We start from the raw sequence: 42731 nt of genomic DNA on the forward strand, positions 1-42731 counted from the left end.
CTTGTGCCGGAACGGGGCCGCCCCGGTGAGCAGGCTGGCGCGGGCCGGAGTGCAGATGGCGGTAGGTGTGTAGAAGCTGTCGAACCGGGTGCCGTCGGCCGCGAGCCGGTCGAGGTTCGGGGTGTGCGTGTGCGGGTTGCCATACGCGCCCAGGGTGTCCACGCGGTGCTGGTCGGTCATCAGGAAAAGCATGTTGTGGCGCACGGAGGCCTCTCGGGTCGGTCGGTCCGGGCATGCTCCGACCCCACGATCATTTAAGTCAAGAGTGCGGACATAAATCGCGCGGAAACACCCCAGGGGGCGAGGACCGGGCATGACTGCACCGTACGTGTCTGCAGGTCACGTCGGTAGCGGGGAGCGGTTTCTTGTGACACGGCGTTCATGTGAACAATTTGTTTCGGCTCATTGACGAAAATACGCGGTGCTCACATGCTGTCCTGCATGCACGAACACGACGGCCCGCTGACGCGGCTCCGACGCAGCCATGAGCAAGCGGTTCTCGAACTGCTCCGCAGGCACGGCCCGCTGAGCCGCGCCGACCTAAGCACCCGCAGCGGGCTGTCCCGCACCACGCTCCACGACATCGTCGCCGGGCTCGTGGGCAGCGGTTCCGTGGTCGTCGGCACCCCGCACGTCGAGGTGCGCAAGCGCGGCCGGCCGGTGGAGAAGCTGAGCCTCAACCCGGCCGCCGGCGAGGCCGTCGGCATCGACTTCGCGCGCCGGGCCGTACACGTCGCGGCGGTCAACTTCGCCCACGAGGTGATCGGTTCGGCGAGCGAGTCGCATCCCGCGGACCTGAACTGGCCCGAGCGGATCGATCTCGCGCACCGTCTCCTCGCCACCTTGGCGGCGGGACCGGCGGCCGACGACCGTCGGGACGGCGCCGTCCATCTCGACGCGCTCAGCGCCATCGGCGTCGGCGTGGTCGGACCGCTCACCGATCCCGGCAGCGAGAAGGCGCACGCGCAGGCCATCGACGGCCTGCCGGACCTGCTGCGCAAGCGGTTCGGCGTGCCGGTGCTCCTGGACAACAACACGCGGCTCGCGGCGCTCGCCGAAGCGGTGTGGGGTGCGGCGGCCGACAGCAGCGACGTGCTCTACCTGCGGCTGTCGCACGGCGTCGGCGGCGGCCTGGTCGTGGGCGGCGCACTGCACCGCGGCCGCAACGGCCTGTCCGGCGAGTTCGGACACATCACCGTGGATCCGGCCGGCCGGCCCTGCGACTGCGGCGGGACCGGCTGTCTGGAGACCCGTGCCTCACTCGACGCGGTCCTGTACCGCTACCGCGAGTCCGGTGGCCGGGCCGGTGACCTCGCCGGTTTCCTCAGCGCCGCCGCGGACGGCGAACGGCCCGCCCTGGACGTGCTGGAGCGCGTCGGCAGCGACGTCGGCGGGGTGCTGGCCGCGGTCTGCCAGGCCGTCGGCCCGGGCGTGGTCGTCATCGGCGGCGAACTGGCGGCGGCAGGCCCCGCCCTGCTCGAACCGGTCGAACGGGCCCTGCGGCAGCAGCTGATGCCGCTCGCCCGCCACCACGTGGACGTACGGCGCGCGACGCTCGGCGAGGCGGGCAGCGCGCTGGGCGGCATCGCCCTCGTTCTCCATGAATCCCCCCTGCTCTCCCACTACCCGCAGCCCGTGACCGAGGAGAACGCGTGAAGCCACCAGCGAGGAACCCATGGCTGTGATCACCCCCGTCGACAAGACCGCCACCGAGGAGCGCCGGCGGCGACCGCGCCGCTCCGGGCGCCGGCCCCTGGTCCTCAACGCCGTAGCGGTGGTGGCAGGCATCGCCGTCTGGGGCGTCGTGGCCGCCCTGGGCCTGGTCGAGAACCTGCCCACACCGGCGGCGGTGGCGCAGAAGGCCGGCACCATGATCTCGGACGGCACCTTGGCGTCCGACACGCTCGCCAGCCTGCGCCGGGTCTTCCTCGGCTACGCCCTCGGCGTGGTCGTGGCCGTCCCCGTCGGCTTCCTCATGGGCTGGTACCCCACCGTCCGCGCCCTGGTCGAGCCGTACATCCAGTTCTTCCGCACCATCCCGCCGCTCGCGCTCATCCCGCTGGCGGTCGTGCTCCTCGGTATCGGCGAGGTGCCGAAGATCGCGGTGATCTTCCTGGCCTCGTTCATGGCCTGCGTCCTCTCCTCCTTCCAGGGCGTCATCGACGTCGACAGGACACTGATCAACGCGGCCAGAGTGCTCGGCGCATCGGACCGCACCATCTTCGCCAAGGTGGTCGTCCCGGCCTCCACGCCGTTCATCCTCGTCGGCATGCGGATCGGCCTCGGCGCGTCCTGGGCCACCGTGGTCGCGGCCGAACTGATCGGCGCGCAGGAGGGGTTGGGCTACCGGATGCAGAAGGCGTCCACCTGGTTCGAAATGGACACGATCTTCGTGTCCCTGATCACGATCGGCGTGCTCGGGCTCGTCATGGACCGGCTGCTGCTGCTGGCCGAACGACGCCTCACCGGCTGGCAGGAGCGACGATGAACAGCAAGATCAGTTTCCGTGACGTGGTGAAGACCTTTCCGCTGAAGGGCGCGACCTTCACGGCGCTCGGCGGGGTGAGCCTGGACATCGCGGACCAGGAGTTCGTCACCGTCGTGGGCCCTTCGGGCTGCGGCAAGTCCACCCTGATGAGCATGGCCGCGGGGTTGCAGGAGCCCGACTCGGGCCAGGTCCTGGTCGACGGGACCCCCGTCTCGGGGCCCGGACCCGACCGCGGGGTGATCTTCCAGCAGTACGCCCTGTTCCCCTGGCTGACCGTGCGGCAGAACGTGGAGTTCGGACTCAAGCTCACCTCCATGCCCGCCGCGGAGCGACGCCTGCGCGCCGAGCGGGCCATCGGCCTGGTGAACCTGGGCGAGTTCGCCGACGCCCTGCCCAAGACGCTGTCCGGCGGGATGAAGCAGCGCTGCGCCATCGCCCGCGCGTACGCGGTCGATCCCCAAGTACTGCTGATGGACGAGCCGTTCGGCGCGCTCGACGCACTGACCCGGGTGCAGTTGCAGGACCAGCTCCTGGAGACATGGAGCCAGGAGAAGCGCACCGTGCTGTTCATCACGCACGATGTCGACGAGGCCGTCTATCTCGCCGGCCGGGTCGTCGTCATGGCCGCCGGGCCCGGCCGCGTCCACCGTGTCATCGACGTGGACCTGCCCTATCCGCGTACCGAGGAGATCCGGCTCTCGCCCGAGTTCCGGCGTATCCGCAACGAGGTGTGGACCTCTGTGTACCACCAGGAAGCGCCGCCCCGGGCGGCCTGACGCACCGTCACCCCGGCCCGCCCCCTGGGCATTTCGCAGCACCGACCCGCGCACCACCCCGAGAGGACACTCCAGCATGCCCAGAAGGACGATCAGGCACGCCGTCACGGCGCTGCCCGTCGCGTTCATGCTCTCGCTCTCCCTCAGCGCCTGCTCCGGCAGCGCCTCCGAAAACGACGGCACGGTCCGCTTCGGCTACATCGGTGACTACAACGGAGCCAGCCTGCTGGCCATCGCCGACAAGCAGGGGCTGTGGAAGAAGGCGGGCCTGACCGCCCAGGTGAAGACGTTCAACAACGGCCCCGTGCAGATCCAGGCACTGAGCGCCGGCGACCTCGACTACGGCTACATCGGCCCCGGCGCGATGTGGCTGCCCGCCTCCGGCAAGTCCAAGGTCATCGCGATCGACACCCTCACCTATGCCGACCGGGTCATCGGCCAGCCCGGCATCACGTCCATGAAGGACCTCAAGGGCAAGCGGGTCGGTGTACCCGAGGGCACTTCGGGCGACATGGTCCTCAACATCGCCCTGGCGGACGCCGGGATGACGACGAAGGACATCGAGAAGGTCAACATGGACCCGTCGACCATCGTCTCCGCCTTCTCCTCCGGAAAGATCGACGGCGCCGGGTTCTTCTACCCGGCCATCGACACCATCAAGAAGAAGGTCCCCGGGCTGAAGGAAATAGCCAGCACCAAGGACACCGGGGATTCCTTCCCGACCGCGTTCGTCGCCGGGAACAAGGTGCCCGAGGAGAAGAACAGCAAGGTGATCAAGGTGCTCCAGCAGGCCAACGACTGGCGCGCGGAGCACCCCGACGAGACCATCGCGCTCACCGCCAAGATGCTCGAGGTCACCGAGGCGCAGGCCCGGGCCGACGCCTCGCACGTCGAGACCCTCTCCACCAAGGAGCTGGCCGACAAGACCAGGAGCGGCGAGGTGAACGAGTGGCTGAAGAAGCTGGGTGACTTCTTCGTCCGCAACAAGCAGCTGGACGACAACCCGGACCCCGCCGACTACTACACGGGCGACCTCTACTCGCAGGCGTACAGCAAGTAGCGCCCCGCGTCGTCGGGGCCTTCAGCGGCCCCGACGACAGCGCGGCGCGGGGGGTTTCAAAGACAGGCTCCTACTTCTTCTTGCGGCGCAGCACGGCGTACGCGGCCACCAGGGCCACGCCCGCGGCGATCAGTGCGGCACGGTTGTCACGTACCGACTCGGGCGCCTTGTCCTGCCAGGCCCGCTGCGCCTGTGCCGCCTTGGCCTTCACCTGCTCCGCGGTGAGCGCGGCCTTGTCCTTGGCGTCGTCGGGCAGCTGGTCCTGCAGCGCGTGGACCGCCTCGGACGCCTTCGCCTTGGCCTGCGCCGTCAGCTCCGAGGCCTTCGCCGTCGTCTGTTCCTTGAGGGCGGCGGCCTTCTCCTGCGTCCGGGCCTTGACGTCCGTCTTGTCGGCCAGCGCCTGCACCGTGTCGCCCAGCTCGTGCCGGGTCTGCTCGACCTGTTCGCGCAGCTCCTCGGTGCTGGTGGCGGTGGGCTCGTCGTGGGGCGGCTGCGTCATCGCTTGGCACTCTCCTTGATCTCGGCCACATCGGCCTTCACGCTGTCGATGGTCTGCTCGGGGGTGGGCGGGGCGGCCTGGCCGACCTCCTTCTTGCCGGTCAGCGCCAGCACGGCGGCGACCAGACCGAGCACCACCGTCACGATCAGGGCCGCGGCCCAGACGGGCAGCGGCACCGCGAGGGCGGCGATCGCGGTGGCGACCAGCGCCTGCAACGCCAAGAAGCCGACCAGGCCGGCCCCGCCGAAGAGGCCTCCGCCCTTCCCGTACCGCTTGCCCTTCTCCTTCATCTCGGCCTGCGCCAGCCGCATCTCGCCGCGTACCAGCTCTGTCAGCTGCTGCGAGGCGCGCTGGACCAGCTCGCCCACCGGTTCCTCGGCCGCGCCGGGGTGCTGGGACGTGGGGTCGGCCGTTCGCCTGACTGTCTCACTCATCCTGGGACCTCCTTCCCGTGGCGACCGCGTACCCCCGAAAACGCGAAAGCGACACCACCGGAACGTGCAGACCGTGTGATCATCCGTGACCACGGCGTGGGGCGGGACCGGTACACCCGGTCCGGCGCCCGCCGGAGCGCACACGTGCCATGATCCTACTCAGCAGTAGCTTCGTGTCCGAGTGGAGAGGATCCCCCGTGGCCCGCGTGTTCACCGTGAGCAGCAGCATCACCATCGACGTGTCCGCAGCCGATGCGTACGCGGCCGTCAGCCGCCCCGAGGACATGGGCCGGTGGAGTCCGGAGAACAGGGGCACGGCGGACGGCCCGCCCACCGGGCAGGCCGTCGTCGGCACCTCGTTCGTCGGCCGGAACAAGCGCGGCGCGTTCCGGTGGGTGACCCGGTGCACGGTCACGGCGGCGGAACCTGGGCGCCGCTTCGCGTTCCGCGTCCACGCCATCGGCCGCAAGCGGCCGGTGCTGCGCGCCCCGATCGCCACCTGGGAGTACCGGTTCGAGCAGGTCGGCTCCGCGACCCGGGTGACGGAGACCTGGACCGACGACCGCCGCTCCTGGCCGGCGTTCGTGGCCAATGCCTTCGACCGGGTCGCCACGTCCGGCAAGACGTTCGCCGTCTTCCAGCAGCGCAACATCGAGGTGACACTGCGCAACCTCAAGCGTGAGCTGGAGCTCGACCGCGCCGGCTGACCGCACACGCCGGCGCCCGTGTCAGCTCACCACGTGCCGGGCGCGGGCGGCGGGACCACCGGCGGACGGTCGTCGCAGGTGATCGTGGCGGGCAGCTCCCAGGCGGCCAGCCAGGGTCCTGCCGTACCGCCGCCGTCGTTGCCGCCCCGGTCCTCGACGGTGAACTCCGATCCGGTGGCGGGGAAGTTGAACGCTCCGCAGTTGTTGACGCCGACCGCGCCGACGTTGCGCGCGTCGACGTTCTCGAACGACGCCGAGCCCGCCGTGCGGGCGCTGAGCACCGAGGTGCCGGTGCCGTCGACCCTGATGTCCTTGAAGCGGACGTTCTCGATCTTGTACTTGTCCTTCACCGGGAAGTCCGAGACCAGCATGATCGCGTTGTAGGTGTTGTCCAGGAAGTGGTCCCCGGTGACCTGGATGTCGGCGTCGATGTCCTTGTCCAGGGCGTAGAACCAGAGGGCGCCGAGCCCGATCTTCCAGTTCAGTTCGTACGTTCCGGCGCGCACGGTCGTGTTGTCGGTGATCCGGAGCCGGCCGGTGAACGGCTCGGCGCCGAAGCGGGACCCGACGTGCACGGCGCTGCCCTCACGGACCGGGTCCGCGATCAGGTTGCCGGTGACGTCATTGTCGGTGCCGCCGTAGACAGCGATGCCGTTGGCGAGGACCGGGGTCTGGATCGTGTTGCGGGAGAAGGTGTTGCGGGCGTCCTGCTGCTCTTGCGACCACATGGCGAGCGCGTCGTCACCGGTGTTCCGTACGAAGTTGTGCGCGACGAGCGAATCGGTCACACCCTTGTGGAAGTTGAGGCCGTCGGCGATCTGGTCCGTGATGATGTTCCGCGTCACCCGTACGTTCTTCATGGGGCCGTCGAACCAGAGGCCGACCTTGGTGTGGTGCAGGTACAGGCCGTCGATCGTGGAGTCGCTCATCGCGCCGCCGACCGCGTTGACCTGGTCGGTGTCGATGCGCTCGCGGACGTCGCCCTCGATCGCGAACCCGGACAGATGGACGTCGTGGCTGCCGCCGTCGGCCGCGTCCTTGCCGTAGAAGCCGACGCCCGTGTGCACCGAGCCGTCGGGGGCGGGGGTGTCGAGGGTGACCTGGTGGCCCTTGACGGTCGTGTGCCAGTTGCCCGCACCGACGATCGTCACGTCGTCGACGACGATGTGCCGGTCGACCTGGTACGTGCCCGGGGGCAGATACACCTTCAGGTGGCGCTTCTTCGCCGCGGCGACGGCCCTGTCGATCGCGTCGGCGGAGTCGCGGCGGCCGGTCGGATCGGCACCGAAGGCCAGCACGTTCGCGGCGTTGCGCTCGAGGTGCGGGGCGTCGACCCGCTCCGAGTCGAGCAGGTCGATGACGGTCCAGGCGGCCTTCGTACCGGTGGGCGCGGTCAGGCGCACGGTGTCACCGGCCCGGTAGGTCCTGCTCAGCTTCACCCGCCGCTCGTCGTAGAAGTGGCTCGGCCTGAACGGCTTGTCGATGACAGGAGTCGGTGTCGTCGCCGAGGGGACGCAGCCGCACTCGGTGATCCACCAGTCGGGGTGCAGCAGATCGGCCCGGGGGTCGTTGCTGAACGGGTACTGGTTGTAGAGCCACGCGTACTGCGAGGTCAGCGTCGTCGAGGTGTGGCGCTTGCCGTTCACCGCGATGTCCAGCGGTGCCGTGATACCGCCTCCGCCCGGGGCGTCGGGGATGCTGTAGCGCACGGTGAGGGCGTTGGCCGCGCGCGGGAGTGTGAACTCGACGTACTGGCCCGGCTTCAGCCGCACCGCGGAGCGCCCCGACGCCTCCGACGGCAGGGTGTACGCGGTGCGCTCCGGGCCGATGACGGTGCCGTTCGTCCGCGCGGCCTCCGCCTCCTGCTCGACGAAAGGTACGTCGGCGCCGCGTCCCGCGACCAGCGAAGGGGCGAGGGCGGCGCGGGTCACGGGCGTGGGCGCGGGCGCCGCCTTGCCGGTGGCGAGGGCAGGGTGGCCGACGACGAGGGAGAATCCGGCCGCGGCCGCGGTGAGTGCTGCCGCGAGCCGGACCGGTCTTCTGCGCGGAGCACGGCGTGCCGCGGCGGCCGTGCGAGCGGAGTACCACGACATCCGATTCTCGATTCTCTCGAAAGGACGCGCGGGGCGATGCGACGTGGGGCCGCGCGGTGCGGTGCGCGTGAGTGCCGTGACAGTAGGGCGACTTGGCACGCCTTCACAAGGGATGAGTACGAGTTTTTCCAGCAGCACGAAAGGTAATTGCATGATGATGTTGGGTTCTTGCGACAGACGAACGGCTGGGCGGTAACTCGCGTCCAGCGGACGAGCACGGCAGGTTTCCGGGCTTGACCTACCCTGAAACGGGTATCCAGTGTTGTCTCACCGCAGCGTCGAAGCCATTACCGAGGACACGCATGGACGTCGCCGACAACGGCATGGGAGATCTCCCCGCAAGCAGTCACGAGGGGCACCCGTATGCCCTTTCCGCAGGGACCATGCTCCAGGACATGCGGGTGGCCACTCTCGTCATCGACGACGACGGCCTCATCGTCGCGGCCAACGACGCGGTCCAGGCCCTGCTGGGCTCCTCCCGCGACGAGCTCGTGGGGCACGACGCCCACGACCTGCTGCACCGGGACGACCACGGGCATCCCGTGCCCCGCACGCGCTGCCGCCTGCGCAAGGCGCTCCTGACCGCGAGCACCGAGCACGGTGACGCGGAATGGTTCGCCCGCAAGGACGGCACCGTCCTGCGATCGTCCTGGCTCGTCACGCCCTACATGCTCGGGGCGGAGGCGGCGGGAGCGCTCGTGCTGCTCTACGGACCGCAGCAGGAGAGCCCGCTCCAGGGCGACGCCGCCGTCCCCGCGCCCCTGACCGAACTCGACCGGCTGGCCCTCCTGGCGGAGACGACCACCCAGCTCACCTCCACTCTCGACGTGAGGGACGCGCTGCACCGGCTCGCCGCCCTGACCGTGCCCCGCCTCGCGGACTGGGCGGTGATCGACCTGGTCACCGAACGCGGCGAAGTCCGGCGCGCTCTGGTGATGGAGCGCAAGGACGACGTCCTCGTCGAGCGCCATGACCTCCAGGGGCCCATGCCCCCCGTGCCCGAAGAGTCCCCCATGCCGCTGTCCCGGGCACTGCGGGGTGCCTCCTCGTCCCTGGCGACCCCCGGCACCTATCAGGGCCCGCCCGACTCGGGCATCGCGGTCGAGCAGCGCCGCCTCTTCACGACGACCGGCATGCACAGCGCCGCCATCGCTCCGATCCGGGGTCTGCGCGACGTGCTCGGCGCACTGACTCTGGGCCGCTCCCAGCGGCCCGACGCCTTCACGGCCGCCGACCTGCCGCTCCTGGAGGACGTCACCCGCCGCGCCGGCCTGGCCCTTGACAACGCCCGCCTGTACGAGCGCCAGCGCAAGGTCGCCGAGACCATGCAGCGCCACCTGCTCCCCCAACTGCCCACCGTGCCGGGCGTGACGATGCGGGCGCGCTACGTCCCCGCTCCGGACGCGTCCTCCGTCGGCGGTGACTGGTACGACGCGTTCGCCCTGGCCGACGGTGCCCACGCGCTGGCCATCGGCGACGTCGTGGGGCACGATCTCGACGCGGCGGCCGGGATGGCGCAGGTCCGCAACATGCTGCGGGCTTTCGCCTGGTCCCAGGCGCAGGCCGCGCCCAGCGACGTCGTCACCCAGCTCGACGAGGCCATCAGGCACATCGTCGAGGCGTCCATGGCGACGATGGTCCTGGGCAGGCTCGTACTCGGCGACGACGCCCTGTGGCGGCTGCACTGGACCAACGCCGGTCACCCGCCGCCGCTGCTCGTCCACCGCGACGGGCAGGCCCGGTACCTCACCGACGCGCACGGCCTGCTGCTCGGCACGGGGGTCACCAGGGTCCGCCCCGACGCCGTCACCGTCCTGCCGCCCCAGTCCACCCTGCTGCTCTACACCGACGGCCTGGTCGAGAGCCCTCACCGCTCCATCGACCACGGGCTCGACCGGCTGCGCCGGTACGCGGCCTCGCTCGCCCGGCGGCCCCTGGACTCCTTCTGCGACGCCCTCCTGGAAGAGGTCCGTCCCGACGACAACGACGACGATGTCGCCCTGCTCGTCCTGCGCACGCCCGCGCTCCAGGAAGAAGGCTGAGCCCGCGCCATCCGGTTCCGGCCGCCCAGGTCCGTCCTTACGCGCGGCTCACGGCGTCCGAGGCGCCGAGCCCGGCAGGAGAGGCAGGACAGCGAGGCTCTGCCACCCGGCGGAGGTGAGAGCGACCGCGTGCAGGGCGGTGATCTCCGTGGTGATCGGCAGGAGGGCGGCGGCGCGGCGCTCGATGTCGGCGGCGGCGCCGGGATCCGCGCCCATGGCCACGGTGACGTGCACCGGCGGATCCTGGCCGAACCGGCCGCCGTACGGGAGCTGAGCCGGGAACGCGGCCCGCACCGCGGTGGCCAGGACGCGGAGCCCGGGCACCGGGACGCCGACGAAGCCGTCGCTCCGCTCGACCGTGTCCAGCCGGACCGGAACGCGGCCGGGCGGGAGCGCCGCCCGCAATCAGTCCAGCTCCGCGCCGCCGGCCCGGTCGGCAGGGAGCCACGGGTAGAGCAGCGCGGCGTGCGCGGGCACCCCCGGCCGGACCACGCGCTCGTCCACTGCGGCGGCCAGTTCCAGCAGCGGTTCGGCGGCCGGCAGCACCGCCAGTACCGCCGTCGTCCCCAGGTGAGGCATCGGCCCTCCTTCCGTCGGCAGCATGCCATGGGGAAGAGGGGCGCCCGCCCTCTCCGGTTGCCGGTGAGAACAGGGTGAGCGAGTTTGTTAGTGATCGAGGGGGTTCGAAAAGGTGCCGCCCGCTCACTTCCCGGCGTTCGCTTCTCAGGAGGAACCATGACCAACCCCGAGCAGGACTCGAACCAGCACGAAGGTCCCGCGGACGGCGGCGCGGCGGGTACGCCCGGCGTCCACGACGGCGGCGCGGACGGCGGAGCCGAAGGTCCCGCGGACGGCGGCGCGGCGGGTACGCCCGGCGTCCACGACGGCGGCGCGGACGGCGGAGCCGAAGGCCCGGCCGACGGCGGCGCGGCGGGTACGCCCGGCGTCCACGACGGCGGCGCGGACGGCGGAGCCGAAGGCCCGGCCGACGGCGGCGCGGCCGGCACCCCCGGCGTCCACGACGGCGGCGCGGACGGCGGCGCCGACAAGTCCGGCAGCGGCATTTGAGCACTCCCCCTGTCGCACTTCAGGATGCCGACGTCCTGGCGGGCGTCGGTGTCCTCGAGGCACGTCTGACCGGCCTCGGCCGGGAGGAGTTCGCCCGCGACGTATGGGCGCGCGTACCGCTCCTCGCGCGCGGGGCCAGTGACTTCTCCGATCTCTTCTCCGCGGCGGCCGTGGACGAACTCCTCTCCCGTCGCGGACTGCGCACGCCGTTCCTGCGCGTCGCCAAGGACGGTGCCACGCTCCCCGAGTCGTCGTACACCGCGCCCGCCGGGGTCGGCGCGACCGTCGCGGACCAGCTCGACGACACCGCTCTGTGGCGCGCCCTCGCCGACGGAGCGACGCTGGTTCTCCAGGCACTGCAGCGCACGTGGGAGCCGGTCGCGGAGTTCGCTTCCCGGCTCGGTACGGAGCTGGGGCATCCGGTGCAGGCCAACGCCTATGTCACGCCGCCGCAGAACCGCGGGTTCGACGCGCATTACGACGTCCATGACGTCTTCGTCCTCCAGGTCGCGGGCGCCAAACGCTGGGTCGTCCATGAGCCCGTCCACCGCGACCCGCTGCGCGATCAGCCCTGGACGGAGCACCGCGCCGCCGTGGCGGAGGCCGCCGAGGGCAGTGCGTACATCGACACCGTTCTCCAGCCGGGTGACGTCCTCTATCTGCCGCGGGGCTGGCTGCACGCCGCTGAAGCGCAGGGCGCCGTCTCGATCCATCTGACGCTCGGGGTCCACAACTGGACGCGCCACGCGCTGGCCGAGCAGCTCGCGCAGTCCGCGCTCGCGCTGCTGCGCGACGACCCGCAGATGCGCGGCTCCCTCCCACTGGGCGTGGACGGTCCGGCCGACGAGCTCGGGATCGTCCGCGAACGTCTCGTCGCCGCCCTTACCGAGGCCGACCCCGCCCCGTTGTTCCACCGCGCCCGGCGGGGCCAGGCACGGCCCGCGCCACTGGGTCCGCTGGCCCAGCTCGCGGCCGTCGACCGGCTCGCTCCCGATACACCGGTGCGGCTGCGTGCGGCGCTGGAAGCACGTCTCGAGGGCCGGCGTCTGACCACCCGTGTCGGCTGGCTCGACCTCACCGGGACCGAGCTGCCGTCGGTGGTCCGCCTGCTCGACGGCGAGGTGCACACCGCGGACCAGCTGGGTCTGCGGCTCGTCGACAGACTGCTGCGCGCGGGCGTATTGGTGCCCGCCGGACAATGACGCGGCCGCGATGACCGCGGCGGCCCGCTTCTTCTGCGCCGAGGCCGCCGGAGCGCGCGGCGATCCGCTCGCGGGCACCGCACCGTACGGCTCCGTCTGGATCCTCGTCGAGTACCGGGGCGGCTGGCCGCCCAACGGGTTCGACGGCCTCGACCTCGAACCGCACATCAAAGGACTCGTGTTCGGCGCGGCTCAGGCGGTGCGGGCACGCGTACTGCTGATCAGGCGACACGGGCGCCTCATGCCCGACGGTCCCAGGCGCTGGGCCGTCCTGCGCCACGGCGTCAACGGCGCCTACCGTCAGCGGTGGGGCACCTGGGACCGTGCGGAGGACCTGCTCGGCATCGTCGACGCCCTCGGCGCCCCCGGCGAACCGGGGCATCCGCCGGTCGTCCTCGTCTGCGCCCACGGCCTGCACGACGTCTGCTGCGCCGTGCGCGGCCGGCCCGTGGCACAGGCGCTGAGCGCGCGCTGGCCTCAGCTGGTCTGGGAGTGCACCCACGTGGGCGGCGACAGGTTCGCCGCCAACGTCGTCCTCCTGCCCGACGGCGTCTACTACGGCCGCCTCACCGCCCGGTCGTCCGTCACCACGGTCGAGGAGCACCTGGCCGACCGGATGCACGCGGACCACCTGCGCGGATACACCGATCTCTTCCCGCCCCAACAGGCCGCGGTGGCAGCCGTGCTGCGGCGCTTCGGCCCGGCCGGCCGGCACGCGTACGCGGTCGAGTCGACCACCCGCGACCAGGACCGCTGGCGCATCCGCCTCGCCGCCCGGCCGCCTCGTACGGCGTCCTTCGACATCGAGGTGCGGTCCCACCGCGCACCGCCGTATCTGCTGACATGCCGCGGACGGTCGTCGAGTTCGGCCGTCGTCCACGAGGTCACGTCCCTGCGCGCCGGCTGAGAGCCTGACGTGGACTCCCCGTCTGTACCCCGCGCCCGGCTCAGCCCTCGCCGGCCGGCCGCGCGACGTGGTCGGGGTGTCCCTTCGTCCGGCGGGCTTCCTTCATCTCCGCCTCGTACAGGTGATCGCGCCCCTGGACCAGGTCGTCGCGCGCCTGCCGCTCCAGGTCCTTGTAGGGCTCGTAGAAGGTGGCGTTGTACTCCTCCACGATCTGGAACGTCCACCGTCCCTCCAACACGTTGCGGCCCACCAGTTCCCGGTCGATCCGCTCGGCCCACTCCTCGTGCCCCGCGTCGCGCAACAGGCCGACGGCGCGGCCCAGTTCGAGATCGGCGGTGCCGGTCAGCCGGTGCAGGGCGTAGAGATGGCCGCGGGCCTGTTCCACCGTCTCCAGCGCCTTCGACACCGACCCCAGCGCTTCCACGGTCGCGTCACTGACGCCCGCCGGCCGCTGATGGGCGCGGGCAGGACCGTCCACATTCTCACTCATGGCTCTCAGCTCCCCGTAGATCCGTACCGCATACCGCGACGTCGGGCAGTTCACACCGAACGTGTGAGACCGCCGCGGCAGCCGACCGGATCGCGCATGGCAGCAAGGAAGTGCGTTGCCTCTGCGCGTGATCCGCCGCTAAGGTCCCTCGGGTGACTGCCGGGTCGGCCATGGGCCATTCACGAGTGCGGGTCCCGGCCTCGGCGTGAGCGCGAGGCGGGCCAGAGGCCCGCCGCTGTCTCCGTGTCTTCGTTCCGGCGCCCGCGTGCGGCGCCCCACCCCGACGGATACAGAGACTCGGAGCCACCCACCCATGTCATACGAGCAGCAGTCCTCGCACGACCCCGAACCGCCGACGACCACCGTCCAGCTGAACCACACCGCCGTGTACGCCAGTGACCGGCATCTGTCGGCCGAGTTCATCGCCGCGATCCTGGGGTTGGAGGTGGGCGCCCCGTTCGGGCCCTTCCTCCCCGTCGACCTGGGCAACGGCGTGACACTCGACTACTACGAGAAGCGGGACGAGCCGATCCAGTCGCAGCACTACGCGTTCCTCGTGCCCGACGCCCGGTTCGACGCCATGATCGCCCGCCTGGACGCGGTCGGAGTCACCTACTACGCCGACCCCGGCCACACCGAATCCGGCCGGGTGAACCACTTGTTCGGCGGCCGCGGCGCGTACTTCGCCGACCCGGACGGTCACAACATGGAGATCATGACCCGGCCGTACATCCGCCCGTAGCGGACCCTTGAGCCCACCCGCACGGGTGGATCGCGGGGCTCCGCGGTCTCTCCTTGTGGACAGCGGCGCGGCAGCCGCGCGCCCGCGGTCTACGGTGGCTCTCTTATTGGGCGATCAGGCCGGCTCCCCGGCTGGAAGGTGTCAGACAGTGACGACTGTCGCTTATCAGGGCGAGTTCGGCTCCAATTCGGCAGCCGCCACCCAGCAGCTGTTCCCCGGAAGCGCCGAGCTGCCCTGCGCGAACTTCGAACAGGCGCTGGACGCGGTGACGCTCGGCGCCGCCGACCTGGCGGTCATCCCCGTGGACAACTCCGCGGCCGGCAGGGTCGCCGACGTCCACCACCTGCTCCCGGAGTCGGGCCTGTTCGTCATCGGCGAGCACTTCCTCGCCATCCACTTCGACCTGGTGGGCGTCTCCGGCACGACGCCCGACCAGGTCGAGTGCGTACGCAGCCATGTGCACGCGCTGGGACAGTGCCGCAAGATCCTGCGCGAAGGCGGCTGGCGCACGCTCGTCAGCGACGACACGGCCGGGGCCGCCCGTGAGGTCGCCGAACTGGGCGACCCGCGGCACGCCGCCCTCGCCCCGCCCGCCGCCGCCTCGCACTACGGTCTCGACGTGCTGCGGGCCGGAGTCGAGGACGACCCGGACAACACCACGCGGTTCGTGGTCCTCTCCCGGGACGCCGTCTTCGCGCCGCTCGACGCGGGACCGACGATGACGAGCCTCTTCTTCGCCGTGCGGAACATCCCCAGCGCCCTCTACAAGGCGCTCGGCGGCTTCGCCAGCAACGCGGTGAACCTCACCAAGATCGAGAGCTACCAGATGGGCGCGGGCCTCAACCCGAGCTGCTTCTACGTCGAGGTCGAGGGCCACCCCGACGAGCCGGGCGTCGCCCTGGCCCTGCAGGAGCTGCGCTTCTTCTCCTCCGAGGTGCGCATTCTCGGCGTCTACCCGGCCCACGCGCACCGTTTGGAGGGCCGGGCCGGATGAGCTGACCCTCATCCGGCACCGTGCGAAGGGCAGGGCCGGACGGACTTACTCTCAACCGGCCTGATCGCCGGGAAAGGGCCGGGGCACCCGCGTCAGGCGCCGCCGGCCACCGGCGAGCGCGGCGCCGGCCCCGTGCTCCCCCGCGGCACCAGCTCCACCGGCAGCACCACGTGCCGCTCCAGGTTGGCCTCCGGGTCGCCGATGACCGCGTGCGCCAGCTCCGCCGCCTCCCGGCCCAGCCGGCGCACCGGCTGCGCCATGGTGGACAGGTCCCAGGCCGCGGCCATCGCATGGTCGTCGAAGCCCAGGACCGACACCCGGTCCGGCACCCGGACGTTGGCCCCGCGCAACACCGTGAGCAGCCGGAAGGCGATGTCGTCCGTCTCGGCGAAGATGGCCGTGGGCGGCGCCGCCATGCTCAGCAGGCGCCCCACCGCCGCGTCCAGGACCGGCCCCTGCCACTGGGCGACCTGCCGGACGAGCTCCTCGTCGTGCTCGATGCCCGCCTCCGCCAGCGCGGTGCGGTAACCGTCCAGCCGGGCCCTGCTGCTCCAGGCGAAGCCGGAGGGGTCGGCGGGCTCCAGATAGGCGATGCGCCGGTGGCCGAGGTTGATCAGGTGCCGGGTACCGCGCAGCGCGGCCTCCGCGTCGTCCACGTAGACACTGGCCCGGTGTTCTTCGTGCTGGCTGACGAAGATCAGGGGGATGCCGAGGTCGTCCAGGCGTGCCCGCTCCCCGGGCGAGAGGGCGAAGCTGACGACGAGCAGGGCGTCGGCGTTGCGGCGCGCGGGCAGGTGGTCGAAGAAGTGCGCCCGCTCCTCGGGGGTGGTGACGCTGTAGACCAGCATGTCCATGCCCGCCTCGGCGAGCGCGGGCGCCATGCCGGCCAGGGCGGCCCCGAGGAACCAGGACTCCAGGTTCGGTACGAGCACGGCGACCCGGCCCGTGCGTCCCGTGACCAGGCTGGAGGCGCTGCGCGAGATCGAGAACGACAGCTCGCGCGCCGCCTTCTCCACCCGCGCCCGGGTTTCGGGGGACACCGTCGACAAGCCGCGCATCGTGCGCGAGACGGTCGAGGGGGACACTCCGGCCCGCTGTGCGACATCCGCCAGCGTGGCGCCATTATCACCGGCCATGCAGGGGACGCTAACACAGCGTTGCCCCCTTCGTGATCATCACTGTGACAGCGCTGTCACGAACTACACCACAGCACCCGCACCGCTTTTCCATTGACACAGCAAATAAGGGCTTCGTACTGTGCTAGCGCTGTCATCGGGCAGTACTCAAAGGTGAGGAGCAGGCCATGGCCCTGAATCGCAGAGCCCTGCTGACGGGCGGCGTGAGCACCGTCGCGGCAGGGCTGCTGTCCGGCTGCGGAGGCAAGAACCTCGACGACCTGCTCACGCAGGCTGCCACCACGCCGAACTCCCGGGCCCGGCTGACCTGGTGGGTCTCGGAGATCCCCTCGCGGCGCGGAGCCGTCGTCGCCGACCTGATCATCCGGGCCTTCGAGCGGCGGCATCCGGGCATCCGCGTCACGAAGATCAACGCGCTCTCCACCTCGGACGGCAACCGCAGCGCCATCGCCACCCAGCTCGCGGGCGGCTCGCCCCAGCCCGACGTGTACCTCGGCGACACGACCTGGCCCGCCCAGTTCGGCCACTCCTCGCTCGCGCTGCCGGTCGAGACCCTGCTCCCGCACGACTTCTGGGACGCCTATCCGGCGGCGCTGCGGCGCAGTTCTACGTATCAGGGCAAGGTCTACGCGGTGCCGTTCTTCACGGACAGCACCTACCTCTTCTATCGCAAGGACCTGCTGGCCAAGCACGGTCTGCGCGTTCCCCGCACCTGGGAGGAGCTGCTGCACACCTCTCGTACGGTGCAGAAATCCGGGGACATCGACTCCGGGTTCCTCTGGCAGGCGGCGGTGACCGAAGCGCTGACGGCGAACGTCGCGGAGTTCCTCGCGGACGCGGGCGCCCCCGTCCTGGACGGCCAGGGACGCGCGGTGCTCGGCGGCGAGAAGGCCGAGCGGGCGTTCTCCCTGATGGCGGAGTTCACGTCCAGCGAGGTCACCCCGCGCAGCGTGACGACGTACGAGGAGTCGGACGCGCAGGACGCGTTCGTCAGCGGCCGCGGCCTGTTCCTGCGCAACTGGTCCTACGCGTGGGTCAACGCGAGCACCCCGAAGGTGTCCCGTGTCGCGGACAAGGTCGGCGTCGCGCTCCGCCCGGGCTTCGAGGGCACCGGCCGGTCCGGCGTCTCGTGCGCCGGCGGCTGGAGCAACTTCGTCAACCCGAGCTCCCAGGAGCTGAGCGCCGCCCTGGAGTTCGCCCGGTTCTGCGCGGGCGACGAGGTGCAGCGGCTGCTCGCCCGGGAAGCCGGTGTCGTCCCCGCGCTGACCTCCGCGCTCCGCAGCAAGGAGGCCCGCGCCGCGGGCGACCCGACCGTGCTGCGCGCCGCCGACCTGCACCTCGTCGACCGGCCCGTGCAGACCCCGTACTACCCGCAGGTCAGCAAGGCGCTCTACACACCGGCCAACGGTGTCGTCGGCGGCGACCTCTCCCCCGCCGCCGGAGTACGCGCCGCACGCGAGGGTCTGCGCAAGGCTCTGGAAGGAAAAGCCCAGTGAAACCAGCCATGGCTAAGCGCCGCGGCCGCACCGGCTGGCTGTTCGCCTCCCCGGCCCTCCTGGTCGTGGCGGCGGTGACGGTCTTCCCGGTCGCCTTCTCGCTGATCCTCTCCTTCTGCGAGGTCAAGCTCGAATACGGCGGGCTGCGCCTCGGCTCGCCCACGCTCGGCCATTACGAAGCGCTCCTGACCAGCCCCGAGTGGTACCGGGCGCTGGCCTTCACCCTCGGCTTCACGATCGTCTCCGTCGCCCTCGAACTCGTCCTCGGCACGGTCGTCGCCCTCGTCCTGGAGCGGCTCGGCGCCGCCCGCGGCTGGATCCTCGCGCTGCTCCTGCTGCCCTGGGCGCTGATCAACGTCGTGGCCGCCCAGCTGTGGTCGTACCTCTTCAACGGCACGTACGGCGCGGTCACCTGGCTGTGCGCGCAACTCTTCGGCGGTCAGCCCGACATCCTCGGCGAGCCGGCGCCCGCGATGGCCGCGATGGTGGTCGTGGATGTGTGGAAGACGACGCCGTTCGTCGCGATCGTCGTCCTCGCCGGGCTCATGCTCATCCCGGGCGACGTCTACGAGGCCGCCGAGATCGACGGCGCCAACGCGTGGACGACCTTCTGGAAGGTGACGCTGCCGCAACTGCGGCCGATCGTCGCCATCGCGGTCCTCTTCCGCATCCTCCAGGCGTTCGGGATCTTCGACCTGCCGTTCGTCCTGACCCAGGGCGGGCCCGGCACGGCGACACAGTCGGTGGCGATCCTCGGCTACCGCATCCTCTTCCAGAACCTCGACTTCGGCGGCGGCGCCGCGGTCGCCGTCACCACCGCGGCCATCGTCATGGGCTGCTGTCTGCTGTTCCTGCGCGTCTTTCGCACCCAGGTCGACGAAGGAGGCCAGGCATGAGCCGTCACGCCCCGCGGACCGGTGTCCGCCGGTACGTCAATCTCGTCAATCTCGGCGGGCTGCTGATCGTCGTCTGCACCACGCTCCCCCTGCTCTGGATGGTCTCCTCCTCCCTCAAGGGACCCGGCGAGATCAGCGCGACGCCGCCCTCGCTGCTGCCCGACCACCCCACGCTCGACAACTACGACATCGCGTTCGTCCGCAACGGCATCGGCCGCTACCTCCTGAATAGCGTCGTCGTGGCCTCCGCCTCCACCGTGCTGATCCTCTCCCTGGCCTTCCTCGCCGGCTACGCGCTCGCCCGGCTCCCCCTGCGCGGCCGCGGCGCCATCATGACGGCGCTCCTGATGCTGTCGGTCTTCCCGCCGATCGCCCTGCTGGTCCCGCTGTTCCTCATGGAGCGCCAGGCCGGACTGCTCAACAGCTACCCCGGCCTGGTCATCCCCTACGTCGCGCTGAACCTGCCGTTCGCCATCTGGATCCTGCGCAACTACCTCAGCGGCATCCCCCGCGAGCTGGAGGAGGCCGCCACGGTCGACGGCGCGGGCCCGATGCGCACGGCCCTGACCGTGATCCTGCCGCTGGCCAGGCCCGGCCTGTTCACGGCCGGCGTGTTCTCCTTCACCGCCACCTGGTCCGAGTTCCTGCTCGCCCTGACCTTCAACGGCGCCGACGACCGCCGCACCGTCCCCGTCGGCATCGCCCTGTTCACCAGCCAGTACCAGGTCCCGTACGGGGTGATCTTCGCCGGGGCGATGGTGGCCACCGTGCCGATCGCGCTCCTGGTGCTGATCTTCCGCCGCTCGATCGTCTCCGGCATGACGACGGGAGCGGTCAAGGGCTGACCCGTCCATCGGATTCCGCCCGTGACGCCCGGCAACCCCACCCGCACACCGCACCGCGCACCCTCGAAAGGCCCCGCATGACCCAGCACCACACCTCCGCCACCACGCCGAACGAGGCGGACTGGTGGCGGCAGGCCGTCATCTACCAGGTCTACCCGCGCAGCTTCGCGGACTCCGACGGCGACGGCCTCGGTGACATCGCCGGCGTCACCTCACGCCTCCCCCACCTCGCGGACCTCGGCGTGGACGCCGTCTGGCTGAGCCCCTTCTACCCCTCGGAGCTGGCCGACGGCGGCTACGACGTGGCGGACTACCGCGACGTCGACCCCCGGCTCGGTACCCTCGATGACTTCGACGCGATGGTCGCCGCGGCCCACGGACTCGGCCTGAAGATCATGGTCGACATCGTCCCCAACCACTCCTCCGACCAGCACCGCTGGTTCCAGGAGGCGCTCGCCGCCGGGCCGGGTTCCGCCGCCCGCGAGCGCTACGTCTTCCGCGAGGGCAAGGGCGAACACGGCGAACTCCCGCCCACCGACTGGCCCTCCAGCTTCGGCGGACCCGCCTGGACCCGGGTCGCCGACGGACAGTGGTACCTCCACCTCTACGCACCCGAGCAGCCCGACTTCAACTGGGAGAACCCCGAGGTCCGCGAGGACTTCCACACCACCCTGCGCTTCTGGTCCGACCGGGGCGTCTCCGGCTTCCGCATCGACGTCGCGCACGGCCTGGCCAAGGATCTGCGCGAACCCCTGCGCGACCTCGGCGAGGCGCGGAGCTACCAGCCGGACGCCCTGCCCGAGGACGGCAGCCACCCCCTGTGGGACCGGGACGCGGTGCACGAGATCTACCGCGGCTGGCGGCAGGTCTTCGACTCCTACGACCCGCCGCGCTTCGCCGTCGCGGAAGCCTGGGTACGCGCGTCCCGGCGGGCCGCGTACGCGTCACCGGGCGGTCTCGGCCAGGCGTTCAACTTCGACTTCCTGGGCGCGCGGCTCGACGCCCCCGAGATGCGCGCCACCATCGACTCCGCGCTCGCCGGCGCCCGTAGCGCGGGCGCGACCAGCACCTGGGTGCTCTCCAACCACGACGTGGTGCGCCACCCGTCCCGCTACGCCCTGCCCGACGGCTACACCAAGTCCGACATCGAGGCCTGGCTCCTCACGGACGGCCAAAACCCCGTCCCCGACCGCGAGCTGGGCCTGCGCAAGGCGCGCGCCGCCGCCCTCCTGATGCTGGCGCTGCCCGGGTCCGCGTACGTCTACCAGGGCGAGGAGCTGGGGCTGCCCGAGGTCGCCGACCTCGCCCGCGACGAGCTGCGCGACCCGATGTGGGTCCGCAGCGGCGGCCGCGTCAAGGGCCGCGACGGATGCCGGGTCCCGCTGCCGTGGACGCGTGACGGCGCGGCCTTCGGCTTCGGCACCGGCGGTTCCTGGCTGCCGCAGCCCGCGGACTGGGGCACGTACGCGGCGGACGTCCAGCGCGGCGACAAGGACTCGGTCCTGGAGCTGTACCGCGCGGCCCTCCGCCTGCGCCGCGCCCTCGTGCGGGACGAGACCCTGGAGTGGGTCGGCACGGACCCGGGCCTGCTGCATTTCACGCGCGCCGACGGCTGGCACACCGTCAGCAACCTCTCCGGCGAACCCGCGCCCCTGCCCCCGGGCGAGGTCCTGCTCGTGTCCGCTCCTCTGGCGGACGATCAGCTCCCGCCGTGGAGCACGGTGTGGCTGCGTTCCGAGAACCGGGCATGAGATACGCCTGCTGGATCTGACGCGGCCCGGCGCCCGGTCACGTCATCGCACCCGGGTGACCGTGACCGTGGCGTGCCGCGCCGTGCTCGCCACGACCTCCACCGTCAGGCCGCTGCCGGTGGTCGTGTACGCCTCGCCGTCGTCCGTCCGCGCCCGGCGGCCGGGACCTGCCTGCGTGATGTGCCGGGCCAGTTCGGCGGCGACCGGCGCGATCACCGGCTGCGACAGCACGCACCGCCCGTCCGGCAGCCGCACCGCGACCCGCTGCGGCTGGACCGGAGGGCCGACGCAGCCGACGACCTCAGCTTCCACGGTCGCGCTGTGCCGGGCCATCCGCCAGACGCGGGCGGACCCGTACGGCGACGCCGCACGTTTCGCGACGACCCCCTCCACCCCTTGCGCCTGGAGCCGCTCGAACCAGACGCGCGCCACCTCCGCCTCCTCCGTCGCCGGTACGGGCCGGATGGACGGTTTCGCGTCGGCGAGGACCTCGAGCAGGGCCGCGCGCCGTTCGACGTAGGGCCGGCCGCGCAGATCCACGCCGTCGAGCGCGAGGCAGTCCCACACGGCGTAGTGCGCGGGGTACTCGGCGGCGAGCGCGGACGCCCGTCGGGGCGTCGCGTTCCCGCGGGCCTCCGCCGCCGCGAAGTCGAGCCGGCCCCCGACCCAGACGACGGCCTCGCCGTCCAGGACGGTGCCGGGGCGCAGCACGGACTGCGCGGCGCCGACCAGGTCCATCCAGGCGGCGGTGACCGTACGGCCGGAGCGGGCCTGGCACTTCACGGTCTCCTCGGTTCGGTGCATGACGAGCCGGTGGCCGTCGAACTTCGGCTCGTACCACCAGCCGGGGCCGGTGGGCAGCGTGGACACGGACTCGGCGAGCGCGACTGCGAGAGGAAACTCCACATCCCAAGGCTTGCCGAGGACGGCGCGGACCGCAGTCCCGGCTAGGCCGTTCGTCATGATCACGTTGCGTGCGTGCGGGTCTGTGCATCGGTGGGCCGACGTGGCGGATGCGGCGGCCGGGGGTCCGCGGAGGGGCCCCGACGCGTCACCAGGACGGGTGACCGGCACGTGGGGGTACGCGGTTCCTTTCGTGGGACCGCCGGCCTTGCGCGGGCCCGGCGCGAGCGACCGTCGGCGACACATCGCCGCTGGTCGCACCCGGTGCGGCGGTCCACCGGCGGCCGTCGCGGGGCCGGCGACCGGGGCCACCGGCCGGCGCGGCCGAGGCCACCATGGCGCGACCCGCTCCGAACCGCAGAGGCGTCCGGGGTGCCCGACGAAAGGACCACCAGACATGCCTGCCAAGGATTTCCTGATGGCGAAGATGGACCACGCCTTCGACCTGCTCGACGCGGACGGCGACGGCGTCCTGACCGAGGCCGACCACGTCCTCATGGGGCGGCGTTCGGCCAAGGAGCTGAACCACGCGCCGGGCTCCCCGATGGAGAAAGCACTGATCGACGCCTACCGCAGCGCCTGGCACCAGGCCCACGCGCACAACGCGGACAGCGAGGGCAGGGTCACCCGTGAGGTGTACGTCGGCTCGGTGAGCGCCCTCTTCGCCGACGCGGCGCTCACGGACCAGGTCTGCGACGCGGTCCTGGAGTCGGTCATGGGCGTGGCCGACGTGGAGGGTGTCGGGGAGATCGACCCGGACGCGTACCGGGCGTTCGTCCTGGGTCAGTCGCCGGCTCTGACGCGCGGTGAGGTCGACGAGAGCTTCCGGCAGATCGACCGGGACGGCGCCGGGGTGATCAGCAAGACCGCGCTGAAGCAGGCCGTGGTGGAGTACTTCACCAGCAGCGACCCGCACGCGCCGGGCAACTGGCTCTTCGGCCGGCCTCCGGTGGCGGCCCGACAGCAGTAGCCGTACCCATCACGCCGCTTCGTAGTGGTGGGCGCGACCGCCCCGCCACGTGACCCAGGCCGGGTCGTCGAGGAGCGTCTCGGCGTCGGCAAGACCCGCGCGGCGCAGGAACTCGACGACATCGCCGTCCGCATGCGCGAGGCCGAGGATCTGCCCGCGTGCCGTCACCCGCCGTCCGCCCGTACGGGACGGCGGGTGCACGACTATCGGGGCGCTCGTCATGCCTCCAGGGTGGCCGCTCACCGCCTCTTCTGCGACTTCAGGAACCATGCCGCGGCTACGGCGACGACGACCAGGATGATCAGAATCTTCATGCGGGTCATGTGCCCCGGCGGGCGCGGATCAGTCCTGCGTTGTTTTAAGTTTCACGCATCGGCTACGCTCGACCAGACACTTGAAAGTTCAAGCTGTCTGTCAGCTGTCAGAAGTAGGACGTCAGAGGGATCCGCGCCATATGTCTCGTGTAATGACCAGCCCGACCACTTCTTCCGCCACCCGCGAGAGCTCGTCGCCCCACGCCTACGACGTCGGACTGCTGATACTCCGGATCGCGCTCGGGCTGACCGTCGCCGCGCACGGCACCCAGAAGCTCTTCGGCTGGTTCGGGGGCGGCGGCATCGAGGGAACCGGCCGGTTCTTCGCCCAGAGTGGATACCCCTCCGGGAAGACGATGGCGGTGATCGCCGGACTCAGCGAGACCTTCGGCGGCCTGGGCCTCGTACTCGGCCTCCTGACGCCCCTCGTTGGCGCGGCCGTGCTCGGCACGATGATCAACGCCCTGGCCGTCAAATGGGGCGGCGGCTTCTTCGCCCCGGCGGGCGTCGAGTACGAACTGCTGCTGCTCGCCGGCGCCGCCGGACTCGCCCTCACAGGGCCGGGCAGGCTTGCCGTGGACCGCTTCCTGCCCGGCCTGCGCGCCCACCGCCTCCGCTACGGCGTCGCCGCCGTACTGCTGGCCGTCGTGATCGCCGGCCTCGTCCTGCTCATCCGCAAGTAGGCCGCACCACAGGCCGCCGACGCAGCACGGCGGCGCGGGGGCAGGCGCCGCCGGCATGCGCGGTGGGCTGTAACGGTGTGCGTCGATGGGCTCGTAGTAGCTGTCGGTGCTCGACGGGCGGTGCCCTTTCGGCCGGTGCTCGACGGCCAACGTAACCGAGGGGTGCGGCGCGGCCGTTGGGAGCGTGCGGTTCAGCCGGCGGACACCCCGAGGCGGTGGGAGGGGAACCAGCCGCGGGAAGGAGTGGGCCGACACCTCAGTAACATGTGCGCATGTTGGCCTATGCTCCGTCTGTCGTGTGTTTGCTCGCCTTCTGTTTCGGAGTGCTGCGGGACCGCCGCCGGGTCAGCAACGCCGTCCTCCTGGGCCTCGCCGTCGTCTTCGCCGCGGCCGCACTCTTTCTCCAGCTGGCCTCCAACAAGCCGCAGTTGGGCAGGGCCGTGGCGGTCGCACTGCTGGTCCTCGCGGCTCTGGGCGTCGTCACACTGGCGTGGTTCCTGCTCGCCAACGGCATCACCATGGCGCGCAAGGAAGGCCGGAGCCCGGCGAACCTGCTGTCGCTGGGAGCCGGCCTCGCGCTGGTCGCGCTCCTCGCCCTGCTGGCCACCGCGCTGATCCTGCACACCCGCACCCTCCTGGTGGCGGCGGGCACCGCCGTGGTGCTCGCCGGTTACGTCGCCTTCCTCTTCGTCTGCTTCCTCCTCTACGCCACCCTCTACGAACGCCTGCGCATCCGGCGCAAGGCGGACTACGTGGTGGTCCTCGGATCGGGCCTGGTCGGCGGCTCCACCGTGCCGCCGCTGCTCGCCGGCCGGCTCGACCGGGCCCGGAAGGAGCACGACAGGCTCGCACGCAAGGGCGGACGGCCCGTGCTCCTCACCTCCGGCGGGCAGGGGCCCGACGAGAAGCTGCCGGAATCGCACGCGATGGCCGACTACCTCACCGAGCGCGGCTTCCCGGCCGGCCTCGTCGAACGGGAGGACCGCTCGACCACCACCGAGGAGAACCTGCGGTTCAGCAAGGCCCTGATGGAGAAGGCGAATCCGGCCTACCGGTGTGTGATCGTCACGAACAACTACCACGTCTTCCGCGCCGCGGTGACCGCCCGCCGCGCAGGAGTCCGGGGCCATGTCATCGGCGCGCCCACGGCCGCGTACTTCTGGCCGAGCGCCATGCTGCGCGAGTTCGTCGCGCTGCTGCTCACCTACCGGCGCACCAATGCCGCCCTGTTCCTGCTCGTCCTGCTGGGCGGTCTGTTCATCTGGTGGCTGGGCTGGCCGCCCAGGGGTCACGCCGGGCTCTTCGGCGGGTGATCCGTCCGGGCCGGACGACCCGGCGGCACGGGCTACTCGGCAGTCCGGCTGACGGGCGCGAGGAAGCGGCGTACCGTCAACGCATGGATGGCGAGACGTGGTTGGCGTCCTGCCACCCGGACCCCGAGGAAGCGCAGCGGCAGTGGGAGCGGCCGCCTCATCTGGCGCGGCTGCCCACCGGACGCCGCTTCGACGCGTTGCGGCTGTCCCAGCCGCTCGGCCTGACGGTGCTGTGGGAGCTGGGCGGGCAGGCCGAGAAGGTGCCGGTGCTCGAGCAGCACATCGAGATACGTCCGGTCTTCTACATCCTCACCGAGCCCCGGGAAGCCGGCAGTTGGCCCCGCCAGCCGGACTCCGCCACCGTCCTGACGGCCGGTGCGGAGCTCACCGTGCCCTCACCGCACGCCGATGCCCTCACCGGCGTACAGCGTCACTCGCTCCTGTGGCGTACCGCGCCGGACGGCAGCGGGCATCTGGCCGACCCCGACGTCCTGCGCACGGCGCTCGCCCTGGCCCGCGACACCGACCGGCAGAAGGCCCGTATACGGGCGGCCCGCTCGGCGTTCTACGGAGCCAAGCACCGACGCCAGTGACTCCGGGCACGTCTCGCGCCGCGCGCCCCCTCGCCCGCCGAAGCGCCCTGGTGCGGGAGGGGCGGGAGCGGGAAGAATGGGCGGTGCCGCCTCTCGAGGCGGTGGTCGGCTCCGCTGCCTCGTATCCCCGTGACGGCGGAGCCGGCCTGTGTACGGCCCTGCCCGCGTTGGGCGGGGTCAGTCGCCGTGCCGCCGGTCGGAGGGCGCGGCGAACACGCCGACGTCGACGGTGTCCTCGACGACCTGCGCGCACAGTTGCGGCAGGGACATGCGCTGCGAGCGGGCGTGGGCGCACAGACGTGTGAAGGCGGCTTCCGGGGTGATCCGCAGCCGGGCGCCGAGCGCGCCCTTCGCCTGCTCGATGGTGATGCGGCTGTGGAGCGCCGACTGGAGCGGGCCGCCCTCCTCGGTCCGCTGACGGCCGAGCCGATGGTGCACGATGCCGATGGTGGTCGCGTCCGCCAGTGCCTGGCCGAGGCGCAGGTCCGCCGGGCCCAGGCCCCCGGGGGTGGTGTGGAAGAGGTTGACCGCCCCGGTCGTCTCCTCGCGCAGTCGCAGCGGGATGGCCGACACCACGCCGTACCCGGCGGCGCGGGCGGCTTCGGTGAAGCGGGGCCAGCGCTCCACGGCGGCGCGGGCCGAGAGATCCACCGGGCCGATGACGCGGTGCTCGGCGCAGCAGTCCCGGCTCGGTCCCTCGTCGGACTCGGCTTGTAATCGGCCCAGTTCCTGTGCGGCGCGGGTGGATGCGGTGGCGTCCACCAGCCGTCCCACGGCGTCGAGCATGACCACTCCGCAGGCCGACACATCCAGCAGATCCACGACGTGCCGGGTCAGCACGTGCAGGACATCGACCAGCTGGAGGCCGGCGGCCGGAGTGTCCGCGAGCTCCAGGAAAGCCCGGGCCAGGCGCTCGTCCCGCTCCGGCTGCGCCATGCCGATCACCCCACCAGAAGCGGTTGAACGCGGCCCACGGCCGGACCGCGCGTTCCTGCGTCCATTCTGGCGCCACCAGTCCCAGCACGGAACGCCTTTCAAGACAGCACGCATCTGACGCGTGCGAGGGACCGGAGCCGCTACCGCCGTGCGCGCCGGCCGAGCCAGCCCGCGCCGGCGGCGGCGCCGAGGGCGACAGCCGACAGGGCCGCGGCCGGGTGGCGGGCCACGGCGGCCTGGAAGGACCGGCTGTGGGAGGTGTCGTCGAAGATGCCGTGCGCGCCGTGCAGGCCGTCCTCGGTCCTGTCGACCGGTTCGAAGAGGTTGCTCCTGCCGGTCGGCTGCCGGTCGGTCAGTTGCGAGTCGATGCCCGCACGCGCCAGGTAACGGTCGAGCAGGGCCGGGACCAGGCGGTTGGCCCAGATGGTCGCCACCGTCGTGGCGCCGATGTAGTACTGCTTGCGGCGCGGATGGTCGGCGGCGTGCACGACCCCGCGGGCCGCGACCTCCGGCTGGTAGATGGGCGGGACGGGCTGCGGATGCCGGTCGAGGCGGGTGGTCACCCAGGAGAACTGCGGGGTGTTGACGGCGGGCATCTGGGCGATGGTGACGTGCACGTGGCTGCCCCGGTTCAGCAGCTCGGTGCGCAGGGAGGACGTGAAACCGTTGATGGCGTGCTTGGCACCGCAGTACACCGATTGCAGCGGGACCGAGCGCTCGCCCAGCGCGGAGCCGACCTGCACGATCGTGCCGCGGTCCCGGGGCAGCATCCGGCGCAGCGCGGTGCGGGTGCCGTTGACGAAGCCCAGGTAGGTCACCTGGGTGGCTCGCTCGTATTCCTCGACGGTGATCTCGTCGAACGCCGCGAAGACCGAGCTGAAGGCGCAGTTGATCCAGACGTCGATGGGTCCGAATGCCTGCTCGGCGGCGTCGGCGGCGGCTTCCAGTTGCGCCGCCTCCGCGGTGTCGGCCACCTGGACGAGGGCGCGGCCGCCCAGCGACTCGACGTCCTCGGCCGCGGCCTCCAGTCCGGCGCGGCCGCGGGCGATCAGGACGACATTGGCGCCGCGCTTGCCGTACATACGTGCGGTGGCGCGGCCGATTCCGGCACTGGCGCCGGTGATGACGACGGTCTGGGACATGGCTCGGGTCAGCTCCTTGCTCGGCGGTGTACGCCGTCGGTCCGGGGTTCCTCGGCGAGGGTGGCGGCGGTCTCCAGCAGCAGGGCGTGCACGAAGGCCTGCGGGAGGTTGCCGCGCAACTGGCGCTGGGCGACGTCGAACTCCTCCGCGTAGAGCCCCGACGCGCCGCAGGCTCCCCGGTTGCGTTCGAACCAGCGGTGCGCGTCGACCGCGTTGCCCTGGCGGTGCTCGGCGAGCGCCATGACGAACCCGCACAGAAGGAACACGCCTTCGGCGTCCTCCAGCGGCCGGTCGTCGTGGCGGAACCGGTAGATGAAGTGGTTCTGGGCCAGCTGCTCGCGGCAGGCGGCGAGTGTGGCGCGGGTGCGGGGGTCGTCGGCGGGCAGGGCGCCGCGGACGGCGGGCAGCAGCAGGGCGGCGTCGATGGCGGGGTCGTCGGGCGCGCGCTGCCAGTGGCCATCGGCGTGCACGCTCGTCTCCGCGGTGGCGGCGAGGATCGTGTCGGCGAGCCCTGTGCAGGTGTCGGCGAGCGGGTGGCGGGGCGCGGCGCGGGCCAGGGCGCGCAGTCCGGCGACGCAGGCGAGCCGGCTCTGGGTCCACTGCCGGTCGTCGAGTTCCCAGATGCCCGCGTCGGGTTCCCACCAGCGGTCGGCGACGGCCCGCACCGCGATGTCGGCGGCCTTCCAGCCGTCGGCGTCCAGCCGGTCGTGGCGCTGGGCGGCGGCAAAGAGCAGCAGCGCCTCGCCGAAGCAGTCCAGCTGGAACTGCTTGCGCACGTGGTTGCCGATACGGCTCTGGCCGCCGGGGTAACCGGGCAGATCGAGTTCCTGCTGGCCGGCGACGGGGTCGCCGTGGACCGTGTAGGCGGGGGCGAGGTGCGGGCCGTCGGCGAGCAGCCGTGCGCCGGTGAAGCGCACCGCGGCGTCGAGCAGGTCGTGCGTACCGGCGGCGGCAGCGGCCTGTCCGGCGTAGCTCTGGTCACGGATCCAGACGTAGCGGTAGTCGTAGTTGCGGCCGGCCTCCGCGCGTTCGGGCAGGCTCGTGGTGGCCGCGGCGACCATGCCGCCGTCGCGGGTGGTCAGGCCGCGCAGCACGGCGTAGGAGCGCCGGGCGTCCGGGGTGGCGATGGTGTCGCTCAGCTCGGGCACGGATGTCCGCCAGGCCTCCTCGGTCGCGGCCCAGGTCCGCCCGGCTTCCGGCAGGGTGGCGGGCAGCGGGGCGTCGGAGCACTCCAGGACCAGGTCGCGCCGTTCGCCGGGCCGCAGCACGAGGTCGGCGGTCAGACCCTCGGCGCCGGCGGTCGCCGCCGGGGCGCCCTGCCAGCGCAGCCGGTGACGGCCGGTGCTCAGGTGCCAGACGCCCTGCTCGTCGCGGTGCGTGGAGGCGAGCGGGGCGCGGCCGTAGTCGGCGCGCGGGTCGAGGACGACGCGGAGGTGGGCGGTGCCCTCGACGGCGTACACCTGCCGGAGCAGGACCAGTCGGTGTGTGTCGCCGGGGAAGGCCAGGGCGTCGCGGCACTCGATGACGCCGTCGGTGGTGATCCAGCGGCTGCGCCAGATCAGGGTGCCCTCCTCGTAGTAGCCACCTGGCACCCAGCGGCCGTGCGGTGTCACGGCGTAGACGCCTGCGCCGCCGATGAGGGAGGCGAAGACGGCGTCGTCGTGCCAGGTGGGGGCGCACAGCCAGTTCAGGGCGCCGTCGGGTCCGATCAGCGCGCCACGCTCCCCGTCGGCGAGCAGCGCGTAGTCGTGCAAGGCGTGCGGCGGGAAGGGCGTGGTGCTCACGGGGGGCTGCCTCCTGCTGGCCGGACCTGGTGGGAGCTGAGGGGAGGTGTCAGAAGCGGCGGAGCATGCGCAACCGCGCGGCCGGCCGCGGCCGTGGCGGTCACGGTGAGGGCGGCGGCGCCCGCGGTCGTCGCCCAGCGGGCGACGCGGGACGGCGACGCGGGACAGCGACGCGGGACGGCGACGCGGGACGGGCATGGAGGGACCGCCTTCCTGAACGCTCGACCTGCGAGTTCCGGCCCACGCGTGCGGCTGCGCCCGTGGTCCGCGGCGCGGGTACCCAGCCTCGCACCGTGCAAGAGCGCTGTCGCGGCACGCGTGGCCCGGCCGCCGGTCACGCCGGGCGCCTCGGTCGGCTTCTGTTCCGGCGGTGCCGGGCCGGGCCCGCGAAGGACCTACTTGGTCTCGACCCGTCCCACCGGGCCGGGCCCGGCCGCCAGCGCCTCGCACGCGCTCTGCCAGGCGTCGTCACCGGGGCGGAGCTGCGTACGGAGGTACGCCGCGGTGAGCCGGGCGAGGGCGGCGACCCGTTCGGGGTTCTCGTCCGTGGTCTCGGCGGCGTCGTACCCGGCGATCCCGCCGAGTCCGTGCTCCGCGTCGAAGAGGGTGAGCAGGGACTTGGGCGCGGGAGCGAGGGTGTACGGGTCGGCGTGCCAGTCCGGCCCCATGTCCGTGAAGTGCCGGGAGTCGTCCTTGTCGCCGGCCACCACCAGCGCGGGTGTGGTCATCGTGGAGAAGTCCAGGGACCGGAAGATCGACAGCTGCTCGGCCATGGGGCCGTTGAGCACGTCTCCCCTGCCGGGCGCGGCCAGCAGCACGCCCGCCTTGATACGGGGTTCGTGGAGGCGCACGACCTCGCCGCTGTCGGGGTCGGTGAGCCCGGCGCCGAGCAGAAGACTCGCGGTGAAGCCGCCGAGCGAGTGTCCGGCAACGGCGACCGCGGCCCGGTCGACCCGCCCGGCGAGCTGCGGCACGGCGCTCTCGATCTCGTCGAACCGGTCGAGGAGGTGCGTCATGTCCTCGGCCCGGGAGCGCCAGAAGTAGGGCGCGCCCGGGACGTCGGCGACCAGATGGCTCAGCGTCCTGGAGGTGAGGTGGGTGGGCTGGACGACCACGAATCCGCGGGCGGCCCAGACATCGGCCAGCGGCGCGTACCCGTGCAGAGAGGAGAGGTGATGGGAGGGGCCGTGACCGTGGGAGAGGAGGAGGACGGGAAGGCCGGTGCCGGTCGCGGGGGCGGTGACCCGTACCTGGAGGTCGACGGGGCGCCCGGGTACGGGCAGCACCACCGGGCTGAAGGACAGCACCGGGGTGGGCGTAGCGGTGTCGGTGGTGGTGGAAGCGTTCACGATGCGTGGTTCCCCTTCTGCGGGCCCTTCCGCCCACGGGTCGCGTCGGACCGGTGGGCAGGGCAGGGCGATCAGGAGCGTCCGTTTCGGCTAACCTGAAGCGGAGCACTGCTCCACTAATATCCGGAACACTGCTCCGCTTTGTCAAGCGGAGTGGGAAGGACGCGTCATGACCAGCGACAGCCCCGCCGGGGATCCGGCCGCGCCCCGCAGCAAGCGGGTCGACGCCCAGCGCAACCGGCAGACGGTGCTCACGGCCGCCGCGGAGGCGTTCGTGGCGGCCGGCGTCGACGCTCCGATCCGCCAGATCGCGGCCCGGGCGGGCGTCGGCATGGGCACGATCTACCGCCACTTCCCGACCCGGGCGGACCTCGTCACGGCCGTCTACCGCCATCAGATCGAGGCCTGCGCCGAAGCCGGTCCCGCGCTGCTGGCCGGCCACGACTCGGCGTACGACGCGCTGCGCGAGTGGATCGACCTCTTCGTCGACTTCCTGGTCACCAAGCACGGGCTCGCCGACGCCCTGCAGTCCGACAGCGACCGCTTCGCCGCGCTGCACACCTACTTCCTCGACCGCCTGATGCCGGTCTGCGCCGAACTGCTCGACGCCGCGGTCGACTCCGGGGCCATCCGCCCCGGCACCCAGCCCTACGAGCTCATGCGCGGTATCGGGAACCTCTGCATCGGGCGCGACAACGACCCCCGTTACGACCCGCGCCGCCTGATCGACCTCCTCCTGCGGGGGCTGCGGGACCCCGGGGCGGGCTGACGACGACGCGTGCGCCCAGTCGGGTGGTCACCGCTCCCCCGACATGCGCTCCCCAACAGGTCGGCTCACGGTGGGTCCTGTCGGACCCGGACCAACCAGAGGAGTCGTCATGGCTGACCGCAGCAACTATCAGGACCCCACCTTCGACCCGTTCGACCCGCAGGAGGAGCGGGCCCGCCAGGAGCCGGAGCGCGAGCGCCAGGAGCCGGAGCGCGAGCGCCAGGAGCCGGAGCGCGAGCGCCAGGAGCCGGAGCGCGAGAGGCGCCGCGAGGACGACACCCGGCCCCTGCTCCCCGAGGACGACCGGCTCGGCCACGACGACCCGCGGGACGGCGCCGGCTACCGGTAGGCCGCAGCTTCGCGCACACCTCTGCCCCCGATTGCATGCCGCGTTCGGGGGCAGAGGTGTGCGCGGAACACACGCGGGTGCGTGACCGACCGAGGGGGCAGCGATGGGCACGGCGACCAAGGTCCCCGAGACCCGCGACATGCGGGGCGATGAACTCTCCGGCGACGAGGCGTACGAGGCACTGCGCCGCTACGGGGGCCTGCGGCTGCTGCGGGACGCCTTCGTCCGCTTCCGTTACGCGGACGGGTTCAGCCATGCCCGCGCCCTGGCGCTGCAGACGGTGCTGGCGCTGATCCCGCTCGCCATCGTCTTCGTCGGTCTGTCGACGACGCTGCACACCGAGAGCGTCGGACGGTTCGCGGAGGTGACCATCCACCGCATCGCCCAGGGGCCGAGCGCCGCGGTCGTCGACGACGCTCTCGCCAGGAGCCGCCGCACCGCGGGCGGGGGCACGCAGGTCGCCCTCTGGTTCGCGCTGGCGTTCTCGCTGTCCAACATCACCACGGCCATGTGCCAGGTCGAGCGCGGCGCCAACCGCATCTACGGCAACGAGCGCGACCGCCCCTTCCTCAGGAAGTACGCGCGCGGACTCGTCATGGCGGTCAGCGCCGGCCTGCCGCTCGGCCTCGGCTTCATCATGATGGTGGCCGGCGGCGATCTGGGAGCGGCGGCCGTGTCCGTCTACGATCTCGGCGACGGCGCCGACACCGCCTGGTCCGCCCTGCGCTGGCCCCTCGGCCTGGCGCTGGCACTGTTCTCGGCCAGCGCCGTCTTCCGGCGTTCGCCGCGCCGCCGGCAACCCGGCTACACCTGGCTGGCGTTCGGCGCGGCCGTGTATCTGGTGCTGTGGTCGCTGCTGACCTGGGGTCTGAGCCTGTACCTGTCGCTGAGCGGGTCCTTCGACACCGTCTACGGACCGCTCAGCGCCTTCATGTCCCTGCTCCTATGGGCCTACCTCACTTCCATAGCCCTGTTCCTCGGCCTGTCGTTCGCGGCCCAGCTCGAAGCCGCGCGGGCCCTGCGGCCGGGCCCCGCCGAGCCCGACCCCGGCGTGTGAACGACCGGGGCCGACGCGGCGTCGGGGAGCGTCCGCGCCCCGAACTCGCCTACGACAGTCGGGGCTCGATCCTGAAGAGCGTGCCGCCGACCTGCCCGATGAGACCGTGCTCGAAGCTCATCAGCTCGGGGGCGATCCCACCCTGCACCGGGCTCTTCGGCAACTCCACCCGGCCGCGCCAGCGCACCGTGCCGCCGTCCAGATCGACGCCCACCAGTTGCCCCGACGGAGCGAGGTAGTACGCGACGCGGCTCCCGAGATCCACCGCGGCCGCGGAGGGCAGCTCCCGCATCCTGGGGTCGCCCCGCTCCTCGCGCAGCGTCAGCCCGGCGTCGCGCGACCACAGGCGCTTGCCGGTGCCGGCCGAATACGCGACGGCGTTGCCCTTCCCGTCGACGGTCAGGATGCGCCCGTCCTCAACCACACCCGAGGGCAGCCCGTCGACCCGGTGCTGCGTCGTCGAACCGGTGCGGGTGTCGACGCGGGTGAGCGTGGCGGGCCCGGGGTCGCCGAAGAACTCCTGCCCGCCGGCCATGCCGCCCAGCAGCACGGAGTCCCCGTCCGTACCGATGTACGTGGTCATGCCCTTGACGGTCGCGACGGTCCGCGCCTCCCCCGTCGCCGGGTCGAGCCGGACGACTGTGCTCTTCTGCGGTGCCTTCTCACTGTCCGGCGAGCACGTCAGATAGGGGACGCCGCCGATCACGGCCCGGTCGCAGTCGGCCTTCTTCCACGTGTACGTCCACAGCGTCCGGCCCGTCCTGGAGTCGAGCGCGGCCACGCTCTTGAACGTCGGGGTGTTGGCGAGCACCCCGCCGTCGAACAGCACGGCGGAGGTCCGGCCGCGGCTGTCGTCGGCCAGCTCGTGCTTCCACAGCGTCCGCCTGCTGTCGACGTCGAGGGCGACCAGGTCGGTGCCGGCCCGGGGCGTGCCCGGCGAGTGATCGGCGTACGTGTACAGGATCCCGTCCCGGACTCCCGGCATCGATCCGGCCGGTGAGCCTCCGTCGTCGGCGCTCTTCGCCTTCCGCTGCCATGCGGCCTTTCCGGTGCCGGCGTCCACACCGATGCCGTCGTACTCCGGGCCCCGGCAGTACACGGCACCGGCCTGCGCGGTGCAGGCGTCCCAGGACCCGGCGGGCAGCGTGGTCTGCCAGAGCAGTCTGCTCTGCGTGCTCGTCCGCGCGGCCGGCGGCGGTGTCCCGTCGCCGTTCCCGCCGGTGACGAGGACGGCGCCGAAGGTGATTCCGGCCAGGCCCAGAGCGGCGCCCGCCACCCGGACCCGGTTGCGCCTGCGGCGGCGGCGCACGAGGCGATCGGCGAGGCCCGCGGGCGCGGCCGCCTCGTCGGGGGTCCAGTCGTGCAGGACGTCCCTGATCGCGTTGTCCAGCTGATCGGCGTTCATGTGCGGGCCCCCTTCAGCGCTTTGGTGCTCAGGGCGGTCGATGCGTTCCGGGCCGGGTCGCCCAACTCCGGTGCGAGGCCGCGCAGCCGGGCCAGTGAGCGATGGGTGGTGCTGCGTACGGTGCCGACGGAGCAGCCGAGCACGCCCGCGACCTCCGTCTCGGAGAGGTCCTCGAAGTAGCGCAGCACCAGTACGGTGCGCTGGCGCGGCGTCAGTCGGGCGAGCGCCTGGCCCACCGCGATGCGCAGGTCTGCGTCGGACGTGCCGTCGGCGAGGCCGGAGCGTTCCGGCGGGGTGGCGAACGTCGGCTCGCGGTGCGGCCGGCGCAGTCGCCAGCGGCTGATCTGGTGCCGGTACATCACCTTGCGGACGTAGCCCTCCGGATCCTCGATGTGCCGCCAGCGGCCCAGCGCCTTCAACAGAGCGATCTGCACGAGGTCCTCGGCCTCGTGCAGATCGCCGCCGGTGAGCAGGTTCGCCAGGCGCAGCAGGGCGCTCCAGCGGGCATCGACGAAGTCCCGGAATCTCTCGTGGTCCTGCGGGTCCATGGGCCCTCCCGTTCCCTATCGCCCACAAGGACGCGCGGGCCGCAGGCAATCTATGTCTGCTGTTCCGGGTTTCTTTCGGCAGGCCCGTCGCCCAGGGCCCGGCGGAAGGGGAGCGGGCTGTGCAGCGCCCGCTCGATGCTCTCCAGGCTTCGGCCCTTCGTCTCCGGGACCTTGAGGACGACGAAGACGATGCAGGCGACGTTCATCAGCGCGTAGAACAGGAAGGTGCCGGAGCGGCCGATGGCGTTGATCGCCGTCAGGGCGGTCATGGCGATGAGGAGGTCGAAGCCCCACAGGGACATGGTGGCCAGGCTCGTGCCCGGGCCGCGCACACTCAGCGGCAGGATCTCCGGGCCGATGAGCCAGACGACGGCCTGCATCCCCACGCCGTTGAACAGGATGTACGCGAACAGCGAGATGATCACCGTCCAGCGCTGGGCCGCGGAGTCCGTGGAGGTGGCGAAGGCGAGCGCGAGCACGACCATGGCGAGCGCCGAGCCGGGCAGGAACCACAACATCGTGCGGCGCCGTCCCGCCTTGTCGACCGCGACGGCGCCCACCACTCCGGCCACGACGAGCATCGCGCCGATGCCGATGCCGGTGAGCAGCGCGACCGAGTCGCCGAAGCCCGCGTCGTCGAGGATCGTCGGCGCGTAGTAGACGATGGCGTTGATCCCGGTGAGCTGGGAGAAGGCGGCGATGCCCACGGCGATCAGGAGAGCCGGGCGCAGCCAGCGCTGTCGCAGCTGACCCCAACTGCCGCCGCCCGACGGGGTGTTGGCGGTCACGGAGGTGATCTCGGCCACCTCCGCCGCCACGTCCGCTCCGGCGGGCCGCAGCCGCCGCAAGGTGCGCAGCGCGTCGTCGCCGCGGTGCTGCTCGATGAGCCAGCGCGGGCTCTCCGGCAGGAACAGCATGCCGACGGCCAGAGCGGCGGCGGGGATCACCGCGAGGGCGAACATGACGCGCCAGCCGCCGCTGCCGGACAGGGCCCAGCCGCAGAGGTAGGCGATGAGCTGTCCGATGGCGACCATCAGCTGGAAGAGCACCATGAGCCGGCCGCGGATGGCGGCGGGCGCCAGTTCCGCGATGTAGACGGGCACCATGTTCGAGGCGCCGCCCACCGCGAGGCCGAGTACGAAGCGGGCGGCGATCAGCGTCGACACGTCGGGGGCGACCGCGGCCGCCACCGCGCCGACGGCGAAGATCACCGCGACCGCCGCCACCACCTTGCGGCGGCCGTGCCGTACCGCGGTGCGCCCCGAGATCAGGGCGCCGGCCATCGCGCCGAGCAGGATGACGCTGACGACGATCTCCTGCTCGCGGGAGGAGAGGTCGAGGTCGTCGCGCAGGTGGAGCAGGGCGCCGGAGATGATGCCGGTGTCGTAGCCGAAGAGCAGGCCGCCGAGGGCCGAGACGGCGGCGACGGCGTAGACGAGGAGCGGCGGGCGCCCCGTGCCCGGCGAACGGCCCGGCGGGTGTTCGGTCAGCAGTGACGTCTCAGGCATCGCCCATGACCAGACCCTCGATGGTGTGCTTCTGCGTGAGGGGCGTCAGCGTGTCGACGACCGGGCAGACCAGGTGGCGCCGGACCCGCTCGGGCAGCGCCTCCCAGAACGCGCGGGTGACGGCGGTGTCGTGGCGGTCGCCGTTGTTCGCCTCGGGGCCGTCGAGGCCCAGCACCAGGACGGGCCGCGCCTTGGCCGACTCGTTCTTCGTGCCGCGGTGGATGGTCAGGGCGGTGCGGGCCGAGATGTCGCCGCGCTGCGGGTACTTGCGCACCGCGCGCTCCGCGTAGCGGCCGAAGCGCTCGCGGGGCGGGAACATCCCGTGCTCGAAGTCGGGTTCGTCGTCCCACTGGGTGCCGGGCGCGATCTCGAAGGGGCCCATGTCCTCGGCGGTGTCGACCGCGGTGACGTTGAAGGCCAGCGAGGTCAGGCGGCGCTCGGCGCGCGTCTCGTCGGGGAGGGGGAAGTCGCGGTGCCAGGGCTGGTTCACCGCGCCCTTGAGCGGTACGTCGAAGCCGAGTTCGACGATGCGGTAGTCGGGGCCGAGGACCGCGGTGGCCACGGACCGGACCCACGGGTGGTCCACGAGGTCGACGAAGCCGCGCAGTTGCTCGGGGTGGATCTCCACGTAGTAGCGGTTCGGGCCGCGGCCCACCGCGCCGTCCGGGCGGGAGCGCGCCTCCTCGAAAGCGGCCTCGATGTCCTCGCGCAGCCGGTCGGACCACTCCTTGGTGAAGGCCCCCTTCCGCGCGGTGATGCCGTCGGTGTAGAGGTGCGCCACCTCCTGCGTCACGTCGACGTCCAGGTCAGCGGGGCATACACCGGGAAATGCGGACACAGTCATCCTTGCCTCCTTGCAAGCAGAGCTTCCGCCCCTACATTGCATCGTTGAATGCAACGTTGCAATACCCTTTGGCGCGGGCATTTTGTGAAGGGCGTCGCATGAAAGGATGGGCCGGTGAGCAGTCGTCTGAAAGATGTGGCCGCCCGAGCCGGGGTCTCCGTGCGCACCGTGTCGAACGTCGTCAGCGGATCCGCCTCCGTGGCCGCCGAGACCCGGCAGCGCGTCCAGGAAGCGATCGAGGAACTCGGCTATCAACCCAATCTCGCCGCCCGCAGCCTGCGGGCCGGCCGCACCGGAATCATCGGCCTGGCCATCCCCGAACTGCACTCGCCGTACTTCGGCGAACTCGCCGGACTTCTGGTGGACGAGGCCCAGCGCCGCTCCTGGACCGTGATCATCGACCAGACCCGGGGCGACGCGGAGGCCGAACGCCGGCTGCTGACCCAGAGCGGCGGGCGCGTGGTCGACGGCCTCATCATCAGCCCCTGGGCGCTGGACCCGGCCGAACTGGCCGCGACGGCACCGGCCGTCCCCCTCGTCCTGCTCGGCGAACGCAGCCCGCAGGAGGCCGCGGACCGGGTGGCCGTCGACAATGTCGCCGCCGCCGACGAAGCCACCAGCCACCTGATCGGACTCGGGCGGCGCCGGATCGCCGCCATCGGCCTCCAGCCGCACCTGCACAACGGCACCGCCCGGCTGCGCACCGAGGGGTACCGCCGCGCCCTCGACCGCGCCGGGCTCCCCCACCCCACCGCGGCCCAGCGGCCCGTCGCCGCGCTGCACCGGGCGGACGGCGCCCGGGCCATGGCCGAGCTGATCGACGGGCCCGTCGCCCCCGACGCGGTGTTCGCCTTCAGCGACGAACTCGCCCTGGGCGCCCTCCATGTGGCGCACGAGCGGGGCCTGCGCGTGCCCGAGGACCTCGCGATCGTCGGGTTCGACGACATCGAGGACGGCCGCTACAGCCACCCGCCCCTGACCACCATCGCGCCGGACAAGCAGCAGATCGCCGAACGGTCCCTGCAATGTCTCGCGGACCGCATATACAGCCCCGGCAACGACGTCCCGCCACAGGAACTGTTCGTCCCGCACCGGCTGGTGAAGCGCGGTACGGCCTGAGGGCTTGTCCTGAACCCTTGTCCGCGCGCCGCCGTCACCGCGGGTCGGCGCCGCCCAGCCCCTCGCGCCACCGCGCGGGGTCGATCCGGCCCTCGTACAGGGGGAGTTCGAGCGGTGCCTGACCCGGCGTGAACGGGTCCCATACGCGGGTGAGGCCCGCGGTGCCGTGCGCGCGGACGCTGCGGGCGCGGGCGAGGTCGAGCACCTCCGTCAGGACCAGCTCCGGCTCGGGTCCGGCCTCGGCGAGCACCCGTCCTTCGGGATCAACGAGCACACTCCGGCCGATCCCATCCGGCGGCGCCGCGTTGACGCTCGCCATGAAGACCTGGTTGACGATCGCGTTCGCGCGGGCGAGCACCAGTTCCTGCGCCCGGTCGACGGTCGGCGTGCGCACCAGGTTGAGGACCAGATCGGCCCCCTGCCACGCCAGATGCCGCGTCACCTCGGGGAACCAGGCGTCGTAGCAGATCGAAAGGCCCACCCGCCCGTGGTCCTCCATGTCGAAGACCACGAAGTGCGTGCCCGATGCCGTGGTCTCGTGGGGCCGCCACGGGAACACCTTGCGGTACGCGGCCACGCGCGTGCCCTGCGGCGAGTACACGACGGCCGTGTTGTAGATCCGCCCGTCCTCGCCCTGCTCGTAGACGCTGCCGGGGACGAGCCAGATGCCCAGGTCGCGTGCCAGGGCGGCCAGTGCCGTCCCGCGCGGCCCGCCCAGCGGCTGCGCCGCCGCGGTCATGACCTCCTCGGCGTCCTCGTCCCTCGTGTGCCCGCACAGGTGCAGCTCCGGGTACGCGAACAGCCGGACACCCGGATAGGTCCTGGTGAGCGCGGCCACCTCGGTCGCGAAGGAGTCCAGGTCAGGGGCGGAATGATGGCGAGCGGCAGCCTGGACCAGGCCGACCGGCAGAGGGCGGGACATCGGGTACGGGACCCCTTTCGGACGGACGGCATGAGGGAGCGCGGACGAGCCAATCACCCCGCTTACCCCAGGGCAAGGCCCCTCTTCCCTGCGCGAACCACAGGGCAAGCCTGTACCTTCGGGCGTGCGCGCAGTACTCCCGCCACCTACCGGACCTACCGGACCTACCGACAAGGCACAAGCACGTATGACGCTCAATCAGCTGAGGGCTTTCGTCGAAGCGGAGCGGCGCGGATCGTTCACCGCCGCGGCGCAGGCCATGGACATGGCCCAGGCATCGGCCTCGGAGCTGGTGCGCCGCCTGGAGACCGAGCTCGACGCCGAACTGTTCGTCCGCGGCAGCCGCACCCTGACCCTGACGTCGGCCGGACAGGAACTGCTGCCGTACGCCCAGCAGTCGGTGGAGGCGGCGGATCACGGGACCCGGGCCGTGCGCTCGCTGGGTTCGCTCGGCGGCGGCACGGCCACTTTCGGGGTGCTGCGCAACGCCGACTACTACCTGCTCTCCAACCTCGTCCAGCTCTTCCACGCCCGCTACCCCTCCGTCCGGGTCCGGCTCGTCGGCCAGAACTCGGCCGAGACGGCCGCCGCCGTCGCCGCCGGACGCATCGAGGCGGGCCTGGTCGTGCTGCCGATCGACGACGAGGGACTCGCGGTGAGCCCGCTCCTGCGCGACGAGGTGTTCTACGTCAGCGCCGACAACGAACGCACCCGCGCACCGGTCACCATCGAAGCCTTCTCGCGTGCGCCTCTCGTCCTGTACGACGCCCACTACGGCTGGCAGGACCCGACGCGGCGGCAGATCGCGGAGCGCGCCCAGCTCGCCGGGGTCACCGTCGACCCGCTGATCGAGCTCGAACACGTAGAGGCCGCGCTGAAGTTGGTGGCCGCGGGGGTCGGCGACACGATCGCGAGCCGCGCGGTGGTCGCCGGTCCGACGTTCCCCGCGGGGCTGCACACCGCGTCGTTCGACGAGCCGCTGTACGACACCATCGCGCTGGTCCGGCGCCGGGGACACCCCCTGTCCCGCGCCACCCGGGAACTCGCCCGGATCGCCGAGGACACCCTCCGCGAGATCGGCGCCGGCCTCAACCTCTGAGCCGGCCTCGGCCCTCAATCACAGGCAAACCCTGTGGATCGGACAGGAACCGCCCCTCTAGTCCTGTGGCAGCAAGACCTCTAGCGTCCTCGCCATGCAGATCACGCACGACGAAGCCCAGGCCCTCCCCCCTCTTCAGTGGCTCAAGAAGCCGTCCGTCGACGGCCCTCCCGCCCAGCGCGACCCCAAGGTGGTCGAGCGGGTGTCGCAGATGCTCAAGGAGATCGAGCACAAGGGCATGGACGCGGTACGCGCCTACGCCAAGGAGCTGGACGGCTGGTCCGGCGACCTGGAGATCGGCGCCGCCGAGCTCAAGAAGTCCGGGGACGCGCTGCCCCCGGACGTCCGCACCGCCCTGGAGATGGGCTACGAGCGCACCCACCGGTTCGCCGCCGCCCAGCGCGAGCACCTGACGGACTTCGAGATCGAACTCGCCCCGGGCGTGAAGGGCGGCCAGCGGTACGTACCGGTCTCCCGCGTCGGCGCCTACCTGCCGGCCGGCCGCTTCCCGCTGCTCGCCAGCGCCTTCATGACCGTGAACGTCGCCAAGACGGCGGGCGTCCCCACCGTCCTGGCCTGCACTCCCCCGTCGGGCGAGCACGGCGCCCACCCCGCCGTGCTGTACGGCGCCTACCTCTCCCGCGCCGACCGCGTCTTCGCCCTCGGCGGCGTCCAGGCGCTCGGCGCGATGGCCTTCGGCCTGCTCGGCGAGGCCCCGGTCGACATGCTCGTCGGCGCCGGGAACGCCTTCGTCACCGAGGCCAAGCGGCAGCTGTTCGGCCAGGTCGGCATCGACCTGCTGGCCGGCCCCTCCGAGGTCGCGGTCATCGCCGACGACAGCGCGGACCCGGTGTGGGTCGCGGCGGACCTGCTCGGCCAGGCCGAGCACGGCCCCAACTCCCCCGCCGCGCTGATCACCACGTCCGAGAAGCTGGGGCGCGCCGTCGTCACGGAGATCGAGCGCCAGCTCTCGACCCTGGCCACCCGGGACATCGCCGGTCCGGCCTGGCGCGACTTCGGCTCCGTCATCGTCGTGGGCGACCGGGCCGACGCCGTCGCCGTCGCCGACGTGCTGGGCCCGGAGCACCTGGAGATCCACACCGAGGACGACGACTACTACCTGACCAACCTCACCTGCTACGGCTCCCTCTTCATCGGCCCCTGGTCCACCGTCGCCTACTCCGACAAGGGCATCGCCGGCACCAACCACGTGCTGCCGACCGGCAAGACCGCCCGCTACAACGCGGGGCTCTCCGTCTCCCGCTTCCTCAAGCCGCTGACCTACCAGCGGGCCGCGAAGGAGGGCACGGCGGCGCTGGCCCCCGCGGTCGAGCGGATCTCCGCCTTCGAAGGGCTGGCGGCGCACGGCGCGACGGCCACGCTGCGCATCGACAAGATCGGCCGCACGCACGAGATGTTCGACGCCGTTCCCACGGACCTGCGCGAGCAGCTCTGATCCCGTTCCCCGCCGGCGCGCCGCAGTGCGGTGCGGCGCGCC

The 42731-nt window shown here is 71.9% G+C and carries 44 protein-coding genes (1 of these 44 running past the window's edge); 25 read left to right on the forward strand and 19 right to left on the reverse strand.

The window, feature by feature from the left end:
* A protein-coding gene (locus tag ABD366_RS05445; RefSeq protein WP_324772907.1) for a sulfatase family protein crosses the window boundary here: on the reverse strand, positions 1-192 show its 5' end (the start). Its footprint begins 1296 nt before the window's first position; only the first 192 of its 1488 coding nucleotides appear in the window; the start codon lies at positions 190-192; its stop codon lies off the left edge, out of view.
* A gap of 237 nt (positions 193-429) precedes the next feature.
* Between ABD366_RS05445 and ABD366_RS05450 the strand changes: the two genes are divergently transcribed.
* From ABD366_RS05450 to ABD366_RS05465, 4 genes are all read left to right on the forward strand, one after another.
* Complete coding sequence (locus tag ABD366_RS05450; protein ID WP_324772862.1) at positions 430-1656, forward strand: ROK family transcriptional regulator; 1227 nt, start codon at positions 430-432, stop codon at positions 1654-1656.
* A 19-nt stretch (positions 1657-1675) separates the two neighbouring features.
* The gene (locus tag ABD366_RS05455) at positions 1676-2488 is read left to right on the forward strand and encodes an ABC transporter permease (protein ID WP_324772864.1); all 813 of its coding nucleotides are present in this window, start codon (positions 1676-1678) and stop codon (positions 2486-2488) included.
* Positions 2485-3264: an ABC transporter ATP-binding protein gene (locus ABD366_RS05460; protein WP_324772866.1), complete on the forward strand. Its 780-nt coding sequence runs from the start codon at positions 2485-2487 to the stop codon at positions 3262-3264. Before ABD366_RS05455 ends, ABD366_RS05460 begins: the two co-directional genes overlap by 4 nt.
* 76 nt (positions 3265-3340) lie before the next feature.
* A complete protein-coding gene (locus ABD366_RS05465) occupies positions 3341-4324 on the forward strand; it encodes an aliphatic sulfonate ABC transporter substrate-binding protein (RefSeq protein WP_324772868.1) in 984 nt (327 codons plus the stop codon).
* A gap of 70 nt (positions 4325-4394) precedes the next feature.
* Here the strand turns inward: ABD366_RS05465 and ABD366_RS05470 are convergent, their stop codons facing one another.
* Positions 4395-4823, reverse strand: coding sequence for a DUF3618 domain-containing protein (locus ABD366_RS05470; RefSeq protein ID WP_324772870.1), 429 nt, complete (start codon positions 4821-4823; stop codon positions 4395-4397).
* Complete coding sequence (locus ABD366_RS05475) at positions 4820-5257, reverse strand: phage holin family protein (protein WP_324772872.1); 438 nt, start codon at positions 5255-5257, stop codon at positions 4820-4822. The genes ABD366_RS05470 and ABD366_RS05475 overlap by 4 nt, the downstream gene beginning before the upstream one ends.
* 197 nt (positions 5258-5454) lie before the next feature.
* On the opposite strand from ABD366_RS05475, the gene ABD366_RS05480 reads away from it, so the two are divergent.
* Positions 5455-5964 carry an SRPBCC family protein gene (locus ABD366_RS05480; protein WP_324772874.1) on the forward strand — a complete coding sequence of 170 codons (510 nt, stop codon included), beginning with the start codon at positions 5455-5457 and terminating at the stop codon, positions 5962-5964.
* Between the two features lie 26 nt (positions 5965-5990).
* Here the strand turns inward: ABD366_RS05480 and ABD366_RS05485 are convergent, their stop codons facing one another.
* On the reverse strand, positions 5991-8057 hold the full coding sequence (locus tag ABD366_RS05485) for a glycosyl hydrolase family 28-related protein (RefSeq protein ID WP_324772876.1): 2067 nt from the start codon (positions 8055-8057) through the stop codon (positions 5991-5993).
* A gap of 302 nt (positions 8058-8359) precedes the next feature.
* On the opposite strand from ABD366_RS05485, the gene ABD366_RS05490 reads away from it, so the two are divergent.
* Entirely contained in the window at positions 8360-10099 is a 1740-nt protein-coding gene (locus ABD366_RS05490; protein WP_425576943.1) for a SpoIIE family protein phosphatase, read from the forward strand.
* 48 nt (positions 10100-10147) lie between these two features.
* Here the strand turns inward: ABD366_RS05490 and ABD366_RS05495 are convergent, their stop codons facing one another.
* Together ABD366_RS05495 and ABD366_RS05500 are read right to left on the reverse strand one after the other, a co-directional pair.
* Positions 10148-10504: a hypothetical protein gene (locus ABD366_RS05495; RefSeq protein ID WP_324772877.1), complete on the reverse strand. Its 357-nt coding sequence runs from the start codon at positions 10502-10504 to the stop codon at positions 10148-10150.
* A complete protein-coding gene (locus tag ABD366_RS05500; protein WP_324772879.1) occupies positions 10505-10678 on the reverse strand; it encodes a hypothetical protein in 174 nt (57 codons plus the stop codon).
* A 156-nt stretch (positions 10679-10834) separates the two neighbouring features.
* Here ABD366_RS05500 and ABD366_RS05505 point away from each other — a divergent pair, with 156 nt between their 5' ends.
* The 3 genes from ABD366_RS05505 to ABD366_RS05515 are packed head-to-tail and all read left to right on the forward strand — an operon-like array spanning position 10835 to position 13276.
* On the forward strand, positions 10835-11167 hold the full coding sequence (locus tag ABD366_RS05505) for a BatC protein (RefSeq protein WP_344441191.1): 333 nt from the start codon (positions 10835-10837) through the stop codon (positions 11165-11167).
* Positions 11164-12369, forward strand: a complete 1206-nt coding sequence (locus ABD366_RS05510; protein WP_324772883.1) for a cupin domain-containing protein — start codon at positions 11164-11166, stop codon at positions 12367-12369. The genes ABD366_RS05505 and ABD366_RS05510 overlap by 4 nt, the downstream gene beginning before the upstream one ends.
* A 10-nt stretch (positions 12370-12379) precedes the next feature.
* The gene (locus ABD366_RS05515; protein WP_324772885.1) at positions 12380-13276 is read left to right on the forward strand and encodes a ferredoxin family protein; all 897 of its coding nucleotides are present in this window, start codon (positions 12380-12382) and stop codon (positions 13274-13276) included.
* Positions 13277-13316: 40 nt separating this feature from the next.
* On the opposite strand, the gene ABD366_RS05520 is transcribed toward ABD366_RS05515, so the two are convergent.
* Positions 13317-13766 (reverse strand): hypothetical protein, encoded by a 450-nt coding sequence (locus ABD366_RS05520; RefSeq protein ID WP_324772887.1) that lies wholly within the window; start codon positions 13764-13766, stop codon positions 13317-13319.
* 313 nt (positions 13767-14079) lie between these two features.
* Between ABD366_RS05520 and ABD366_RS05525 the strand changes: the two genes are divergently transcribed.
* Complete coding sequence (locus ABD366_RS05525) at positions 14080-14508, forward strand: VOC family protein (protein WP_324772889.1); 429 nt, start codon at positions 14080-14082, stop codon at positions 14506-14508.
* 148 nt (positions 14509-14656) lie between these two features.
* Positions 14657-15502, forward strand: coding sequence for a prephenate dehydratase (locus ABD366_RS05530; protein WP_324772891.1), 846 nt, complete (start codon positions 14657-14659; stop codon positions 15500-15502).
* A gap of 92 nt (positions 15503-15594) precedes the next feature.
* On the opposite strand, the gene ABD366_RS05535 is transcribed toward ABD366_RS05530, so the two are convergent.
* Positions 15595-16638: a LacI family DNA-binding transcriptional regulator gene (locus ABD366_RS05535; RefSeq protein ID WP_324772892.1), complete on the reverse strand. Its 1044-nt coding sequence runs from the start codon at positions 16636-16638 to the stop codon at positions 15595-15597.
* A gap of 167 nt (positions 16639-16805) precedes the next feature.
* Here ABD366_RS05535 and ABD366_RS05540 point away from each other — a divergent pair, with 167 nt between their 5' ends.
* The 4 genes from ABD366_RS05540 to ABD366_RS05555 all read left to right on the forward strand — a co-directional run bounded on the left by ABD366_RS05540 (position 16806) and on the right by ABD366_RS05555 (position 21626).
* Positions 16806-18134: an extracellular solute-binding protein gene (locus tag ABD366_RS05540; protein ID WP_324772894.1), complete on the forward strand. Its 1329-nt coding sequence runs from the start codon at positions 16806-16808 to the stop codon at positions 18132-18134.
* Between the two features lie 8 nt (positions 18135-18142).
* Positions 18143-19030: a carbohydrate ABC transporter permease gene (locus tag ABD366_RS05545; RefSeq protein ID WP_324772896.1), complete on the forward strand. Its 888-nt coding sequence runs from the start codon at positions 18143-18145 to the stop codon at positions 19028-19030.
* Complete coding sequence (locus ABD366_RS05550) at positions 19027-19875, forward strand: carbohydrate ABC transporter permease (RefSeq protein WP_324772898.1); 849 nt, start codon at positions 19027-19029, stop codon at positions 19873-19875. Before ABD366_RS05545 ends, ABD366_RS05550 begins: the two co-directional genes overlap by 4 nt.
* Positions 19876-19952: 77 nt before the next feature.
* A complete protein-coding gene (locus ABD366_RS05555) occupies positions 19953-21626 on the forward strand; it encodes a glycoside hydrolase family 13 protein (protein WP_324772900.1) in 1674 nt (557 codons plus the stop codon).
* A gap of 42 nt (positions 21627-21668) precedes the next feature.
* Here the strand turns inward: ABD366_RS05555 and ABD366_RS05560 are convergent, their stop codons facing one another.
* On the reverse strand, positions 21669-22532 hold the full coding sequence (locus ABD366_RS05560; protein ID WP_324772902.1) for an ATP-dependent DNA ligase: 864 nt from the start codon (positions 22530-22532) through the stop codon (positions 21669-21671).
* Positions 22533-22926: 394 nt separating this feature from the next.
* Here ABD366_RS05560 and ABD366_RS05565 point away from each other — a divergent pair, with 394 nt between their 5' ends.
* A complete protein-coding gene (locus ABD366_RS05565) occupies positions 22927-23499 on the forward strand; it encodes an EF-hand domain-containing protein (protein ID WP_324770036.1) in 573 nt (190 codons plus the stop codon).
* A 9-nt stretch (positions 23500-23508) separates the two neighbouring features.
* Here ABD366_RS05565 and ABD366_RS05570 read toward each other — a convergent pair whose 3' ends face one another.
* Complete coding sequence (locus ABD366_RS05570) at positions 23509-23721, reverse strand: hypothetical protein (protein WP_324770037.1); 213 nt, start codon at positions 23719-23721, stop codon at positions 23509-23511.
* Between the two features lie 244 nt (positions 23722-23965).
* Here ABD366_RS05570 and ABD366_RS05575 point away from each other — a divergent pair, with 244 nt between their 5' ends.
* From ABD366_RS05575 to ABD366_RS05585, 3 genes are all read left to right on the forward strand, one after another.
* The gene (locus ABD366_RS05575; RefSeq protein WP_324770038.1) at positions 23966-24496 is read left to right on the forward strand and encodes a DoxX family protein; all 531 of its coding nucleotides are present in this window, start codon (positions 23966-23968) and stop codon (positions 24494-24496) included.
* A 272-nt stretch (positions 24497-24768) separates the two neighbouring features.
* Positions 24769-25809: a YdcF family protein gene (locus tag ABD366_RS05580; protein ID WP_324770039.1), complete on the forward strand. Its 1041-nt coding sequence runs from the start codon at positions 24769-24771 to the stop codon at positions 25807-25809.
* An 83-nt stretch (positions 25810-25892) separates the two neighbouring features.
* Positions 25893-26402: a hypothetical protein gene (locus ABD366_RS05585; protein ID WP_324770040.1), complete on the forward strand. Its 510-nt coding sequence runs from the start codon at positions 25893-25895 to the stop codon at positions 26400-26402.
* Positions 26403-26579: 177 nt separating this feature from the next.
* Here ABD366_RS05585 and ABD366_RS05590 read toward each other — a convergent pair whose 3' ends face one another.
* The 4 genes from ABD366_RS05590 to ABD366_RS05605 all read right to left on the reverse strand — a co-directional run bounded on the left by ABD366_RS05590 (position 26580) and on the right by ABD366_RS05605 (position 31613).
* The gene (locus ABD366_RS05590) at positions 26580-27338 is read right to left on the reverse strand and encodes a GAF and ANTAR domain-containing protein (protein ID WP_324770041.1); all 759 of its coding nucleotides are present in this window, start codon (positions 27336-27338) and stop codon (positions 26580-26582) included.
* Positions 27339-27478: 140 nt separating this feature from the next.
* Positions 27479-28480, reverse strand: coding sequence for an SDR family oxidoreductase (locus tag ABD366_RS05595; protein WP_324770042.1), 1002 nt, complete (start codon positions 28478-28480; stop codon positions 27479-27481).
* Between the two features lie 8 nt (positions 28481-28488).
* Positions 28489-30264 (reverse strand): glycoside hydrolase family 15 protein, encoded by a 1776-nt coding sequence (locus ABD366_RS05600; RefSeq protein ID WP_324770043.1) that lies wholly within the window; start codon positions 30262-30264, stop codon positions 28489-28491.
* A gap of 395 nt (positions 30265-30659) precedes the next feature.
* Positions 30660-31613 (reverse strand): alpha/beta hydrolase family protein, encoded by a 954-nt coding sequence (locus ABD366_RS05605; RefSeq protein ID WP_324766986.1) that lies wholly within the window; start codon positions 31611-31613, stop codon positions 30660-30662.
* Between the two features lie 169 nt (positions 31614-31782).
* On the opposite strand from ABD366_RS05605, the gene ABD366_RS05610 reads away from it, so the two are divergent.
* From ABD366_RS05610 to ABD366_RS05620, 3 genes are all read left to right on the forward strand, one after another.
* Entirely contained in the window at positions 31783-32382 is a 600-nt protein-coding gene (locus tag ABD366_RS05610; protein WP_324766985.1) for a TetR/AcrR family transcriptional regulator, read from the forward strand.
* Between the two features lie 109 nt (positions 32383-32491).
* Positions 32492-32731 carry a hypothetical protein gene (locus ABD366_RS05615; protein WP_324766984.1) on the forward strand — a complete coding sequence of 80 codons (240 nt, stop codon included), beginning with the start codon at positions 32492-32494 and terminating at the stop codon, positions 32729-32731.
* Positions 32732-32834: 103 nt separating this feature from the next.
* Positions 32835-33788, forward strand: a complete 954-nt coding sequence (locus ABD366_RS05620) for a YihY/virulence factor BrkB family protein (RefSeq protein WP_324766983.1) — start codon at positions 32835-32837, stop codon at positions 33786-33788.
* A gap of 49 nt (positions 33789-33837) precedes the next feature.
* On the opposite strand, the gene ABD366_RS05625 is transcribed toward ABD366_RS05620, so the two are convergent.
* Genes ABD366_RS05625 through ABD366_RS05640 form a run of 4 tightly spaced genes read right to left on the reverse strand, consistent with a single transcriptional unit; the run spans position 33838 to position 38093 of the window.
* On the reverse strand, positions 33838-35193 hold the full coding sequence (locus ABD366_RS05625; protein ID WP_324766982.1) for an outer membrane protein assembly factor BamB family protein: 1356 nt from the start codon (positions 35191-35193) through the stop codon (positions 33838-33840).
* The gene (locus ABD366_RS05630; protein WP_324766981.1) at positions 35190-35741 is read right to left on the reverse strand and encodes a SigE family RNA polymerase sigma factor; all 552 of its coding nucleotides are present in this window, start codon (positions 35739-35741) and stop codon (positions 35190-35192) included. Before ABD366_RS05630 ends, ABD366_RS05625 begins: the two co-directional genes overlap by 4 nt.
* Positions 35742-35791: 50 nt before the next feature.
* Positions 35792-37249 (reverse strand): sugar porter family MFS transporter, encoded by a 1458-nt coding sequence (locus ABD366_RS05635; RefSeq protein ID WP_324766980.1) that lies wholly within the window; start codon positions 37247-37249, stop codon positions 35792-35794.
* On the reverse strand, positions 37242-38093 hold the full coding sequence (locus ABD366_RS05640) for a phytanoyl-CoA dioxygenase family protein (protein ID WP_324766979.1): 852 nt from the start codon (positions 38091-38093) through the stop codon (positions 37242-37244). The genes ABD366_RS05635 and ABD366_RS05640 overlap by 8 nt, the downstream gene beginning before the upstream one ends.
* 114 nt (positions 38094-38207) lie before the next feature.
* Between ABD366_RS05640 and ABD366_RS05645 the strand changes: the two genes are divergently transcribed.
* Positions 38208-39212, forward strand: a complete 1005-nt coding sequence (locus ABD366_RS05645; protein ID WP_324766978.1) for a LacI family DNA-binding transcriptional regulator — start codon at positions 38208-38210, stop codon at positions 39210-39212.
* A 34-nt stretch (positions 39213-39246) separates the two neighbouring features.
* Here the strand turns inward: ABD366_RS05645 and ABD366_RS05650 are convergent, their stop codons facing one another.
* On the reverse strand, positions 39247-40134 hold the full coding sequence (locus ABD366_RS05650) for a carbon-nitrogen hydrolase family protein (RefSeq protein WP_324766976.1): 888 nt from the start codon (positions 40132-40134) through the stop codon (positions 39247-39249).
* A gap of 187 nt (positions 40135-40321) precedes the next feature.
* Between ABD366_RS05650 and ABD366_RS05655 the strand changes: the two genes are divergently transcribed.
* A complete protein-coding gene (locus ABD366_RS05655; RefSeq protein WP_324766974.1) occupies positions 40322-41233 on the forward strand; it encodes a LysR family transcriptional regulator in 912 nt (303 codons plus the stop codon).
* A gap of 94 nt (positions 41234-41327) precedes the next feature.
* Positions 41328-42689, forward strand: a complete 1362-nt coding sequence (hisD, locus tag ABD366_RS05660) for a histidinol dehydrogenase (RefSeq protein ID WP_324766972.1) — start codon at positions 41328-41330, stop codon at positions 42687-42689.
* Positions 42690-42731: the final 42 nt, after the last annotated feature.

Origin of the sequence: Streptomyces kunmingensis (assembly GCF_039533535.1) — a bacterium.
GTDB lineage: Bacteria > Actinomycetota > Actinomycetes > Streptomycetales > Streptomycetaceae > Streptomyces > Streptomyces kunmingensis.

Coding starts and splice junctions, on each gene's coding strand:
- ABD366_RS05540 (WP_324772894.1), top strand. CDS start 16,806: ATGGCCCTGAATCGCAGAGCCCTGCTGACGGGCGGCGTGAGCACCGTC.
- ABD366_RS05520 (WP_324772887.1), bottom strand. CDS start 13,766: ATGAGTGAGAATGTGGACGGTCCTGCCCGCGCCCATCAGCGGCCGGCG.
- ABD366_RS05460 (WP_324772866.1), top strand. CDS start 2,485: ATGAACAGCAAGATCAGTTTCCGTGACGTGGTGAAGACCTTTCCGCTG.
- ABD366_RS05475 (WP_324772872.1), bottom strand. CDS start 5,257: ATGAGTGAGACAGTCAGGCGAACGGCCGACCCCACGTCCCAGCACCCC.
- ABD366_RS05450 (WP_324772862.1), top strand. CDS start 430: ATGCTGTCCTGCATGCACGAACACGACGGCCCGCTGACGCGGCTCCGA.
- ABD366_RS05550 (WP_324772898.1), top strand. CDS start 19,027: ATGAGCCGTCACGCCCCGCGGACCGGTGTCCGCCGGTACGTCAATCTC.
- ABD366_RS05640 (WP_324766979.1), bottom strand. CDS start 38,093: ATGACTGTGTCCGCATTTCCCGGTGTATGCCCCGCTGACCTGGACGTC.
- ABD366_RS05580 (WP_324770039.1), top strand. CDS start 24,769: ATGTTGGCCTATGCTCCGTCTGTCGTGTGTTTGCTCGCCTTCTGTTTC.
- ABD366_RS05565 (WP_324770036.1), top strand. CDS start 22,927: ATGCCTGCCAAGGATTTCCTGATGGCGAAGATGGACCACGCCTTCGAC.
- ABD366_RS05615 (WP_324766984.1), top strand. CDS start 32,492: ATGGCTGACCGCAGCAACTATCAGGACCCCACCTTCGACCCGTTCGAC.
- ABD366_RS05575 (WP_324770038.1), top strand. CDS start 23,966: ATGACCAGCCCGACCACTTCTTCCGCCACCCGCGAGAGCTCGTCGCCC.
- ABD366_RS05535 (WP_324772892.1), bottom strand. CDS start 16,638: ATGGCCGGTGATAATGGCGCCACGCTGGCGGATGTCGCACAGCGGGCC.
- hisD (WP_324766972.1), top strand. CDS start 41,328: ATGCAGATCACGCACGACGAAGCCCAGGCCCTCCCCCCTCTTCAGTGG.
- ABD366_RS05630 (WP_324766981.1), bottom strand. CDS start 35,741: ATGGACCCGCAGGACCACGAGAGATTCCGGGACTTCGTCGATGCCCGC.
- ABD366_RS05515 (WP_324772885.1), top strand. CDS start 12,380: ATGACCGCGGCGGCCCGCTTCTTCTGCGCCGAGGCCGCCGGAGCGCGC.
- ABD366_RS05505 (WP_344441191.1), top strand. CDS start 10,835: ATGACCAACCCCGAGCAGGACTCGAACCAGCACGAAGGTCCCGCGGAC.
- ABD366_RS05590 (WP_324770041.1), bottom strand. CDS start 27,338: ATGGCGCAGCCGGAGCGGGACGAGCGCCTGGCCCGGGCTTTCCTGGAG.
- ABD366_RS05525 (WP_324772889.1), top strand. CDS start 14,080: ATGTCATACGAGCAGCAGTCCTCGCACGACCCCGAACCGCCGACGACC.
- ABD366_RS05650 (WP_324766976.1), bottom strand. CDS start 40,134: ATGTCCCGCCCTCTGCCGGTCGGCCTGGTCCAGGCTGCCGCTCGCCAT.
- ABD366_RS05595 (WP_324770042.1), bottom strand. CDS start 28,480: ATGTCCCAGACCGTCGTCATCACCGGCGCCAGTGCCGGAATCGGCCGC.
- ABD366_RS05465 (WP_324772868.1), top strand. CDS start 3,341: ATGCCCAGAAGGACGATCAGGCACGCCGTCACGGCGCTGCCCGTCGCG.
- ABD366_RS05635 (WP_324766980.1), bottom strand. CDS start 37,249: ATGCCTGAGACGTCACTGCTGACCGAACACCCGCCGGGCCGTTCGCCG.
- ABD366_RS05585 (WP_324770040.1), top strand. CDS start 25,893: ATGGATGGCGAGACGTGGTTGGCGTCCTGCCACCCGGACCCCGAGGAA.
- ABD366_RS05570 (WP_324770037.1), bottom strand. CDS start 23,721: ATGACGAGCGCCCCGATAGTCGTGCACCCGCCGTCCCGTACGGGCGGA.
- ABD366_RS05610 (WP_324766985.1), top strand. CDS start 31,783: ATGACCAGCGACAGCCCCGCCGGGGATCCGGCCGCGCCCCGCAGCAAG.
- ABD366_RS05470 (WP_324772870.1), bottom strand. CDS start 4,823: ATGACGCAGCCGCCCCACGACGAGCCCACCGCCACCAGCACCGAGGAG.
- ABD366_RS05490 (WP_425576943.1), top strand. CDS start 8,360: ATGGACGTCGCCGACAACGGCATGGGAGATCTCCCCGCAAGCAGTCAC.
- ABD366_RS05500 (WP_324772879.1), bottom strand. CDS start 10,678: ATGCCTCACCTGGGGACGACGGCGGTACTGGCGGTGCTGCCGGCCGCC.
- ABD366_RS05625 (WP_324766982.1), bottom strand. CDS start 35,193: ATGAACGCCGATCAGCTGGACAACGCGATCAGGGACGTCCTGCACGAC.
- ABD366_RS05545 (WP_324772896.1), top strand. CDS start 18,143: ATGGCTAAGCGCCGCGGCCGCACCGGCTGGCTGTTCGCCTCCCCGGCC.
- ABD366_RS05620 (WP_324766983.1), top strand. CDS start 32,835: ATGGGCACGGCGACCAAGGTCCCCGAGACCCGCGACATGCGGGGCGAT.
- ABD366_RS05485 (WP_324772876.1), bottom strand. CDS start 8,057: ATGTCGTGGTACTCCGCTCGCACGGCCGCCGCGGCACGCCGTGCTCCG.
- ABD366_RS05655 (WP_324766974.1), top strand. CDS start 40,322: ATGACGCTCAATCAGCTGAGGGCTTTCGTCGAAGCGGAGCGGCGCGGA.
- ABD366_RS05455 (WP_324772864.1), top strand. CDS start 1,676: ATGGCTGTGATCACCCCCGTCGACAAGACCGCCACCGAGGAGCGCCGG.
- ABD366_RS05555 (WP_324772900.1), top strand. CDS start 19,953: ATGACCCAGCACCACACCTCCGCCACCACGCCGAACGAGGCGGACTGG.